The organism is Micromonospora sp. WMMC264, assembly GCF_027497275.1.
Lineage (GTDB): Bacteria > Actinomycetota > Actinomycetes > Mycobacteriales > Micromonosporaceae > Micromonospora > Micromonospora chalcea.
Genome location: NZ_CP114907.1, coordinates 5,801,092 through 5,855,413, shown reverse-complemented (window position 1 = coordinate 5,855,413; position 54,322 = coordinate 5,801,092). Strand labels below are relative to the sequence as shown.

Sequence of the window (54,322 nt, the reverse complement as noted above, 5' to 3'; positions counted from 1 at the left end):
ACGGTGGCCGGTGGCGCGGCGGTGCCCCGTTGGCGTGTAGGGGGAGTCGCGGGAGGCGCGGTTCGTCCGGCTACGGCATTCTCAGCCGCCTCGGAGAGGGTGCCGAGTGGCGGTTTGGTCGGCTCCGCACAGTAAGATTGGGAGCGAGACGAAAGACCCGAGACGGAGCGACGGGCAGGGGCCCTCCGGGCCCTCGATCATAGTCCCGCCTCGGGTCCGAGCCGATCGCGATCCGCGGGCAACCGTGGCGCCCGGCGTACACGATCCGTGCCTGGTGATCCCAGGGGCGGTCCGTGCGCGCCGACGTCGCGTCCTGTCCGCCGAACCCGCGCCCCCGCGCCCACGCGCGGCCGGTGCGAGAAAGTGGCCGAGCGTGGCAGCGGAGGACAACAAGAAGTACGGTGCCGAGTCCATCACCGTTCTCGAAGGCCTGGAAGCGGTCCGGAAGCGCCCCGGTATGTACATCGGGTCCACCGGCGAGCGCGGTCTGCACCACCTGGTGTGGGAGGTCGTCGACAACGCGGTGGACGAGGCGCTGGCCGGGCACTGCGACACCATCGACGTGGTGCTGCTGGCCGACGGCGGCGTCCGGGTGACCGACAACGGCCGTGGCTTCCCGGTCGATCTGCACCCGAAGCTGAAGAAGCCGGGTGTCGAGGTCGCGCTGACCGTGCTGCACGCCGGCGGCAAGTTCGACGGCAAGGCGTACGCGGTCTCCGGTGGCCTGCACGGCGTGGGCGTCTCCGTGGTCAACGCGCTGTCCACCCGGATGGCGGTCGAGATCCACAAGGACGGTTTCGTCTGGCGCCAGCGCTACGACCACTCCAAGCCGACGCCGCTGGAGAAGGGCGAGGAGACCGACCGCACCGGTTCGGCCGTCTCCTTCTGGCCCGACCCCGACGTCTTCGAGACCGTCGACTTCGACTTCCACACCATCTACCGGCGCCTCCAGGAGATGGCCTTCCTCACCCGGGGCCTCACCATCCACCTGCTCGACGAGCGGGTGCCGGAGGACGAGGACGGCAAGACCCGCGAGGTCACCTTCCACTACGAGGGCGGCATCGCCGACTTCGTCCGCCACCTCAACGCCTCCAAGAGCCCGATCCACAAGACGGTGGTCGAGTTCGGCGCCGAGGAGACCGGCATGTCGGTCGAGATCGCCATGCAGTGGAACGAGTCGTACGGCGAGTCGGTCTACACGTTCGCCAACAACATCAACACCCACGAGGGCGGCACCCACGAGGAGGGCTTCCGGGCCGCGTTGACGAGCGTCGTCAACCGCTACGGCGCCGACAAGAAGCTGCTCAAGGGCGACGAGCGCCTCTCCGGTGAGGACATCCGCGAGGGCCTGGCCGCGATCATCTCGGTCAAGCTCACCGACCCGCAGTTCGAGGGTCAGACCAAGACCAAGCTGGGCAACACCCCGGTCAAGGGCTTCGTGCAGCGGGTCTGCAACGAGTCGCTCGTCGACTGGTTCGACCGCAACCCGGCCGAGGCGAAGATCATCATCCAGAAGGCGTCCCAGGCGGCCCGGGCCCGCATCGCCGCCCAGCAGGCGCGCAAGCTCGCCCGGCGCAAGTCGCTGCTTGAGTCCGGCTCGATGCCCGGCAAGCTGGCCGACTGCCAGTCCACCGACCCGCGCGAGTCCGAGGTCTTCATCGTCGAGGGCGACTCGGCCGGCGGCTCGGCCAAGCAGGGCCGCGACCCGCGTACGCAGGCGATCCTGCCGATCCGCGGCAAGATCCTCAACGTGGAGAAGGCCCGCATCGACCGGGTGCTGAAGAACAACGAGGTGCAGGCGCTGATCACCGCGCTGGGCACCGGCATCCACGACGACTTCGACATCGAGAAGCTGCGCTACCACAAGATCGTGCTGATGGCCGACGCCGACGTCGACGGCCAGCACATCCAGACGCTGCTGCTCACGCTGCTGTTCCGGTTCATGCGGCCGCTGGTGGAGTTGGGGCACGTCTACCTGGCCGCCCCGCCGCTCTACAAGATCAAGTGGAACAAGAAGGGCGACGACGCCCAGTACGCGTACTCGGACCGGGAACGCGACGGGCTGATCGCGCTGCGCCAGCAGAAGAAGCCCAACGCCCGCCCGGACGACATCCAGCGGTTCAAGGGTCTCGGTGAGATGAACTACCCCGAGCTGTGGGAGACCACGATGAACCCGGCGACGCGCACGCTGCGCCAGGTCACGCTCGACGACGCCGCAACCGCGGACGAGCTGTTCAGCGTCCTGATGGGTGAGGACGTCGAGGCACGTCGGTCGTTCATCCAGCGCAACGCCAAGGACGTGCGGTTCCTGGACATCTGACGGACGCGCCGGGCCGGCCGGTGATCCACCGGCCGGCCCGGTAGTCCACAGAGTTATCCACAGTCTGAACGCTTTCCACAGCCGTTATCCACAGCGAGACCATGACTGAAGAGTCTGATAAGGGTTAACAGTGACCGATACTCCCGAGTCCACCCCGAACGAGCCGGAGACCCCGGAGACACTGGCCGCGGTCGTCCAGCACGACCGGATCGAGCCGGTCGGCCTCGAGGTCGAGATGCAGCGCTCGTACCTCGACTACGCGATGAGCGTCATCGTCGGGCGGGCCCTGCCGGACGTCCGGGACGGGCTCAAGCCGGTCCACCGCAAGATCCTCTACGCCATGTTCGACTCCGGCTACCGGCCGGACCGCGGGTACGTGAAGTGCTCCCGCGTCGTCGGCGACGTGATGGGCCAGTTCCACCCGCACGGCGACTCCGCCATCTACGACGCGCTGGTCCGGATGGCGCAGCCGTGGTCGCTGCGCTACCCGCTGGTCGACGGCAACGGCAACTTCGGCTCCCCCGGAAACGACCCGGCCGCCGCCATGCGCTACTGCCTCGTCGGCGATGCCCGCATCCGTACCGCCGAGGGTTCCGTCCGGATCGGCGACGTCGTGCCGGACGCTGCGGCGAGCAGCGAGACCGACGTCGACCTTAAGGTCCGCGACCGCAACGGCGACCTGGTCCGCGCCAGCAAGTTTTTCCACTCCGGCGAGCACCCGACGCTGCGGCTGCGCACCCGTGAGGGGTACGAGCTGACCGGCACCCACAACCACCCGGTGCTCTGCCTGGTGGACGTGGCCGGCGTGCCGACCCTGCTGTGGAAGCTGCTCGCCGAGATCGCCCCGGGCGACCGGGTGGTCCTGCAGCGCACCGTGCCGGACGAGATCGGCTACCCGATGCTGGAACACGTCGAGGCGGCCGTGCTCGCGGGCGCGTTCGTGTCCGAGGGGTGGGTGTCGGAGAATCGGGCGGGCTTCAACAACGTGGACCGGGAGTTCTTCGTCCGGGTCCTCACCGCCTACGACCTCGCGGTCGGCGGCCCTCGGTACGTCGCCGAGCGGGTCATCGCCTCCGGCAGCAGGCTGCACGAGCTCGACGTGCAGGACCTCACCGCGCTTCGGGCGAGCGTGCTCGGCGAGATGGTGGGCGCGCGGAGCGCCGGCAAGTTCGTGCCGGAGTTCGTCTGGCGCGGACCGGCCGCGGTCAAGCGGGCCTTCCTCCAGGCGCTGTTCGAGGGCGACGGTTCGTCGTCGCTGCTGCCCCGCCACACGATCCAGGTCTCGTACTCGACCCGCAGCGAGCGGCTGGCCCGCGAGGTGCAGCAGCTGCTGCTGGAGTTCGGCGTGGTCAGCCGGCAGTGCCGGTACGACAGCGGTGAGATCAAGGTCGTCGTCACCAACCGTAGGGACGCCCGGATCTTCGCCGCTCACGTCGGCTTCCTCGGCCGCAAGCAGGCCAAGCTGGAATCCGAGCTGGCCCAGGTGCCGGCGACTAGCACCGCGCTTTCCGGCGATCACGTGCCGTTCGTCGGGGACTTCGTCCGCGAGCACGGCGCGAGCCGCTGGACCGAACGCGACTGGCTGCGCCGGCACAACGTGGACCGGATCGAGCGCTGGGAGCGGGACCGCGACGAGATCGCGGCCCGGATCACCGAGCCCGGCATCCTCGACGTGGTCGAGCCGCTTGTCGACGGGCGCTTCTACTACGCCGAGGTGACCGAGATCACCGACGCCGGTGTGCGGCCGGTCTACAGCATCCGGGTGGACACCGAGGACCACTCGTTCGTCTCCGACGGTTTCGTCAGCCACAACACCGAGTGCAAGCTCGACCCGCTGGCGATGGAGATGCTGCGGGACATCGACGAGGACACCGTCGACCTGCAGGACAACTACGACGGCCGGGCCAAGGAGCCCACGATCCTGCCGTCGCGGATCCCGAACCTGCTGATCAACGGCTCCGAGGGCATCGCGGTCGGCATGGCCACCAAGATCCCGCCGCACAACCTGCGCGAGATCGGCGCGGCGGTGCAGTGGTGCCTGGAGCACCCGGAGGCCGACGAGGCCACCACGCTGGAAGCCCTGCTGGAGATCGTCAAGGGCCCGGACTTCCCGACCCACGGCCTGATCGTCGGCCAGGCGGGCATCCAGGACGCGTACCGGACCGGGCGCGGCTCGATCCGCATGCGCGCCGTGGTCGAGGTCGAGGAGGACAAGCGTGGCCGGCCGGCGCTCGTGGTCAGCGAGCTGCCGTACCAGGTCAACCCGGACAACCTCGCCGAGCGCATCGCCGAGCTGATCAAGGAGGGCAAGCTCGCCGGCATCGCCGACATCCGCGACGAGTCCTCCGGGCGTACCGGCATGCGGATCGTGCTCGTGCTCAAGCGCGACGCGGTCGCCAAGGTGGTGCTGAACAACCTCTACAAGCACACCCAGCTCCAGGAGACGTTCGGCGCCAACATGCTGGCGCTCGTCGACGGCGTGCCACGCACGCTCAACCTGGCCCAGTTCATCCGGTACTACGTCGAGCACCAGATCGAGGTGATCCGGCGGCGGACCGCGTTCCGGCTGCGCAAGGCCGAGGAGCGGGCGCACATCCTGCGCGGTCTGTCCAAGGCGCTGGACGCGCTGGACGAGGTGATCGCCCTGATCCGGCGTTCGCCCACCGTGGAGGACGCCCGGCAGGGCCTGATCCGGCTGCTGGACATCGACGAGGTCCAGGCGACCGCGATCCTGGACATGCAGCTGCGCCGGCTGGCCGCCCTGGAGCGGCAGCGCATCCTGGACGACCTGGCGAAGCTCGAACTGGAGATCGCCGACCTCAAGGACATCCTGGCCAAGCCGGAGCGGCAGCGGCGGATCGTCTCGGAGGAACTGGGCGAGATCGTCGCGAAGTGGGGCGACGACCGGCGTACGAAGATCGTCCCGTTCGACGGCGAGGTCTCGATGGAGGACCTCATCGCCCGCGAGGACGTGGTCGTGACGATCACCCGCACCGGGTACGCGAAGCGGACGAAGGTCGACCTCTACCGGTCGCAGCGGCGTGGCGGCAAGGGCGTCAGCGGGGCGACGCTCCGCCAGGACGACATCGTCAGCCACTTCTTCGTATGCTCTACCCACGACTGGATCCTGTTCTTCACGAACAAGGGTCGGGTCTACCGGGCGAAGGCGTACGAGCTTCCCGAGGCCAGTAGGGTGGCCAAGGGCCAGCACGTGGCCAACCTGCTCGCGTTCCAGCCCGACGAGCAGATCGCGCAGATCATTGAAATCCCGAACTACCAGGTGGCGCCCTACCTGGTACTGGCCACGAAGAACGGCCTGGTGAAGAAGACGCGGCTCGAGGAGTTCGACTCCAACCGTTCCGGCGGCATCATCGCGATCAACCTGCGCGATGAGGACGAACTGGTCGGTGCGGTCCTGGCCGCTCCGGAGGATGATCTGCTGCTGGTGTCGAAGAACGCCCAGGCGATCCGCTTCAACGCCACCGACGAGGCGCTGCGTCCGATGGGCCGGGCCACGTCCGGTGTGATCGGCATGCGCTTCAGCGGCGAGGACGAGTTGCTCGCGGTCGAGGTGGTGCGAGAGGGTCTGGACGTTCTGGTCGCGACGAACGGGGGTTACGCGAAACGTACCCCGATCGAGGAATACCCGGTGCAGGGCCGGGGAGGTAAGGGCGTGCTGACCGCGAAGATCACCGAGCGACGCGGTGGCCTGGTCGGCGCGGTAGTGATCGATCCGGAGGACGAGCTGTTCGCCATCACCAGCAACGGCGGCGTCATCCGGACTCCGGTGAAGCCTGTACGCCGTACGCGTGACCGGAACACAATGGGGGTCAAGCTGATGGACCTCCCGGACGGCGTGACTATCGTGGCGATTGCTCGCAATGCCGACGAGCCTGACGAACAGGACTAGTTGATGACGGAGACACAGGCGAAGTCGGGGAACAAGGGGACCTCGGCCACCCCGGCCGAGGAGGAGGCTGCGCAGGGCGGTACACCAGCTACCGGCCGTGCGGCCGTGGGCCGGGCCACGGTTCCCGCCGATGCGCCTGCCCCGAAGTTCACCCGCGCCCCCGGCATGGCGCCGCCTCCGGACAAGCCGGGCGAGGACTCGGGTTCCCGGGACTCGTCGGCCGAGACAAAGGTCGACGCGCCGACGTCGGCCAACGGTCTGGCCGCTCCGGCGGCCAAGCCCGCGAACGCCACGAGCACACAGCCGATCAAGCCACCGGCCGCGGCCGGCCGGGCCTCCACCGGTACGACCGGCACCCAGCCGCGTATCGGCGCCGGCCTGGGCACCGCGCCGAAGACGTCGCCCGACGGCGCCCGTCCGACCACCACCGGCGCCACCGGCCAGTCCCGGCCCGCGAACGGCGGGGGCCTGCCGCCGGGCGTCAGCGGCGCGGCCGCTGTCGGCGCCGCGCGCGTGGGCGAGGCGGTACGCGCCGCGCGTACCTCGGTCAGTTCGGCCGCGTCCCGCGGGCCGCGACGGGCCCGGCTGAACCTGAAGCGGATCGACCCCTGGTCCGTGATGAAGTTCGCGTTCGCGGTGTCCGTGGTGCTCTTCATCGTGGTCGTCGTGGCGACCTCGGTGCTCTACCTCGCGCTGGACGCGATGGGCGTGTTCAAGAGCGTCAACGACAGCCTGACCGACCTGGTGAACGCCGGCGGCGGCCAGGGCGGCGGCGGCTTCCGGATCACCGCCAAGGGCGTGATCCTGACGTCGGCGCTGATCGGCCTGGTCAACGTCGTGCTGTTCACCGCGCTGGCCACGCTCAGCGCATTCGTCTACAACGTCTGCGCCGACCTGGTCGGCGGGATCGAGCTGACGCTCGCCGAGCGGGACTGATTCGGTCGACGCCGGGGCGCCGCGCAAAGCGGTCGCCCCGGCGTCGTGCGTCCGGGTAGGTTCGGGGTGGCGCGGGTGCTTCCGCCACGGACCCCCCGATTTGGGCGCGGCGGAGGCGATGGGTTAACCTTGCTCGTCGCCACGCGGGGCTATAGCTCAGTCGGTTAGAGCGCAGAGCTGATAACTCTGAGGTCGCTGGTTCGATTCCAGCTAGCCCCACCGCACATCGTCCGACGGCAGTCGAGCACGAGGGGTCAAGCACATGTTCAAGAAGCTCCTGATCCTGGCCGGCATCGTCGGTGTGGCCGCCGTCGTGGCCAAGAAGGTCAAGGCCTCGAACGACGAGCGCGCCCTGTGGCACGAGGCGACCACCGCGCCCGACCTGCGCTGAGCGCCGACACGGGGCCCTAGCTCAACTGGCAGAGCACTGCCTTTGCAAGGCAGGGGTTAGGGGTTCGAGTCCCCTGGGCTCCACCACATCATCTGGCCAGGTCAGGGCCCGTGACACGTCCGGCTAGACGCTCTTGCACCGTTGACCGTTGACGGTGGGACTACCGTCGGGGGCGTGATCGTGCGTACGCGCTGGACGATCCCCCACCCGCCTGAGGTGCTGTGGCCGGCACTCTGCGACTCACGCCTCGAACTGCAGCCCCGGTGCCCGGTGTTCTACCTGGGTACGCCTCGACCGACGATGTGCCGGTTGCCCGAGGGCCCAGGCGAGGTAGACGCGGCCCGGCAGTGTGTCTCGGAGCAAGGGGTGGTGCGGCAGCGCATCACCGTATGGGAGCCACCAGCCCGGCTGGCGTTCCACATGGAGTCGACGGATCTCGGTTTCCACCGCTACGTTGACTATCTCGGGGATCTATTCGAGATGGCCCCTGCTGGCCGTGGCACGCACGTCACCCGGACCACGACGGTGACAGTCCGCGGGTTCGGCCGCGCCGTGCTCTATCCGGCGTTATGGGTCGGGTTGAAGTCGGTGCACCGCTTCGTGTTCCGCAACTGGCAGACGATGGTGTTATCGCCCCCGCGGCCGGGTGACGCTCCCTCGCCTACTAGGTGACGGCCGTCTGCCGCATATGGAGTCTCCTGACCTCCCACCACATGCTTGACGAATCCGTCCCAGCACATGCTTTACGTTTGGCCTAGATTCCGTGGTCGGCCTTGCGGGCCCGCCTGTGCTTCCAGGCGTAGATGAATGCTGCCAGGCCGATTACGGCGAGTGCGCCGGCGATGGCTGCGTGGACGGCGAGTCTGTGTTCGGCTGCGGTGATGTCGGCGGCTTGCTTCTCCAGCATCTCGGGAGTGGGGTCCTGGTAGGGCATCGAGATCCCGGACAGATCCAGGAACGGCAGGCACGGCAGCAGGCACGAGGCGATGAGCAGGAGAACCCCGGCGGTCAGCGCTAGGCGGGCACGCGACATCGCGACAGGCTCTCACAGGGGTCGTCTTCTGCGTTGACCGCCTCACGCCGTGGTCACCTTGCGGGGCCGGCTGGTTGAAAGAAATATGACGCAAGATGTCAGGTTTCGGGTGAAGCATGGGTTCATCGGTCGGCGCCGGTGAGAGGCGCGGACCACGGCGCAGATAGATGCGGAAAGACAAGGACCTCCATGCGGGAAACCCCACAAGATCTCGAAGAGCTTCAAGCCCTTCTCGACGCCTCCCTCGCGGGCTCCACCTCCCACCTCCGCTCGATAATCAACACCGAGCGCACACTGAACGCGGAGCAACTCACCCAGGTCCTCACCGGCATGTGCACCCTCGCTCTGTCCAGCGTGACGGCGAAGGGCGAGCCGCGGATCAGCGGTGTCGACGGGCACTTCCTGCGAGGCAAGTGGTACTTCGGCACGGCGCCCGACGCCGCCAAGGCGCGCCACCTCGCGGCGCGGCCCGCCGTCAGCGCCGCACACATGCGCGGTGAGGACCTCGGCGTCTTCACGCACGGCAAGGTGGAGATCCTCAACCCCCGGAACGGCGACCAGGCCACGGACTGGCCGGACGTCCTCGCGTACTTGAGGGACTTCTACGGCGACGACCTCTTCGACTGGGACAACGACGTGGTCTACTACCGGCTGCATCCGCACTGGATGGCCGTCTATGCCCCAGACTTCGCAAAGCTCACCGTGGCGTCCCAGCCCTGATCCACAGCACGGGCCAACCGATGCGCGTCCTGGACTCGCTTCGTCAGAGGTCTCGTTACCGCCTGGTCAAGGGCGACCCGTTCATCCGGTAGGCCGCGGCCGTTGTCAACACATGGGAGCAGGTGATCGCAACGTCGCCCGACGAAGAGGAGCCCAGCATGGATTGGGTCGATGACTCGAATGACGGGTAGATCACCGCCCAGGGACGCGCCATCCCTAAAGCATCGCGATCTGGCCGGGCAGTTCGGGCGGACCGGAGAGCACTGCGCGGAGCTTGTTGATCTGCGGGAACTCACTCGCTCCCGCCTCACCCCATAGGCTCCGCCACTCGGAGTCGTCGCCGAGGACCCGGTCAAGTGCTTCGATCGCCCGTTGTGGCAGGTCGTCGTCCAAGCCAAGGGATTCGCCAGCAAGCAGGAAGTCCGGCGCGTACGGCGAGGCTATCGGGTCTCCGCCGGGCATCTGGGACGCCACGATGGCCGCTGCGGCGATGGCCGAGGCGGCCTCTTCATAGTCGAGGTACCCGGTGTTCAGTGCCGCCGTTGTCAGAGCAGCACGAACCATTGCCGGCCGGGCAGGCGGCTCGGCATCGTGGAGGCCACCGCACCAGTCGGCGGCGCTGTCGTTGTCGAACGGGCCGTCATCCCAGGTGCCCATGTGCTCCTCCTTCACGTTCCCGGTGAGCGGATCATGAAGCCGAGCAGGGGCGGACGCAAGGCGCGATAGCGCTTGGCTGTAGCGCCATCCGTACAGCCAAGCCCAGCGACGATCACGACTTAGGCACTACGGTAGGCGACACGGCGAGCAGGCCAGCAGCAGTGGCCGACGACGACCGACAGCAGCCTTGATCTTTGCAAGGAAGAAGTTCGGGGTTCGAGGACCTCAGGCCGGGAACGGACGGTTGACGCGTGCGTCGGTGAGGACGGCGGTCCACCAGGCCAGTTCGGCCAGCGCGCTGGCCAGCGCCTTGTTCGTGCCGTCGGCGGGTGTGAAGCGGTTGCTGTCGTCCAGGGCTTCCCACGGGGCAGCCAATCCGAGGCAGCGTCGCGTGGTGACCATGTTCAGTTCGGCCAGGACACCGCGCAGGTGTTCGATCGCCGCGTACCCGCCCTGGACTCCGTAGGCGACGACGGTGGCCGGCTTCAGCATCCAGGCGGCGTAGTGCCAGTCGATGAGCCGCTTCAGCGATGCGGGGTAGGAGTGGTTGTACTCCGGGGTGACAAACACGAACGCGTCGGCGGCTTCGATCCGGTCGGCGACCTCGGTCCTCGGGCCGCCGCCGGGAGAAAGCCGGGTGTCGTCGGGCAGGGTGATCCCGGCGAGGTCGATCAGGTCGACGTTGACGCCACTGCTCTGCTGGAGCGCGGCGACGACCCACTCGGCGATGGTCGGGCTCATCCGCCCGTTGCGAAGGCTGGAGGCGATCACCGCGACTCGCGTCGTGGTCTGCGCGGCGGTGGTGGAGTGGTGATTGGCATGTGCTGTCGGAGCGGTCATGTCCACCACGCTGCGGGTTGAACATATGTTGAAGTCAAGCCGGATCGACGCGCATCGTCGGGGGGAAGCAACCCCTCGCGGCGTACGGTGAGGGCATGACGCTCACGAACCCGGTCGTGGCATACGCGACCGTCAGCGAGGTCGCCGCCGACAGTGGAGTGGCGCCCTCGGCGGTGCGGTTCTACGAGAAGCACGGCGTGATCAACGCGGTGCGTACCGCAGGCAACCAGCGCCGGTTCGACGAGTCCGCGGCCTGCCGCATCCATGTCGCCAAGCTCGCTCAGCGGGTCGGGTTGACGGTGCGCGAGATCGCCGAGTTGTTCTCCGCGCTTCCCGCCGACCCGGGACCCGAGGATTGGGGTCGGGTCGCCGAGCACATCGTCACCGAGGCCGAGCAGCGCGTGGCCGACCTGAAGGCCCGGCTCGAACTGCTCGGTTCGGGCGCCAGGCTCTGCGATCTGGGAGCGGCACTGGACTCCTGACGCCGCCGGCTCGGCACCCGGCTGGAGGCGCTGGACCCTGACCGCAGACGCCGCCGGAAGGCGCTACCGCCTCGTCGCGTACCTGCTCAGGGTCACGCCGCCGGGAAACGTCCGCGTCTCCACCAGGTCGAGCTTCGACCAGCCGTCCAGCGCGCCGAAGAACGGCGCGCCGGCGCCCACGAGGACCGGGTGGGTGACGATCTCGTACTCGTCGATCAGCCCGGCCCGCATGGCCGCCCCCGCGAGGGCTGCGCCACCGACCCTCATCGGGCCGCCGTCCCCGGCCTTGAGCCGGGTTATCTCGGCGATCGCGTCCCCGGTGAACAGGCGGGCGTTCCAGTCGACCTTGTCGATGGTGGAGGAGAACACCACCTTCGGCGTGTCCCGCCAGTTCCGGGCGAACTCGATCTGCGCCGGGGTGGCGCCCGGCTGCTGGTCACCGGTCGGCCAGTAGCCGCTCATGTTCTCCCACAGGCGGCGCCCGTACAGGAACAGGCTGACCGCCCGCTCCTGATCGAGCCACCACTGGAACAGTTCGTCGCTCGATTCGCCCCACCCGATGTCGTCGCCGGGCGCGGACACGTAGCCGTCCACTGTCAGGTTCATGCCGTAGATCAATTTCCGCACAGCGCATGCCTCCGTCGGTCGGTCCCGCAACACCGGACCCCGCAGGTCAGTCGTGGCGGTGACGCAGAATGTAGTCGATGTGGCGGATGGTGTCCCGGCGGTCGTACTCGCTGATCGAGTCCCACAGGTCCGCCAGCCAGTAGAGCGATCCGGACAGCATCCAGGCCCAACCGCGTACCCAGGTCGCCTCGTCGAACCCGAGCGCCTCCCGGTAGGCGGCCCGGGCGCGGGCGTCGAACAGGCTCCAGCCGGGTCGCACCTCGACGGCCGGATCGCCGCGGCCGAGACCGCCGAAGTCGATCACGCCGGTGAGCCGGCCCCGGTCGACCAGCAGGTTGCCCGCCAGCAGATCACCGTGCAGCCACACCGGCGGTCCCGGCCACTCGTCCGTCGCCATCGCCTCGTCCCACGCCGCGGTCACCGCCCGGCCGTCGATCCGGTCGCCCAGCTCCGCGATCGACCGGCGGGTCAGTTCGTCGCGCTGCACCAGGGGTACGCCGCGCTGGATCCCCTCCTTGACCGGCCCGTCCATCGGGTCGATCGCGATCATCGCCCGCACGAAGCCGGCCAGGTCGACGGCGAGGTCGACGTGATCCTGCCCGGATTGCGGGTTGTCCCCGTCGAGCCACGGGACGACGGTCCACGGCCACTGATAGTCCCCGCCGGGTCGGCCGACCGCGACCGGCACCGGCACGGGCACCGGGAGATGAGGGGCGAGCCGCGGCAGCCAGGTCGCGTCGGTGGTCACCTGGTCGACCGCCCACGGCGCCCGTGGCAGCCGTGCCGTCAGGGAGTCGCCCAGCCGGAACAGCGCGTTGTCGGTGCCGTTCAGCGGCTGCGGCACGATCGGCAGGCTCGACCATTCGGGGAACTGGTCGCTGACCAGGGCGCGTACCTGCTCCACAGTGACGACGATCTCTCCCGGACGCATCGACGCGACCGTAGGACCCGCCGGATCACACGGTCAATCGAATTCGGAGCGCGGCGTGATCCTGGTCATGAACCGATCGGTACAGAACCCTGCTACGGTTGGCTCCGAACCGAGCGGTACAAAATATGCGGAGGGGAACGAGCGATCATGGGCGCCACCACTGAGGAACTACGTGACTTCTACCTGCGGTACGTCGATCTGGCGAACAAGCGGGAGTTCGACCGCATGGCCGACTTCGCCCACGAAGAGGTGATCATGAACGGCACGCCGGTCCGGATGGCGGACATGGTGGCCGAGTTCTACAAGCACGTCGAGGCGGTGCCGGATCTGCACTGGGAGATCCAGGATCTCGTCGTCGAGGGCGACCGGATCGCCGCCCGCCTCGTCGACACCGGAACGCCCGTCAAGGAGTGGAACGGCCTGGCACCTACCGGCGTCTCGGTCTCGTTCGTCGAGACCGCCTTCTACCGGCTCCAGGACGGCAAGTTCAAGCACATGTCGTACCTGATGGACACCGACTCGGTGCGGCGGCAGCTCGCCGGCTGACCGGGGGAATCCGGAAACGCGGCGCGCCCAGCCCGATGCGACATCGAGCTGGGCGCGCCCAGGAAGCTATGCGACGAAGCGGGAACGACGTCGGCGTCCGATGACGTAGCTGGCGCCGCCGAGGAGCAGCAGCGCCCCGCCGACGCCGGCCACTGTCGCGGTGTCGGAGCCGGTCACCGGCAGGCCGCCACCCTCGCCACCACCGTCGCTGCCGGGTACGCCCACGCTGGCGGAGGGACTGAGGGGCGGCACGACTGTCGACGTGGCGCTGGGCGTCGCGGTCGGCGTGGTCGTGGGCTGAGACGGCGTCGGCGTCGGCTGGGATGCGCAGTCGAGCGCGCGAGCCTCGTACAGGCCGTTGTTCAGGTAGGCGAGGTAGGCGTCGACGGACGGGTTGTCGAGCACCTTCAGCGCGGCGGCCCGCACGTTGGGGCCGGCACCCGTCATCGTCTGGCCGATCGAGACGCGCAGAGCCGTCGCCCAGCGATTCTCCACGTTCTTGAGGTATGCGCGAAGGTCGTCCGAGGTGCCCTTCAGCCGCTCCTCGATCTCGCCCGGCAGAACGGGCAACGATTCGGCCTGCGCCTCGGCCAGGAGCCGGTAGGCCAGCAGCCGCAGCTCGGAAACGTTGGCCGTGTCCAAGTCGATGGTGACGAGCTCGCGGAAATCCTTGTACACCTTGCGTTCGACCGTCTGGCAGGCGTCGTTCAGCCCGGGCACTGCGGTCTGCGCCGCCGCGGGCGCCGCCGGAATCACAAAGGCCAGCGCCACCAGGGCGCCGGCCGGGATTTTCCATCGCATGTGGACTTTCCTCCCCGTGTAGATCAAAACATGGAGATGTTACCGGCGTCCCTTCGAAATGCAAGGAGCATTGATTGCGCTAACGGTGCAGTCGATCAACCGCCTCTCTTATCGCCGCGACCCGGCTCGCCAGTGGGCCGGCCGGCACGTCGGCGAGGTCGAATCCGGCCTCGCGATAGGTCAACTCGTGGATCCGCTCGAAGACGAGTGATTCCTCGAAGGTGATCCGGCGAGCGGCGGTCGCCTCCACGAAGCCCTGATGGCGTACGAAGAAAGCGGTTTGTTCGTAGTGGCGATTCGCCGTCATGTCCTTGATCTCGGCGAGCAGCGCGGACGGTGCGGCCCGGCCCAGATAGCGGCACAACGCCAGCGTGCAGACGGGCGAACGGTCGTGGAAGACGACCTCGCCGGCGTTCGCCGCGGCTCGGCGACGGCGCTCCCGTTGGAGATTCAGCACCCGGTCGGCGAAGCCCGGCTCACGCCACGGCTCCGGTCGTCCGAGCGCCTGGTGAAGCGCGATCACGTCGGTCGCCGCCTCCTCCACGACGGGGTACCCGTCGATCTCCAGGTGCCGGAGAATCGCTGTCTTACCGGAGCCGGGAGCGCCGGTGAGGATGTATCCGGGCATGTCGTCCTCCGAATGGCGGGCAATCCGCTTGATAGGCAAGCCGTCACTTGCCTATGGTGGGTGACGTGGGCGATCTGTACCAGGCGCTGGCCGACCACACCCGCCGCCTGATCCTCGACGAGCTGACCGAGCGCGACGGTCAGACCCTGTTCGAGATCTGCGGGCGGCTGGCCACGAAGCACCAGGTCACGTCGTCCCGGCAGGCGATCTCCCAGCACCTCGACGTCCTGGAGGCCGCCGGCCTGATCGTCACGCGGCGGCAGGGTCGCTACAAGTTCCACCACCTCGACACCCGGCCGCTGCGGGCCGTCACCGAGCGATGGCTCAGGTCCGCCGAACCCGACCAGGAGAACCCATGAGAATCAACCTCACCAGCGTGTACGTCGACGACCAGGACAAGGCCCTGCGCTTCTACACCGAGGTGCTCGGCTTCGTGCCGAAGACCGACGTCCCCACCGGCGAGTACCGCTGGCTGACGGTGGTGTCGCCGGACGCCCCGGACGGCGTGGAACTGCTGCTGGAGCCCGACGCGCACCCGGCCGCCAAGGCGTTCAAGGAGGCGCTCGCCGCCGACGGCATCCCGCTGACGCAGTTCGCGGTGGACGACGTGGCCGCCGAGCACGAGCGGCTGCGAGGCCTCGGCGTGCTGTTCACCCAGGAGCCGGTCGACATGGGCCCGGTGACCACCGCGGTGTTCGACGACACCTGCGGCAACCTGATCCAGATCGCACAGTACCGGTAGCCGGGCGCTGACGCCGCGCTGAACCGCTGGACACGATCGGTCACCCTGGCGGCATGACGGTGTGGCGGCGCCCGTACTCGCTGGACCTGGCCACCTCCGGCTCCATGGTCGTGGCGGGGCTGGCGGTCGGTTACTTCGTGCTCATCGTGTTCGGGGTCCGTAGCGGCAATCTCCTGGAACGGGAGGCAGTGGTCCTCGGAGTGTGGAACGCCGGCGTCCTCGCCGTCGCGGTCCGCCGCGCGATGCTCGGCGTCTGGGTGAGCCCCGTCGGCATACGTTCCCGTTCGCTGCTCCACACGACCACCGTGCCGTGGGCGTCGGTTGTGGATATCCACAGCGGTGCGAGTTCGATAATGGGTCTGGACATGGGACGCGACGCGATCGTCATCGAGCGGACCGACGGCGCGCCGGTGCAGACGCCGATCCAGTCCGGCGCCATCGTCCGGCCGTTCCGCCTGGAGCTGACCCGGCTGGTCACCTGGCCGGAGCACTACGACGAGATCCTCGCGAACCTGCGGGAGTGCCACCGCGAGGCCCGGCCCCCGGAGCAGCGCGCGGCGGCGAGCCCGGCGCCGGGTCCGGTCCGCGTCGACCGTCCGGACCGGACCCGGCCGCCCGCGCCGAGCGCCGGGCGGCGGCGTGACATCCACGCGCTGACCCGGCAGTACGAGCGCGGGGTGCTGACCGACGCCGAGTACGCGGCCGAGTTGGCGCGGCTGCGGGGTGACGAGTAGGCGTCAGGCGAGCCGGTCGAGCAGTTCGCGGCTGCGGCTCACCACGAGCGCGGTCGCCTCGGCGTCGTACGAGGGCAGCGAGCTGTCGGTGAACAGGTGCCGGTCGCCGGGGTAGACGTACAGCTCGCCGCGTTCGGGGCCGACGATCGACACCAGCTCGCGGGCGGCGTCCACGTCGCCTTCCAGCCCGAAGAACGGGTCCTGCTCCATGCCGTGCACCTGTACCGCCACGTCGTCGGGCCAGGGGCCGATCGCCCACTCACCGGTCACCGGGAGGCAGGCTTCGTAGAGCAGGGCGGCCCGGGCGCCGGGCCGGGTCTGGGCGAGCCGCTGGGCGATGGCGGCGCCCCAGGAGACACCCGCGTGGACGAGGTCGGCGGGCAGGTCGGCGACGACCGCGTCGGCGCGCTGGTCGAGGACGTCGCCGCCGATGCGCTTGACCAGCGCGGCGCCGTCGGAGATGGTGGCCGGCCGTTCGCCGTCGAATAAGTCCGGGGTGTGCACGGTGTGTCCGCCGGCGCGCAGGGAGTCGGCGAGGGCGCGTACGCCGTCGGTGAGCCCTTGAATGTGGTGGAAGAGCACGATCTCGGCCATCACTACACTCCTGAGTTGTCAGACCAGAGTTATCGAACGAACCAGAATCTTAGAACGGTCGAGAAATGTCGGTCAATCAGCGGATCCCGGACTACGACCTCGAGGACCTGCTCGTGGTCACCGCCCCGGAGCAGTTGCGCGCGCTCGCCGACCCGCTGCGCAGCACGCTCCTGGAACTGCTCCTGGAACGCGCCGCCACGGTGAACGAGCTGGCCCGCGCGGTCGACCGGCCGAAGAGCAGCGTCGCGTACCACGTGAACCAACTGGTGGACGCCGGGCTGCTGCGCGTGGTGCGGACCCGGCGGGTACGCGCCATCGAAGAGCGGTTCTACGGGCGTGTCGCCCGCACCTTCTACGTCGGCACGCTCACCCGGACAGAGGACAAGCAGGTCGTGTCCCGGATCAACGGCCTCGCCGAGGCGGCAGCTGAAGCGGCCGCCGCGCACGCCGCCGACGAACTGCGGTGCACGCTCGTGCACGCGCGCATCCCGATCGAGGACGTCCGCGAATTCTGGGCGGAGGTGCAGGCGCTGGCCCGGCGGTTCGCGCAGATCCCCCGCGCCGGGGACCAGGTGTACGGCTTCGCCGCCGGCCTCTACCCCACGGACGCGCCCACGCTCCCCGACACGGACCCCGGGTAACGCCACCCGACGGGGTCTTGCCGGGGCGGCGAAGAGAGCAGGCTAGCGTCGGAAGCGTGAGCACCGGATCCCCGCGCGTCCTGCCGGCCGAGCGCGGCATCGACGAGGCCGCCGCCGTTCTGCGCGCCGGCGGGCTGGTCGCCTTTCCCACCGAAACCGTCTACGGCCTGGGCGCCAACGCGCTCGACGCGCGGGCGGCGGCCCGGATCTTCGAGGCCAAGGCGCGGCCCAGCTTCGACCCGCTGATCAGCCACCTGGCCGACGCCGCCGACCTGGCCGCGCTGGTGGGCGAGGTGCCGGCGGCGGTGGCCGAGCTGGCGAAGCGCTTCTGGCCCGGCCCGCTCACCCTGATCGTGGACCGACCGGAGATCATCCCGCCGATCGTCACCTCCGGCCTGGACACCATGGCGGTACGCGTACCGGACGAGCCGTCGGCGCGGGCGCTGATCGCGGCGGCCGGCGTGCCGGTGGCCGCGCCGAGCGCGAACCGGTTCGGCCAGCTCAGCCCGACACGCGCCGAGCATGTGGTGGCCGGGCTGGGCGGCGCCGTGGACGTGGTGCTCGACGGCGGGCCCACCCGGTGCGGCATCGAGTCGACGATCGTGGACGCGCGCGGCGACCGGCCGGTGGTGCTGCGGCTGGGCGCGCTGCCGGTCGAGGCGATCATCGAGGCGGTCGGCCCGGTCGAGGTGCGCCAGGGCAGCTCCGGTCAGCCCGTCGCGCCCGGGACGCTGGCCGCGCACTACGCCCCGCGTACCCCGTTGCGGTTGGGCGCGGCGGCCGAGCCCGGCGGCGGCCGGCGGGGGTTCCTGGCCTTCCGGGAGCCACCGGCGGACGGCGACTGGGCGGCGGTGGAGGTGCTGTCGCCCGACGGCGACGTGACCGCGGCGGCGGCGCGACTGTTCGACGCGCTGCACCGGCTGGACGCGGCCGGGGTGACCGAGATCGTCGCCGAGCCGGTGCCGGACACCGGAGTGGGCCGCGCGATAAACGACCGGCTGCGCCGGGCCGCCGCCACCTGGCACTAGAACTGTTCCGCGTCGGGACGCCCGTGCGAGCCGGGCTGCGGCATGCGGTCCATCAGCTTGGTGAGCGTGCCGTTGGCGAACGTCGCGCCGAGCGCCGAGCCGGTGGCGATTGCCCAGCCCACGGGGCCCATCGGGGTGCAGCCGAAGAACTGGCTGACACCAGGCGTCTGCACCACCGCGACCAGCGCGCCCACCGACGCGGCGGTGGCGGCGAGCACGCTGGGGCTGGTGCCGCCGGCCAGTACGGTCTGGCCGAGCTGAGTGCCGATCAGGGACGCCAGCGCGACGGTGCTGGCCCGCCGCTGGGTGCCGGTCCACCTGGCGATCGTCCAGCCGGCGGTCGCGCCCAGCGTGGTCGACGCCGCCCGCAGCCCGATCTCCCGGGTCATGGTCACACCGAGCGAGGAGTCCGGACCCTCGCGTAGCAGGTGGTCGGCGCGGTCGTCGGCCGGCGGCCGTACCGCGATGGCGAGCGCCGGCGCGAGATCGGTGAGCAGGTTGACCAGCAGCAGTTGCCGGCCGTTCAGGGCGGAGCGGCCGGTCGCGGCGGCGCTGAGCACGCTGAACGCGATCTCGCCGAGGTTGCCGCCGACCAGGATGCTGAGCGCGTGCCGCACCGACGACCACATGGCCCGGCCCTCGACCAGCGTGGCGATGATCGTCTCCAGCCGGTCGTCGGTGACCACCAGGTCGGCGGCGGCGCGGGCGGCTGGTGTGCCCCGTTGACCGAGCGCGATACCGACGTCGGCGAGCCGGATCGCCGGGGCGTCGTTGGCGCCGTCACCTGTCATCGCGACGGTCCGGTCCTGGCGCTGCAAAGCCTGGATGATCCGTACCTTGTGCGCCGGCGTGCAGCGCGCCACCACGTCGGTGGCCATCAGGCGCTCGGCGAGCGCGGCGTCGTCCAGCCGGTCCAGGTCGGTGGCGGTGACGACGCGCTGGCCGCCGTCCTCCGGGCTGATCGTGGCGGCGATCGCCTCGGCGGTGGCCGGGTGATCGCCGGTGATCATGACGGTGTGTACGCCGGCGGCACGGATCCGGGCCACCGCCGGCCGGGCGCTGTCCCGGACCCCGTCGGCGAGCGTCAGGAAACCCACGAAGACCAGCCCGTTCACCTGCTCGTCGCTGACCTGCTCGGTGGAGACCCGGCACTCGGCCACGGCGAGAATGCGGTGCCCGGCCCCGGCCCGCCCGGCCAGCATGGCCTGCACCTCCTCGCGCCCCGCCGCATCGAGCGGCCGGTCCCCCTCGGCGGTGCGCCGCGACGCGCAGCGCGGCAGCACCGACTCGGGGGCGCCCTTCACGCTCAGCAGCAGCCCGCCGGAGGAGCGGCCGACAGCGGCGCTGTAGCCCCGGGACGGCTCGAACGGCAGCCCGGCGGTGGCGGTCCACTCCGCGGCGCCGGTCCGCTCGGTCACCCCGGCGGCGTCCGCGCCGTGGCGTACCGCCCGGTCGGTCTGCTGCGGCAACTCGTCCGGGTCGGCGGCGGACGGGGTGGCCCGCACCGCGGCGGCCAGCGTCGACCGCAGCGGCTCGTCCAGTTCGCCCAGCACGGCGTACCGGCCGTCACCGGTGCCCACCCCGGCCAGCAGCAGCTTTCCCTCGGTGAGCGTGCCGGTCTTGTCGAAGCAGAGCACGTCGACGCGGCCCAGCGCCTCGATGGTCCGGGGGTTGCGGACCAGGGCGCCGTGCTCGGCCAGCCGCCGCGCCGCCGCCAGCTGCGCGGCGCTGACCAGGAACGGCAACCCCTCCGGCACCGACGCCACGGCCAGGTTCGCGGCGGTCGCCGCCGTTTCGGCGAGGGGTACGCCCCGAAGCAGCCCCGCACCGGCCACCGAGATCGCCGAGGCGGCCGCCAGCGGTACGGCGCTGCTGGTCAGCTTGCCCAGCCGCGCCTCCACACCACTTGCGGGCGGGGCCTGCCGGGCCATCGCGAGGCTCCGCCCGGACTCGGTCTCCGCGCCGGTGGCCACCACCACAGCGGTGCCGTGCCCGGCGGCCACTGTGGTGCCCTCGAACAGCATCGAGTGCCGCTCGGCGATGGCCGCCGCGACCACCGGATCGGGGCTCTTCGCCACCGGCAGCGACTCACCGGTCAGTGACGACTCGTCCGCCTCCAGCCCGTCACTCGTCAGCACCCGGCAGTCGGCCGGTACGGCGTCCCCGGAGCTGATCGTGATCACGTCGCCGCGTACCAGCTCCTCGGCGGGCACCACCCGTTCCGCGCCGTCGCGCAGCACCCGGGCGGTGACCGCCGAGCGGGACAGCAGCTCGGCCAGCGACCGTTCGGTGTTGCGCTGGTGCACCGCGCCGACCAGCGCCGACCCGCCCACCACGCCGCCGACCAGCGCCGCGTCGACGAGTGAGCCGAACGCGGCGGAGAGCACCGCACCGGCGGCCAGCACCGGGGTGAGCGGGTTGGACAGCTCCTCGACGAACGAGCGGAGCAGCCCGGCCGGACCGTGCTCGTCGCCGACCTCGACGCGCCGCCGCCGGGTCGCCTCGCTCTCGGTCAGCCCGGACGCGTCGGTGCCGAGCTGTTCGAGGACGGTCTCCACCGGCATGAGATGCCAGGCGCTGAGCGCGGGCACCGGTACGCCGGTGCGGTCCGGCAGCCGGTGCGCCCGGAACACGCCGTGCGCGAACGCGAGCGCCGCCGCGCCGTTCACCGCCGCGAGCGTCGGGCGGGGCAGCCGCCGACGGTCGGCGGTGAATGCTCCGAGCGCGCCGAGCCCGGTGCCGGCCATGGCGATCCGGATGTTCTGCTCGGTCATCCGGCGGGCCACCCCGGCCGCGTCGATGAGCAGTGCCGGTACCCGCAGGTCGTCGCCGACCAGCAGGTGCGCGCCCCAGGGCGGCAGGTCCTCCGGGCCGTACACGCCGAGGCCGCAGTCCGAGGCGGCGAGCGCCGACCGCTCGCCGGAGACCACCATCACCACCGCGCCCTCGCGTTGCAGGTCGTGCACCGCGCCGGCGAGCCGGGCGCCACCGGGTACGAGCAGGTCGGCGAAGTCGTACCGGCCGTCGTCCGCGCCGCCGACCACGAGCCGCAGGCCCGCCTGCCGGGCGGCCGACGCCAGCGCGTCCACGCCCGGTGCGGGCTCGGGCTCTACCCGCAGTACGGCGGCGAGCCGGCCGTTCTCGGCCAGCCCGAGCAGCCGTCCACCGTCGGCGCGCAGCCGCGCGCTGTCCGCGGTGTCCCCGGGATCGTCGGCGCCGAGCCGGTCCAGCGGGCCGATCCGCCAGCCGTCGGCGGCGCGTACCGCGTCCGGCTCGGCCGGGTCGAACAGCGCGAACGCCCGGGCGGCGACCTGCCCGGTGTCGGCGTCGGCCAGCGGCGCCAGGTCGGCCAGCACCCCCCGGTCCGAACCGAGCACCGCCGCGTCCAGCACCACCGTGTCGATCCGGTCCAGCTCACGCAGCACGCTGCGGTCCATCGCGATCACGCCGCGCCGAGCGAGCATCCGGCCCAGTTGGGCGCCGTAACCCTCGCGGCCGGAACCGGGCGCCTTCGGCAGCGAGGACAGTGCCAGCGCGGCGGCCCGCTTGGGTCCCAGCACCGGCAGCGCCGCCGCTCCGGCGACCGCGCCGGCCGGGAGTACCCGCTTGGCGTAGCGCTCCGGCTGCCCGTCCGGCACCGGGCACGGCCGCTCGCCGTCCGGCACCCGGGCCACAGCCCGTTCCGGGTCACCGGTCAGGTGTGGCTCGGCCCGCCGCCACGCGGCCAGTTGAGCGGCCCCCTCGCCCCACTGCACGACGCGCTGCGCGCCGTCCAGCACGATCCCGGCCCAGCCGCCGGTGAGACCCTGCACCACCGCCTCGGCCAGCGGGAACAGCACCTCGGCGCGCGGGTCGGCGCGGATGCCCAGCCCGGCCAGCGCGTGCAGCTTCGGGTGCAGGTCGACAGCGCCGAGCAGCCCGGCGACCTCGGCCGGAACGGGGGTGAGCGGCAGCACCCGGGTGGCGGCGGAGATGCCCAGTCCGAGCACGTCGGACAGCAGCGCGCCGAACGTGCGCGCGGTACGCGGGCCGTCCTCGGGCGGCTGCGGCGGCTCGATCTCCGGGTCCGGCTCGTACGGGCAGGTCTGCTCGACGCGGGCCACTGTGGCGATCAGATCGCGCAGTTTCGGCGCCGGCTCCCCGGTCGCCACCACCACCCGGCCGGACGGCGCGTTCACCCGCGCCCAGGTCACGCCCGGCATCGACTCCAGCGCCGCCTCGACCTGACGGGCGAGCCGGTCGCCGCCGTCCTGGCAGACGCCGTGCACCTCGATGTGGTGGCGGCCGTCCTGCGACCACACCCGGCGGCTGGTCAGCCCGGTGAGCCGGGCCAGCCGGGCGGCGGCCGTACCCACGCTTCCCGCGACCTCGGAGACCTTGGTGGGTACGACCGTCGGGGACAGCAGGAGGCCGGCGAAGCGTCCCAGCGCCATCTCGCCTCCCGGTCTCGTCCCGGCGGCCCGACTTCCCGGCGCGGCGTCCGTTATGCCACCCGGACGGCAGAAGTTCGGGGTCCGGTCGTTCCCGCCGGACGAGACGGGGACCACAGTTGACCTCAACCCGGGGTGAGGTCCGAGGCTGTAGCCCATGACCAGCACCGCCGCCCTCCCGGCCGATCCACCCGTCGACCTGTGGTCGCCGCGCCTTCGGGCGATGACTGTGGGCAGCGTCGCCCTGGTGTCCCTGCTCGCGTTCGAGGCGCTGGCGGTGGGCACCGCCATGCCGACGGTGGCCCGCGCGCTGGACGGGCTCGGCCTGTACGCGCTGGCGTTCGGCGGCTCGTTCGCCTCCGGCGTGGTGGCGATGGTCGCCTCCGGCATCTGGTGCGACGCGCGCGGACCACGGCCGGCGATGTGGCACGGCGTCGCCTGGTTCGTCGCCGGGCTGGTCGTGGCCGGTTCCGCGACGACCATGGAGATGCTGGTCGTCGGGCGGGTGGTGCAGGGCTTCGGTTCCGGACTCGTCTCGGTGGCGCTCTACGTGGTGGTCGGTCAGGCGTACCCGGAGCAGTTGCGGCGGCGGATCTTCGCCGCGTTCGCCGCGGCCTGGGTGGTGCCGTCGCTGGTCGGCCCGGCGCTGGCCGGCCTGATCGTGGAACATCTGGGCTGGCGATGGGTGTTCCTCGCGGTACCGGCGGTGGCGATTCCGGCGGCGCTGCTGATCCAGCCGGGTCTGAAGGCGCTGGCCGGCACCGTGCCGACCCGGCCTCCCGCGGGCGCGCTGGCCCGCGTCGGCTGGGCCTGCGGGGCGGGGGCGAGCGCCGCACTGCTGCACTACGGGGGGCAGCAGCGCGGCGTGCTCGCCGCCGCCCTGACCGCCGGGGCGCTGGCCGGGCTGTTCGTCTGCGTACCGCACCTGTTGCCGTCCGGGTTCCTGCGCGCGGCACGCGGTCTGCCGACGGTGATCGGCCTGCGCGCGCTGGCGTCGGCGGCGTTCGTGGCCGCCGAGGTGGTGATCCCGCTGATGCTGTCGCGGGAGCGCGGCTTCTCGCCCACCGGCGCCGGCCTGGTGCTGACCGTGGGGGCGCTGTCCTGGTCGGTGGGCTCGTGGATCCAGGGCCGGATCGCTTCGCCCCGGTCGGCGGCGAGCCTGCCCCGGGCCGGGCTGGCCTGCATCACCATCGGTACGGCGGGCGTCGCGTCGGCGCTGCTGCCCGGGCTGCCGGTGTTGCCGGCGGTGTTCTCCTGGGCCGTGGCCGGGCTCGGCATGGGACTGCTCTACCCGTCGCTGTCGGTGCTCACCCTGGAGCAGTCGGCCCCTGCCGAGCAGGGCCGCAACAGCTCGGCGCTGCAACTGGGCGACTCGCTCGCCGCGGCCACCGTGCTGGCGCTGACCGGCGCGGTCCTGGCCGCCGGCGCGTCACCCGGCCCGGCCAGCTACGCGACCACGCTGGCGGTGGCAGCGGGCTGCGGCCTGCTCGGCCTGACCCTTGCCGGTCGAGTGGTGCCTCGCCCGGCGGGCTGAGGCGTCGCCGGCCCGGTCGCCGCTCACGCGCAGTAACGCTCCTGCCGAAGGCATCGCCTGACTGCGGTATGACTCCTGGTCATGATTATGACTCTCAGGTATATCGCTCAACAGTCGTAGTCGCCTGCGCGGGGCTCACACACTGTGATGGAGCAGCCCGGCAAGCGCGACGTCGGGCCGACGGCCTGGCGAGCGGTCACGATCCCGGCCGGGCTGCCGTCCTGAATGCGGACCGAGTGGGCAGGGCGTGGCTGGGAGGAGTGGCGATGCGGGTGCTGGTGACCGGGGCGACCGGACGGCTCGGGCGGGTGGTGGTGCCCCGGCTGCGGGACGAGGGCTTCACGCTCCGGGCGACCAGCCGTCGGCCCCGTACCGGAGACGGGGTGGAGTGGGTGAGCACCGACCTGGCCACCGGGGCCGGGCTGGCGGAGGCGGTCGCCGGGGTGGACGCGGTGCTGCACCTGGCCTCGTCGCCGCAACGGCGTACCCACGAGATCGACGTGCTCGGCACCCGCCGGCTGACCATGGCCGCCGGCCACGCCGGGGTCCGTCACCTGGTGTACGTCTCGATCGTCGGCGTCGACCGGGTTCCGATCGCCTACTACCGGCACAAGCTCGCGGCCGAAGAGGTGGTGGCCGCCGGGTCGGTGCCGTGGAGCGTGCTGCGCGCGACCCAGTTCCCCGAGTTCCTGGCGGACCTGCTGAAAGGCGCGAGCCGCCTCGGCCCGGTGATCGGGGACCGGGCCGTACTCGCCCAGCCGGTCGACCCGGCCGACGTGGCGGACCGGCTCGCGGTGCTGCTGCTCGCCGGACCGTCGCACCGGGTCGAGGACTTCGCCGGGCCGCAGGTGCTGCGCTTCGACGAGGCGGCCCGCACCTGGCTCGCGGCCCGCCGGGTACGCCGTCCGCTGCTGCCGGTCCGGATTCCCGGCCGCCTCGGGCGGGAGTTGCGTGGGGGCGGACTCACCACGACGGCCACGCCGACCGGCACCCGGACCTGGGCCGACTACCTCGCGGACACGTACGGGGGAACCGGCGGAAGATGAGAACCGGTCGGGTCCGCACCGGCCTACCGTGACCGCATGCTGGTCTTCGTCGCCACAGTGCTCCTCTACGTCTTCGGTTTCGTCTTCCTCTACGGCGTGATCCGGGTCGGCGTCCGGCACGGCATCGAGGACGCCGAGGCGAACCGTCCCGAGGTGCTGCGCCGCCGGCAGCTCACCACCGCCGAGAACCGGGACTTCGCGCAGGAGAACGCGTTCCTCAGCAATCCCAACTGAGGGGCGGAGCCGGGGCCCGGAGGGGCGATCCGCGAAGCGGGTGCGAGGATCGCGACATGATGGGGACGCTGAAGACGGAGCCGGCCCGGGCACGGCTCGACCTGCTGGCCCCGCCGGTCGCCGCGGCGCTGCAGGAGTGGCCGGCCGAGGCCCCGGTGGACGTGGACGACGTACTCGTCGCCCCGATCGACGCCGACCTGGCCGACACCGCCGCGTTCTGCGAGGCGTACCAGGTGGGGCTGGAGGAATCGGCCAACTGCGTGGTGGTCGCCGGTAAGCGCGGCGGCGAGACCCGGTACGCGGCCTGCGTCGTGCTCGCCACCACCCGCGCCGACGTCAACGGCGTGGTCCGCAAGCTGCTCGACGTGCGCAAGGCGAGCTTCGCGCCGATGGCCGAGGCGGTCGAGTTGAGTGGAATGGAGTACGGCGGCATCACGCCCATCGGGCTGCCGGCGGACTGGCCGGTCCTCGTCGACTCCCGGGTGATCGCCACCCCGCACGTGATCATCGGATCAGGCGTACGGCACAGCAAGATCGCCCTGCCCGGGCCGGCGCTCGGCGCGCTGCCCGGGGCGAGGGTGGTGGAGGACCTGGCCAGGCCGGCCTAGGTCCTCATTCGCATCGATCTTGTTCCACGTGAAACATCAGGCTGCCGCTTCGCGCTGCGCCACCTCGCGCAACGCGGCGAGCAGCGTCTCCGGCTCCTGCGCGCCGGTGACCGCGTACTTTCCGGCCAGCACGAACGTCGGGACGCTGGAGACGCCGAGCTGGTGCGCGGCGCTCAGGTCGGCGGCGACCTCCCGGCGGCCCAGGTTCGACTCCAGGTACTCCCGCGCCGCGGTCTCGTCCAGACCGGCCTCGCCGGCCAGCTTGACCAGCGCGTCGATCGATCCGACGTCGATGCCGTCGTGGAAGTGCGCCCGGTAGAGCCGCTCGACCATCTCGGCGGAACGGCCGCGCTCGGCGGCGAAACGCACCAGCCGGTGCGCGTCGAACGTGTTCGCCGCCACCGCCCGGTCGAACCGCAGGTCCAGGCCCGCGCCCGCGGCGACGCCGGTGACGTGCGCGGCCATGCCCTCGGCCTTGTCCCGTCCGCCGAACTTGTCGCCGAGCGCCTCCAGCAGCGGCTTCGGCTCGGTGACCGGCGTCGGGTCGAGCTGGAACGGCCGGAACCGGACGTTCACCTCGCCGTCGTACGACTCCAGCGCCTGTTCCAGTCGGCGCTTGCCGATCCAGCACCAGGGGCAGACCACGTCGGCGTAGATCTCGATGTCCATGACCAGCGACAACCCGCCGGTCAGGAGATCTGTTCCCGGACCTGGCGCTTGAGCCGGGCCAGGATGGCGGTGCCGCCGCGTACGCGCAGCGGGCTGATCGCCTGCGCCAGGCCCATCCGCTGGTAGAGATCGTCCGGCACGGCCAGCACCTCCTCGGCGCTCGCCCCGGCCAGCCCTTCGGCGAGGATGCCGGCGAACGCCCGGGTGGTGGGCGCCTCCGGCGGGCAGTCGAAGACGGTGCTGACCGTCTTGTTCGCGTTCACCTCGGCGCGCAGGAAGAACGCGGTCTGGCACTCGGGGACCTGCTCCAGCTCCTCCCGGTTCACACCCTCGGGCAGGGGCGGGATCACGTCGGCGAACTCCAGCAGCATCTCCAGCACGACGTCGCGCGGTGCGGCGGCGAACTCGTCCACGATCTCGGCCAGCTTCGTCGGCATCTCGGGCATGAGTCGAGGCTATCCGCCGCCGCGCGCCGTCATGCGACGGTGGTGGCGGTGCCCCGCGTCACGCGAGCGGGCCCGCTCTCACGGGTTCGGCGCGGCCTCGCTGATGTCGCTGAGCGCCGACTGGGGGTCGAGCTGCATGGCGAGGTCACCGAGGGAGACGATGCCGACGAGCTTGCGGTCGCTGTCGCAGACCAGCACGCGCCGGATGTTGCGCTCGCGCATCAGCGCCGCCGCCTCGTTCGCCGTGCAGTGCTGCTCGATCATGACCACCTCACGGGTGATGATCGAGCCGATCGTGGTGGTGCCCGGGTCGGCGCGTTCGGCCACCGCCCGCACCACGATGTCGCGGTCGGTCAGCATGCCGGCGAGCGTGGCGCCGTCGGTCACCACCACGTCGCCGATGTCCGACTCCTTCATCACCCGGGCCGCCTCGTCCAGCGGGGTCTCCGCCGGGAGGTAGATCACCTGCCTGGTCATCACGTCACTGACGCGGTACATGAGAGCCTCCGAACACCTCGGTCGATCCGTATGCGGTACCCGGTACCGCGTTCGCTACACCCCGTCGTGGCGCGTCGCGCCCACCTCGTCGCGCAGACGCTCCACGATGTCCTCCACCGGCACCTCGGCCCGTTCACCGGTGGCCCGGTCACGTAGTTCCACGTACCCGTCGGCCAGACGGCGGCCGACCACGACGGCGCGCGGAATGCCGATCAGCTCGGCGTCGGTGAACTTCACCCCGGCGGACACGTGCGTGCGGTCGTCGACCAGCACCCGCAGGCCGGCGGCGGCGAGGCGCCCGCCGAGGTCGAGCGCCGCGTCGAGTTGCGGCCCCTTCCCGGCGGCGACCAGGTGTACGTCGCACGGCGCGACAGCCGCGGGCCACACCAGCCCCCGGTCGTCGTGGTGCTGCTCGGCCACCGCGGCGACCGCCCGGGACACGCCGATGCCGTAGCAGCCCATCGTGGGCCGGACCGGCTTGCCCTCCGGGCCGAGCACGTCGACCGCGAACGCGTCGGTGTACCGGCGTCCGAGCTGGAAGATGTGCCCGACCTCGATGCCCCGCCGGATGGTCAGCTCACCGGCGTCGCAGGCCGGGCAGGGGTCACCGGGCCGCACCTCAGCCGCCTCGATCGTGCCGTCCGGTACGAAGTCGCGCCCGCAGACCACGTCGGTGGCGTGCCGGCCCGGCTCGTTCGCGCCGGTCAGCCAGGCGGTGCCGGGCACCACGCGGGGATCGACCAGGTAGCGGATGCCGTGCTTGGCCAGGATCTGCGGCCCGATGTAGCCGCGGACCAGCTCCGGGTGGGCGTCCCAGTCCTCGAAGACCGCCACCGTGGCGGGGGCCAGCACCGCCTCGACCCGCTTCAGGTCCACCTCGCGGTCGCCGGGCAGGCCGATGACCAGCGGTTCAGCCTGCTCGGCACGGGGCCTGCGGACGGTGAGGACCACGTTCTTCAACGTGTCGGCGGCGGTCCAGCCGGTGCGCCCGCCCAGCTTGCGGGCCTCGGCCAGCTCGACCAGCGCCGCGATGGTGGGCGTCTCCGGGGTGTCGTGCGTCTCGGCGGGCGGGTGCGCGTCCGGGTCACCGGCGGCCGGGGCGCGGGTCACCACCGCCTCGGTGTTCGCCGCGTAGTCGCAGGCGGTGCAGCCGACGAACGTGTCCTCACCGACCGGCGTGGCGGCCAGGAACTCCTCCGACGCCGACCCACCCATCGCGCCGGACATCGCGTGGACAGTGGTGAAGTCCAGCCCGAGCCGGGTGAAGACGCGCTCGTAGGCGGCCCGGTGCCTGCCGTAGGCGGCTTGGAGCCCGGCGTCGTCCAGGTCGAACGAGTAGGCGTCCTTCATCAGGAACTCGCGCCCGCGCAGCAGACCGGCGCGGGGACGGGCCTCGTCGCGGAACTTCGTCTGGATCTGGAACAGCGTCACCGGGAAGTCCCGGTACGAGGTGAACAGGTCCTTCACCAGCAGCGCGGCCAGCTCCTCGTGGGTCGGCGCGAGCAGATGGTCGGCACCCTTGCGGTCGGCGAGCGTGAAGATGTCGTCCCCGTATTCGGTCCACCGCCCGCTGGTCCGGTAGGGCTCGGCCGGGAGCAGCGCCGGGAAGTGCACCTCCTGGTCGCCGATCGCGGTCATCTCGTCCCGGACGATCGCGGTGATCCGGTCCAGCACGAGCTTGCCCAGCGGCAGCCAGGTGTAGCCGCCCGGCGCGGCCCGGCGGACGTATCCGGCGCGCAGCAGCAGCCGGTGGCTCGGCACTTCCGCGTCGGCCGGGTCCTCGCGCAGGGTCCGGAGCAGCAGGGTCGACATGCGCAGCAGCATTGCCGCAGCTTATGGCGCGAGCGGAGGGCCGGGCGACCCCTTTCGGTGTCCGTGCGTGCCGATCGTCGCCGGCTCGGCGAGGTGGCGGTATCGACACCAGTCGGATGCCGCCACCCCGGCGAGATGGTGCGGACGGGCCGGTAAATGTCGCGGGTGCCGGGTAGGAATGCGGCATGCCTGAGCGACCGCTGATGAAGCTGACGACAACGGTGCTGGACGCGCCGTCCGCAGAGGACCTGGCCGCGTTCTACGAGCGGCTGCTCGGCTGGATCCGGCGCGAGAAGGAAGCCGACTGGGTCCTCCTCGCGCCGCCGGAGGGCGGCCACTGGCTGGCGTTCCAGGACGAGCCGGCCTACGTGCGGCCGGTGTGGCCGGCCGGTCCCGGCGACCAGCAGATGTCTGTCCACCTGGACATCAAGGTCGACGACCTGGAGGCAGCCGTGGCGTACGCGGTGTCCGTGGGCGCGACGCTGCCCGACTTCCAGCCGCAGGACGACGTCCGGGTGCTCCTCGACCCGGATGGTCACCCGTTCTGCTTCTACCTCTCATGACGGGCGACGCCACCGCGTCGGCGCGGGCGACCAGCCAGTACGCGACGACGACCGGCAACCTGACCGCTCGCATCGCGCTGCACGCGTACGGCACCAACCCGCAGAGTTGGTACGCCTGGCTGGGCGAGAGGCTGCCAATGGCCGGGGACGTGCTGGAGGTGGGCGCCGGCACCGGCGAGCTGTGGCGCCGGATCGGCCACCCACGCCGGCTCACGCTCACCGACTTCTCGCCCGCCATGTGCGCGCGGCTGCGCGAGGTGCCCGACGCCCGGGTGCAGCGCTGTGACGCCACGCGCCTGCCGTTTCGTGACGGCGCCGTCGACGCGGTGATCGCCAACCACATGCTCTACCACCTGGACGACCCGGACGCCGCGCTGCGCGAGTTCGCCCGGGTGCTGCGTCCCGGCGGGCGGCTCGCCGTCGCGGTGAACGGCCGCGACCACCTCGCCGAGCTGGACGCGCTCGGACCAGCCATGGGGCGCCCCGACCTCGCCGTCGGACTGCACCAGAACGACGTCACGGCCGAGACGACACCCGCCCGGGTCGCCGCCCACTTCACCGACGTGACAGTCGAGCGCTACCCGGACGAGCTTGTGGTGCCCGCCGCGGAACCGATCCTGGCGTACATCGTCAGCATGATCGGGCCGCTCACCGTGGCGGAGGAGTCGGCCGCGCGCGCCGCGATCGAGGCCCGCATCGACGCCGAGGGCGCCTTCCGGGTACGCAAGCACACGGTGCTGATCAGCGCGACGCGCGGCTCCCGCTGAGCCGGACGAAGGCCCGCCAGGCGTCGGGTGTGAAGGTGAGCACCGGCCCGGCCGGGTCCTTGCTGTCCCGCACCCCGACCACACCGGCCAGGTTGTCCGCCACCTCGACACACTCGCTCTGCCCGCTGCGGGTTGACTTGCGCCAGAGCGCGCCGATCAGCTCCATGACTCGACCACTTCCTTCATCAGCTCGATCGACTGCCGGCGGGACAGCGCCTCACTGCGGACGCTTTCCCATCTGGACAGCAGGATAGCCACGTCTTCATCTTTGTCGATCACTGTTCCGCCGAGCTGGTTCTCCAGGTAACCGATCCAACCGCCGTCGCCGCCGCGAGCCAGGGTGAATGGTCCGGTCAGTCCGATGTGCAGGCTCGCGTCGGCCGGGATGACATGTACCGCTACATGGGGTTGGCTGCTGGCCTCGATCAGGTGCGCCACCTGCTGACTCATCAGTCCGCGAAAGCTCTCGTCGGCGCGGCGCAGCACGGTTTCCTCGATCACCGCGACGAACTTGGGTGGATCGGCGCCGGCCAGAACGGTCTGCCGGTCGAGCCGGACCGCGAGTCGCCGTTCGGCTTCCTGCTCGGCGAGCATGTCGTCAGTGCGGATCATCGCCCGGGCATAGTTCTCGGTCTGCAACAGGCCAGGGATGAGGCTCGGCTGGTAACAGCGCAACTGTTGCGCCTGGCGTTCGGCTTCCAGCCAGGGGCGGAACCAGCTCGGCTGGCCGTCGCGCTCGGCGAGCTTGAGCAGCGACATCAACAGTCCGCCGGTGCCGAGCACCTCGTCGGCCCGGGCGAGGAAGAACCTGTCGAGCGGCCGGTGGCCCAGCTCGACCGCCGACACCTGTGAGCCGGAGAAGTGCACCAGCCTCCCGAACTCCTCCTGGCTCAGCTCGGCCCGCACCCGAAGCCGCCGCAGTTGCGCGCGGATCAGCTCGGCGGTCGGCTCGTTCTCCACACGCCCTCCTCAGATTACGGCCGGTCTCCCGGCCTCTCCCCGGACCGGCAGCGAGGACTTCCGAGCGTAGTGGCGCGATCAGCAGACTGTCACGCATGAACCTTCCCGTACCGCGGCTCGGGCCGTACCCCGATCGGCCCCGCCCCTACCCGCCGGACCACCCGGCCCACCTGCCGATCCGGCCGCTCTGGCTGTGCCGCGCCTGCGGCGCGCCGTGGCCCTGTGCGCAGGCGCGCCTACTGCTCAAGGTCGAGTACGCGGACCACCCCGTCGACCTGGCCGTCTACCTGTCCGGGCTCTACCACGAGGCCACCCACGACCTGTTCCGCCTCAACCCGCAGGACGGGCCGACCCCGCGCGAGCTGTTCGAGCGGTTCGTCGGCTGGGGCCCGTACCGGCGTGGCATCACCGATACGATGCCCGCGACATGACTGCGCCCGGGGACTTCGACCTGACGATGGACGAGTTGCGCGAGGTGGCGCGGTACGCGGTCCGGCACGCGGAGGACGTCCTCCCGGTCTACGAGCGGGCGGTTCCCGGCGATCCGCGTCCCCGTGCGGCTGTCGACGCGGCGTGGACGTTCGCGCGCGGCGCCGCCCGGACGAAACTCCAGCGGGTCACGTCCCTCGACGCGCACCGGGCCGCCCGGTCCGCGCCCACCGAGTCCGCGCGCCTGGCCGCCCGGGCCGCCGGTGACGCCGCCGCGGCCGCGTACCTGCACCCGATCGCGAAGGCCACCCAGGTCGGCCACATTCTGCGGGCCGCCGCCAACGCCGCGCGCGTCGCCGAACTGGAGGCCGGCGGTGACGAGACCGTCGGCGTGGCAGCGCTGGACCGGTACCGGCAGCTCGCCGCCCCCGTGCTGGTCGACGTGCTCCGCCGCTATCCGCCGGTGACCGGCGGCGGCAGCCGGGTCGCCCGGCTGATGAGCGCACTCGACCACGACCTGCGCCAGGGCGCCGCCGGGCCGGAGGCCGCATCGTGATCCTGCCGAAGGTCCGCGATCCCCGGTTCACCACGATCCGCCGGGGCGGCACGCTCACCGACGAGCACCACCACCTGCTGGCGCTCTGGGCCGCCACCTGCGCCGAGCACGTCCTCGGCCTGTTCGAGGCGGTCCGGCCGGACGACAGCCGCCCGCGCGAGGCGATCGCGTACGCCCGCGCCTGGGTGCGGGGCGAGGTCAGGATGATGGAGGCGCGCGCGGCGGGCGGGCACGCCATGGGCGCGGCCCGGGACCTGCGCGGGGCGGCACGCAACGCCGCGTACGCCGCCGGACAGGCCGCCGTCGTGGCCCACGTGGCCGCCCACGAACTCGGCGCCGCCGCGTACGCGATCAAGGCGGTACGCGCGGCGGCGCCCGCCGGTCTCGGCGAGGCGGCCGGGCGCGACGAGTGCCGGTGGCAGCGCGATCAGCTTCCGGCCGAGATCCGCGAGCTGGTCCTGGACGACCAGCGGCTGCGCAACGACATCTGCTGGTCGGTCTTCGACTGCTGACACCGGCCGGAGCCTGTCGGGAAAGTGCCACCGGAGGTGGCAACCATGGCGTGGCCGGGTGGCGTCTCGGAAGGCGTCACGCCGATGCACCACCTGACCCCAAGGACCGGCTCGTGTGGATCTTCTCCTGACTGAGTTCGACCTGTTCGTCCGAACTCGTACGCCCGCGCTGCTGCGCTCCGCCTACCTGCTGACCGGCGACCAGCATCTGGCCGAGGACCTCGTCCAGTCCGCGTTGGCCCGTACGCACCGTGCCTGGAATCGGTTGCACGAGACCGGCAACGCGGAGGCGTACACCCGGAAGGTCATGTACCACCTGCAGGTCTCCTGGTGGCGACGCCGCCGGGTGGCTGAGTCGATGCCGGGCGACGTGCCCGAGCCGCGCGGAGGCGACTCGGCCCCCGACCACGCCCAGCAGACCACGCTCCGGCTGACCCTCCGGGCCGCGCTGGCCCGGCTCTCTCCCAAACAACGGGCCGTGCTGGTTCTGCGGTTCTTCGAGGACCGCACCGAGACCGAGGCCGCCGACCTGCTCGGTGTGACAGTCGGCACTGTCAAGAATCGTTAGAAGCTAGGGTCGATGTTGCCGACACGAAAGTCGATCTAGGGGGAAGTCGTTCTCCCACGTCCACGACTGGACCATGCGACACGTCCCGGGTTCTGATGGTACGGCGGAAGGCCCGGTCGGGGAATCGGGGCCTGTTCGACAGCAAGGACGCGCTGCTGGCCGGCGGCGTAGAGGTGCGGGCGCTGCGGTATCAGCGTGCGAGTCAGGACAAGAAGGAACAGGGCAAGAGCGTCCACGACCAGGGAGTGCTCAACCTGGCGGAGATCACGAAGCGGTCCTGGGCGGATGCGGGGTCGTTCACGGACAACCATCGCTCGGCGAGCCGGCGTGCGACAAAGGAGCGCGAGCAGTTCGAGTTGTTGATTGAGCAGATCCGCGCGGGCAAGGGCGATGTGCTCGTGGTCTGGGAGATATCCCGCAAGGAACGTGACCTCGCGGTGTTCGTGAGAATTCGGGACATGTGCCATGAGGTCGGTCTCTACTTCTGGCTCGTCGGCGGGGTGCTTTATGACCTGCGGGACAAGAACGACCGGATGATGCTCGGCTTCCAGGCGGTACAGGCCGAGTGGATGGCCGACTCGATTCGCGACAACGTGTTGCGCGGCATCGTCGGTGCCGCCGAAGCCGGACGCCCACACGGGAAGATCACCTACGGGTACCGGCGGATCTACGACCAACGCACCAGAGCACTCCTGCGCCAGGAACCTGACACCGAGATCCGCACCGCTGTGGCGGCGGATGGGACGGTGACGGAGTATTCGCACGCGCAGGTGGTGCGGGACAACTTCCGCAAGATCGCCGAGGGCATGCCATTGACCGTGCGAGAGGCAGAACTCAACCGGCTCGGGATCCCCGCCTCACAGGGTGGGATCTGGCGGCGCGGGATTCTGCGCAAGCAGGTGATGAACCCGGCCTACATCGGTAAGCGGGTGCTCCGCGGGGAGATTGTCGGCAACGGGATCTGGCCCGCCTTGGTGGACGAGGAGACTTACTGGTCGGTGGTAAGGATGTTGGAAGACCCTTCCCGTACCACGACCCGTCCGGCCCGCGCGGTGCACTTGCTGTCGTACATCGTGCGCTGCGGCGTGTGTGACGGACCGTTGTCGTCGCAGCGGGTGAACCGGCACGGCTGGACCGGGCAGGTGTACTCGTGCCTGCACAAGAGGTGTGCCGCAGTGAAGGCCGAGTTCCTCGACGAGTACGTGCAGCGCACCGTGGTGGCCTGGCTGTCCCGCCCCGACGTCTACGAGATCCTCACCGCTGCCAGCGCCAGCGACGAGGAGGTGGCGCACGCCCGCGCCGAAGCACAACGACTACGCGGAGAGTTGGAGGACTGGCGCAAGCTGGGCGAGGAGGGAGAGGTCACAGCGATCGCCTACGCCCGTGCCGAGCGGGGCCTGTTGGCGCAGATCGCCGAGTACGAGCAACGCGCCGCCGACGCCGGCATCCCCGCCGTCCTACGGGGGCGCATCGGCGACCAAGCGGTGCAGGCGTGGCAGGAACTCGGCGACGACATCCCGGTCAAGCGGGAGATCATCCGTCTCGTCGCCGACATCAAACTCCTGCGCGCCGGGTTCAAGGGTGAACGCCGCGCGTTCGGCCGCCACCGCCTCGACTGGCGGTGGAAGTTTGGCCCGCAGGACCAAGCGGCCTGATCCTGCGCGTCAGCCGCACGACGACTTGAACCGCCGGGCAGAGGTAAGCGTCGATGGTGCCCACCGCTCGAGCCCACCGGGTGGGGTCGAGCGGTGTTACCCGCCGATGAAAGGTTTCCGCTGTAACCCGTGAACGAGTCAGCGCCGTGGCCGTGCTGCCCGATGATTCGACTGATCCGCTGCTGTGGCGGCCCGCCTTCGATGTCGTCGCCGCTCACTAGCCCGATGAGCGCGGCGACACCCAGGGGCGCGGATCCCAGGTGTATCCGACGTCGTGGAGCCAGCCGGCGGCAGCCAGCACTTCACGGTCGACACTAGGTAGACCGCCCAGCTTCTCCGCCTTGCGCCCAACGGACTGCACATGTAGCCAGCGTCGCGGCAGTGCCACTGCGAGCTGCTGCTCCGCAACCCTAACGGCCCGTTCCACCACGTCACTCACCAGCCGAGAGTAGGGCCAACCGGCGCTTGGCACCAGGCACTCCTCTGGTTATCATCGGTGCCACCGTCCGGTTGCCCAGTGATGCGAACAGCACCGTTTCTAGGCTAGTTCGGGATCAAGAAAGCAGGCTCGTAGCCGTTCTCGCAGAGGTCCTCGTAGGTTCTTGTGGTGGGTACTCGATCCCACATGCCACCGAGGAGGACTGCGAGAGCTGCGGGCATGGCCATGAACAGGTGCAGCACCGGTGGGTTGAGCGTGCGACGGATACTGCGGGCGAGGTCGCGGATGGCGAGGGCGACGGCGTAGGCGTGGCGGCTTCCCGTGATGCTGGTGTTGGTGACCCCATCCGGTAGCCGCACGGTGACGACCGGCATGTGTTGCCCGTTCGCGGCGAGGTAGCGGGTCACGTCGTCGGTGAGGTCGGCGGAGATCGCGAGGGCCAGCGCGACGTCAATGCCGGGGGGAAGATCCGCGACTGGCTGAGAGAGCTGCAAGGGGGCGGGTCTCACGGCTGTGGCTGGCTTAGTCCAGACTTCGCCGTCCTTGATTTTCGCCGGAGTGAATCCGGCAGTTTCCGAGAGCATCGCCGCAGCCGTGAACCAGGTGGGCAGTCGCATCGTGCCGGTGAGCAGGATCCGTCGTGCACCGATGCTTCGTAGCGTGCGCTGGGTCGTGACAAGCTCGGGTCGCAGGGCATTTTCCCACTGCCCCGGGTCGATGAGCCCGCGCCGGTCCCGGGCTTCGGTGCCGCGGAAGCGGGCGACCCAGTTAAGGGTAATGCGGGCATCGGGTGCGATGACGTGCTCGTCGAGGGCGTTGATGGCGACGATCGTGAAGGGTTCATGGGCGCGCAGACCCAGCCGGTCGATGACGGCGTCGATGTCGTCGGCGCGCTTTGCCGTGCGATCGGTTTTCACCCATTCGCGGACCTCGGCGATTCCAAGCCGGAAGGCAGTGCCGTCGGCGCGCACGCCGGCGGCGTGGCTGATGTCGCAGATTTGGTCGCGCCACGCGGCCTCGGACGCGTCGGTGCGCAGCCGCAGATGAGAGAGCAGCTCGTGCAGGTCGTCGTCGGTGCAGCCGAGGTGATGCAGGAGTTCGGTGCGCGCGTCGACCGTTGCGCGGGCGGTGGCGTGACGAAGCCGGTCGGCGAGGCGGTCGTTACGGTCGCGCAGCGTCAGAACCGGGTCCTGCGGGTCGATCGAGCGGTTGGTCACCAGCGTCAACTGCGGATGTGGTCCGGCACCACGCAGCAATCGACCGGTCTGGTGGAAACGTTGCAGAATGCTCGGTCCGCCGGCGCGTGTGAGTTTGGTCAGCCATTCGATCGTGGCTGGCCGCTCGGCGCTGACGGCGGCCTTGACCTGGATGTAGTCGGCCGGCGCGGCCGTTCGGTCGACGACGACGTCGTCGACGTTGCCAACCTTGAATGCTTCGACGGTGACAGCCTTGACGTCGGCGTGCGGGACGAGGGTACGCAGCGCGGCGTGCCAGGCGACGGCGTGCTGCACGTCGTCGCCGGTGAGCCGAGCTCCGCTGGGAGCAGGAGTTTCCGCCGCGCCCGCCATCGGCTCACCGGCGCTCGGTGAACGGGCGGGTGGGCGGGTGCGCCTCGATCTGCTGCGCGATCAGCTCAGCGGTGAGGGGACGGTCCGGGTAGGCGGCCAGACAGGCGGAGGCGAGGACGCGGTCGACCAAGTCGGAGTAGGTGTAACCATATCCGCGTCCGTTCGGCCCGGTCAGCGCGACCAGATCGGTGATCTCCCGCTCGGTGAGCCCGACGCCGTCGAAGACGGCGGTCAGCACGGCAGCGCGCTGTTCGTCGTTGGGCCGCGCGAAGTCGAACTCGGCGGCGGCGCGGCGCCGGATGGCCGGGTCGAGCGCGTCGGCGCGATTGGTGCACATGATGACCAGCACGGGCAGACGTTCGGTGGCGACCTGGCTGATGCCGCGAATCAGGGCGTTGACGCCGGCACGGTCCTCGTGGTGCATCTGCGCGGCCTCGCGTGACTGGGCGAGCGCATCGGCCTCGTCGATGATTAGCACCACGGGCCGGCGGCCGGCGGCGGCGCGGGCCTGGTCGATGAGAACGTCGAAGGCGGTGCCGATCAGGCGGGTCATCTCGCCGACGGCGCCGCTGCCGCGGGTTCGCAAACTCAGCCGCTTAACCCGCACGCCGATCCGGTGGCGCCGGGCGATCGCGTCGGCGAAGGTCTCGGCCAGGGTGGTCTTTCCGGTGCCGACGTCACCAGCGAAGATGATCAGCGGCGGGCGGGCCGTCACCCGGTCGATCGCGGGAAGCACCGCGCCGTGATGGCGCACGCTCCACTGCTGTAGCAGCCGCGGCTGCAAGATCAGCTCGGCCTCCTTCGCCAGCCGGGTCTTGATCTCGTCCAGACCCACGAGATTGACGTACCGCTGCTGCGCGTCGGGGTCGGGCAGGTCGAGGTCTTCCTCGAACAGGTCTTCGCTGATAGTCGTCATAGCGGTCGGTAACTGCTCCTAGTGAACCCCGTCCCAGAGGCGGAGTAGGTTCGGTCGAAGGTGAAGTGTCCGCCGATGTAGCCGGGTGAGGTTCCGGCGGTGCGGGTGAACGGCAGCGAGGCGTTGACCGCGTCGCGGCCCGTCTCGCCCAGGTTCCACCACGCTTGCGTGCGGGTGAGGTAGCTGTGGAAAGCGGCACCGGAGACGTCCGCATGCCGGTACACGCCGCCGGCGCGCTCGTCGGCGGTCAGGGTTCCGTTCACCGCGGTGTACTCCATCGTGAGGATCCAGCTTCCGGAGCGCTTGAAACCGTAGATGACCTTTTCGACGTACCCGCCGTACGCGAGGACGGCGATTTCCTCCGCGTAGGCGGTGATCTCCGAGTCGCTGGGACGGCCGTAGTAGCGCTGCATCTGGCGCAGGTCGGTGGCGACCTTGGAGGCGACGTAGCGGGCCGAGGACAAGCTGAAGGTGTTGCTGGCGGAGTAGCTGTAGGAGACGGTCACGCCTGCCCCCGGAACCGGCTGCCGAGGACGACCTGCCAGCACGCGACGGCCTGCGCCTTCGTGGTGGCGTACCGGGCCTCGGTGATGGCGTCCAGGGACTCCTCGGCGGCGTCCACGATGCGCTTGCGGTCGATCTCGTCGTAGAGCCGGGCCGCGTTGTTGGCCGGGTTGACCGGGTCGAAGATCTCGATCGCGTCGGTCCGGACGCTCGGCAGCTCCGTAGCGCGATAGTAGTCGGCGAACGCGATCCGCTCGGCCAGGTCGGTGCGCACGATGTAGTCGAAAAACCCTTCGAGCGCTGCCGGGTAGTCGGTGAACGTGACGGCGCCAGTGTCGAGCAGGTGCGCGCACAGCAGCTCGGCCATGAACGACTTGAACCGGAACTGTCCGTCGCGCTGCTTCTGCTCGCCGACCCACCACTTGACGAACCGCACCACCTGCACCCAGTCCTGCGGGCAGGTCCGCTTGCGGTCGGCAACGAAGTCAAGGTGTAGCCGCACGCTGGTCAGCAACCGGTCGCCGCTGCTCTTCGCGATCAGGTAGCCGCGGTCGCCGGGGTCGCCCTCGTACAGCACCGGCACCACGTCGATGTCGATGCCGCTCGACTTGAAGTGGATGTTGACGCAGTGCGTGCTCACCTCGATCTGCGACGGGTCGATCAGCGCGCCGTAAGCCGCCCGCAGTCGCTCGGCGATCCACTCAAGCAGCTGCCCCTCCTGCTCGGGGGCCTCGTCGTTGCGTACGTACACCGCAACGTCGAAGTCGTTGACCGTGCGCAGCGCGGTGCCCTTGGCCACCGATCCGGCGTGCAGCATTTTGACCAGCGAGAAGCCGGGATTCTCGGCGATGTGGCTGGTCAGCTTGTCGCGCAGGGTGTTGACCTGCTGGCGCCGGCTGTCGGCCACTGCCTTTGGCAGGTTCACCGCCCGCTGCGCGAACGCGGCAAGGTCGTCGTGCGTCACTTTCTGCTCCGCCATGTTACCTCCGTGTGACGGTCCCCTCGATCGACCAAGACGCTAACACGAGAGTTGGCGTGGATCGCAAGAGCAATTAGGATGTTCGTGTGGATCACAGCGATGGCGCCAGTCAGGCGAAAGCCGATAACCCAGTCGAGCCGGCGTACCGCGAGCTTGGCGACACGTTGTCGCGCATTCGGCGCGCCGCCGGGCTTACTCAGCGTGAGGTTGCTGACCGGGCCGGAGTGGGCAGGCCGACGCTGGCCAACATCGAGAAGGGGCGCCAGCGGGTGCTGTACCACCAATTGCTCGACATCGCCGACGCGCTCGGCACCGATCCGCGGGAGCTGTTGCCGCCCCCGGCAGCCACGTCGCCGGCACTGGATCGCCTCGATGATCTACAGTCACCCGCCGATGTGATTGACTGGGTTCGTCGAGGACTAGCGCGAGGTGGCGGACACGACCGTGGCGACGAAGGCTGAGCAGGCAGCTCAACGACTCCTGACCCGGCACGGGGTGACGCAGGGGCCTTCACCGATCATGGAGCTCGCCGACGCCGAGGGGATCACCGTCGTCCGGGAACCGTTTCGCGACGATGGAGTATCCGGGGTCCTGCTGCGCGAGCCCGACAAGACAGTGATCTTGGTCAACGCGGCCAACGCTCCCACGCGGCAGCGATTCACGATCGCTCATGAGATCGGCCATTTCCTGCTGCATGACGGTGCTGTGTACCTCGACGGCCGAGCCCGAGTGAACTTCCGCGACGGCCTCTCGTCCATGGCCACCGACCACGAGGAGATTGAGGCCAACACGTTCGCGGCGGCGCTGCTCATGCCCGCGCGTTGGGTGAGGGCGTCGTTCGAGACGGTGGTCCGTGACAGCGCGATAGGCAGCGAGGATGAACTGGCCGATGTGCTGGCCAGCCAGTTCGGTGTGAGCCGTCAGGCGATGTCGTTTCGGCTAATCAATCTGGGCCTCATCGCTTCTCCATGAGGTGCCATCGCGCCGCGATCATGCCCAAGAGGTCGAGGCGCTTCGCGCGACCGTCGGAATGATGGCCTGCAGCGCCGGTCGCCAGGTGGTTTGAACGGCACCTCACATCGGTGCGCCCGGACGGGCTATTTCGAAAAGGATCTTGGCTCCTATCAGCCCTTGACTACCGTCAAGAGCCAGACCTCGAAGGTGCTGGCGAAGCTGCGCAGCGTGGCACCGGAGCTCGCCGAGCTGTACGTCACGGAAGGAACCGCCCGATGAACCAGGACCGACTGCGTTTCGACCTGGCCGATCTGGCCGAGGAGGTCACCCCGGTCGACCTGCGGGACCGGGCACTGCGTACCTCGCGGCGGCTCGGCCTCCAGCGGGCGGCCGCCACTTCTGCCGCCGTGCTGGTGGTGCTGGCCGCCGCGACCGGAACGGCACTGGCGATCCGGCCGAACAGCCAGACGCCCGTGCCGGCCGGGCCGTCGGTCACAGCCACCGCCCCGCCGGTCGAGCCCACCCCGACCCCGTCCGCCGAGCCGTCGAGCACGCCGTCGACCAGTCCCAGCGAAACCACAGGCGGGGGGCCGAACGGTGACGCGACCTTCGGGCGGCTCGTCTACGGCCCGTCCGACCTGGCGAACGCCCCGTCCCCGACGAGCACCGTCCGGCTTCAGTCCTGGCGTCCGGGCGACGACCCGGTCCGCCTGCTCGGTCTCCCGTACGGGCCGGCGCAGGTCAACGTCTCGGTGTCCCCCGACGGACAGAGGGTCGCCTGGGTCGAGACGACCGGTGCGGTGTGGGTGTCGGCCATCGACGGCTCGGGGCGGCGCAAGCTCCGGGACGGCGTCGACGACGTCTGCTGGTCACCCGTCTGGCTGCCGAACTCGCAACAGCTCGTCGTGCGTCTGAACGCTGGCGGAGACGACCCGGCCACCGGCGTGCTCGACGTCTCCTCCGGGAAGTTCACCAGGGTGACGGGCCTCGACGGCTGTCACGCCGTGTTCGCGGCGGACGGGACGCTGGCGTTCGCCGACGGCTCCGACGGCACGATCGTCCTCACCGACCGGAACGGCAGGGCGCGCCGGACGGTGCCGGGCCTGGGCACCAAGGGCAGCCGGTACGTCTCCTTCGACCTGTCCAGTCTCTCCCCGGACGGCCGACGGGTTGCGCTCCTGCGGATCGACCGGAACGGCACGTACGGGGACGCGGCACGGGAGCTACTGGTCAACGCCGTGCTCGACACCCGGACCGGCGCGGAGGTGTCGCTGCCGCTGGAGGGACGTCAACTGCGGCAGGTCTTCTTCCAGCCGGACGGGTCGATGGTGGTCCGGGTGCGCAGCGGTGACCGCTACACGGTGGTCCTGGTGGATGCGAACGGCAAGAGGATCACGGAGCGGGCGGAGCCCTCGGCGCTGCGGGACATGCAGATCATCACCGCAGGACCGTGATCGCCGCGTCCGCCGTGACCTGCTTCCACGGCACCAGCACCACTGTGCCGTCGCGCTCCAGCACCTTCGCGTCGCTGCCCTCGGTGCCGGCCGACAGCGGCGCCTCGGCCACCACGCCCACCTTCCCGGTGGCGGGGTCGATCCGGACCAGCCGTGGGGCGAGATCCCGCCGGTCACCCACCTCCCACGCCAGCACGCCCTGCCCGTCGAGGCGGACGAGTTCCACCTCGCTGTCGGTGTGCCCGGCCGACACCCAGCGCCGCTTCCCGGTGGCCAGGTCGATCGCCACCACCTGGTTGGCCTGGCGCATCTTGTCCCCCACCGGAGAGGGCTCGGTCGGCAGGTAGAGCGTGTCCGCGTCGGCCAGGTACGGCCGGACCGCCGGCCCGCTCACCGTGTTGGAACGGTTGACCGGCAGGTCGCTGAACCGCGTACCGTCGACGGGATTGCCGAACGCGGCCCGCTCCTTGCCGGTGGCGTCGCGCGCGACGAACGTCTCGGTGTTCAGGCCGGGCTGGCTGACCAGCGGGTCGACGCTGAGCACCCCGTCGCTCTGCTGCGCGGCGGGCAGGTCCTGCTTCCAGCGCGGCTTGCCGGTGGCCGGGTCCAGGCCGAGCAGCGCGCCCCGGTCGCCGTCGCAGAGCGTGGTGACGACGGCCTGGTCCCCGGCGGCCTGCGCGTCGGTCAGGCGGCAGTCGCGGCCGGGCAGCAGCCGATCGGCGTCGGTCTGCCACAGCCGCCTGCCGTCGGCCAGCGAGTAGCCGAGGACGTTCCCGCCGCTGCGGACGACCACCTGCCCGGCGGCCACCGACAGGTCGGGCGCGACGGTCTCGGACCGGCCCGTCCGGCGTTCCACAGGGAACGTCACCCGCCACGTCTGCGTACCACCGGCCGCGTCGAACCCGACGAGCGTGTCGCACGAGTCGGCCGTGCCGAGCGCCACCACACCCCGCCCGTCGGCGAGGGTCTGCGCGGCCGCGCACAGCGAGGCCCCCTGCGGCGCGGGCACGCCCCACGCCTGGCCGCCGTCGCCGAGCCGGTAGGCGATGATCCCGTCCGGCTGGGCCCGGACCACCGCGTCACCGGCCAGCCAGGCGCCGAACATGTCCTGCCCGTCGTACGTCTTCAGGCCGTTGCGCTGCAGCTCCGGGAAGTCGAGCACCCACGCGGCACGCAGCTTCCTCCCGCCGTCGTCACCGCCGCCGACCAGCCGGGACACGCCGTAGGCGGTGCCGGCCGCGACCGCGAGCACGGCCACCAGCCCACCGGCCACCAGCAACGCGACGCGCCCGCGCCGCTTCGGCGCCGCCGGCGGCGCACCGACCGGACCCGGCCGGCCCACCGGTGGGTACGCGGGCGGCGGGTACTGCTGGTGCTGATACGTCATCGGTCGTCTCCCGTTTCCGTCAGCCCGCCAGTTCGCGGACGTAGTCGGACCAGCCGGCCTGGAACTCGTCGAGCGACACGCCGAGCACGTCCCGGGCGGCGCGGTCGGTCGGGGTGCCGGCGTAGACGGCCTCGACGAAGCGGAACAGCTTCGGCTCACCGTGCTTCTCGGCGAGGTGCGTCATCGCGGTGTGCCCGAGCCAGTAGTGGAAGGTCAGCAGGCCGCTCTTCTGCCAGTCGGCGTTGCTGGGCAGCGTGCCGTTCCAGCCGTTCCCGCCGTCGCGGACCAGTTGCAGGGCGGGCGCGGTGCGCTCGCTGGCGGCCAGCGGGCGGCCGTGGAAGGCGATGTACTCGGCGAACCCCTCGACCACCCACTCGTCGAGCTTGCTGAACTCGTCCACGGCGGCCGGGTCGGTGCGGGGCGTCATCAGCGAGTGCGCGATCTCGTGCCGCAACACCATGTGGGCGTCGTTGTCGCCGCCGGAGCGGGTGAAGTAACGATCTCCGGTGTCCACCACGATGCGGGTGCCGCCGATCGTGTTCCTGCCGTCCTTGCGCTCGGCCGCGACCATGCCCACCGAGTAGCCCGCCTCGGTGGCCTTCTCGGTGCCGATCCGGTAGAGCGAGGTCATCTCGTCCTTGCCGGCGGCGAGCGTGACGACGAACTTGTCCGACACCGGCTCGGGCGGCGCGTTGGCCCGCCACACGGCCAGGTTGCTCGTCACCGCCTTGTCGACGGCCGGGGCGTACCGCCTCGCCACGGCCGCCCGGGCCGCATCGGTGATGATCAGGGCGTACGGGGTCCGCTCGACATGGATGTCCCGCCACTTGTCCCACGGCCCGGGGTAGTAGACGGTTTTCGAGTCGCCGTTGCCGCCGGCCGGTGCGCCGGTGACGGCGGTGACCTGGATCGGCGCGTCCTTGCCGGCGCGGACGACCGTCCAGCGGTACCACTCGGCGACCGGCGCCAGGTCGTAGCCGTCCAGCTGGTGCACGAAGGAGACGTCGAGCTGGAACGTGACGCCCTGCCCGAAGGCGTCGCTGACGCGGCCCTGCTTCTCGATCGTCTCGTAGCGGGCCACCGACAGCGGCAGTTTGCCCAGGTTACGGAACAGCTGGGTCTGCCCGGCGATCAGTTCCTTGCGGGCCGGGTCGAACGCGGCCAGGTAGCCGTCCAGGTCCTTCGCCGCCAGCGCCTTGCTGTGCCGGTCGAGCAGGGCGGTCAGCTCGGCGTCGGTGACGGTGACACCGTTCGCGCCGGCTGCCGCCTTCGGCGCGGAGCCGTCCTCGTCGTCGCCGCGCAGGCCCAGCCCGACGCCGACCGCCGTGCCGGCGCAGACCGCCAGCGCGAGCGCGCCCGCCGCGAGCCCGATCCAGAGCCCACGGCGGGACTTCGGCGCGCCCGGGGGCGCCCACTGCTGCCCGGGGGGCGGCGGTCCGCCGTACCGGGGGTCGGCGTTGCCGGGCGGTGGCCAACCTGCCGCCGGTGGGTGCCCCTGCGTCATGTGGTTCCTCGCTCGTGCCGGATGCGGGACCGGCCGGACGGTTTCGCGCGGCCGGATGACGGCAGCCATCATCCCCGGTCCGGACGACGGATTCTGCCCCGCCTGGACGGGTCGGGGCTTTTGTCCCCGGGGGTGGTTGTCGTGAACAGGACGTCGAGACATCCGCCACGTCCGGCGTCCAGGGCCAGCGGGAGCGGCCCGCGCGGTGACAGACTGTGCGACGCACTTCTGCCGGGACGTCTGAGGGAGGCGCCGTGCGCTGGCGCAGCTACGTGGCGGTGGGCGACAGCTTCACCGAAGGCATGGACGACGCGTATCCGGACGGCAGCTACCGGGGCTGGGCCGATCTGGTCGCCACCCGTCTCGCCGTCGAGGCCGGGCCCGACTTCGGCTACGCCAACCTGGCCATCCGGGGCCGGCTGTTCCCGAACGTGGTGGCCGAGCAGGTGCCGTCCGCGCTGGCCATGAAGCCCGACCTGATCAGCTTCGCGGCCGGCGGCAACGACGTGCTGCGCCGCACCTTCGACCCGGACGCGTTCGTCCCCCGCTTCGACTCGGTCGTGCAGCGGCTGCGCTCGGGCGGCAGCGACGTGGTGCTGTTCCGGTTCGCCGACGTGATGTCCCGGCTGCCCGGCCAGCGGCTGATGGCCCCGCGCGTGACGCTGCTCAACCGGGTGGTCGGCGAGGTGGCCGAGCGGCACGGCGCGATCCTGGTCGACCTGTACTCCGACGACACCTACCTCAACCCGCTGCTCTGGAGCACCGACCGGATTCACCTGTCGGCGGCGGGCCACCGCCGGGTCGCCGCCCAGGTGCTCACCGCGCTCGGCGTCGGCTGCGACGAGGAGTGGCTGCTGGTCCCGCCGCACCCGGCGCCCAGCCCGTGGCTCGCCGCGCGGGCCGCCGACCTGCGCTGGGCCGGCAAGCACCTGGCGCCGTGGATCAGGCGCCGGCTGACCGGGCGGTCCTCCGGCGACTTCGTCACCGCCAAGCGGCCGGTGCTCGGGCCGGTCGAGCGCGACTGAGCGTGCGCACCGTCCACGCCGCCGACCTGCTGCGGCTGACAGCCGACGACCCGCCCCGAGCGGGGCTGGCCGTCGTGGTCGCCGGTGACCGGGTCGAGGCGATCGTGCCGACGGACGAGCTTCCCGGCGCGTACCCCGGGATGCGGGTGCGGCGGTGGGCCGGCACGCTCGGGCCGGCGCTCGTGCACGACGGTCCGCTGCCCCCGGCGCCCACGCCGCGCGAGCGGGTGCACGCGCTGTTCCGGCTCGGCGTCGCCGCGGTGGTCGAGGAGCACGTGGCCGACCCGGCGCTGCGGGCTGCCGCGGCCCGCAACGACGTGGCGGTGCTGCCCGGCGTGCGGCCGCCAGCACTGGTGACCGGCGGGCGGGCCGACCTCGCCGTGTTCGGCCCGGACGGCGCCTGCCTGGCCACAGTGGTCGCCGGCCGCCTGGTGCACCGCCGCGCCTGACCCCGCCGCACGGCTCGACCTTCACCGCCGTTCGTCCGATGTGTCCGGTTGCCCGCTTATCGGGATCGCCCGATGTCCGCCCCACTGGATAGCATCCGCTACCCCCGTCGATCGAGTACGGGGCGAAATCGGGGAAAGGTGGATGAGGGATGACCCTCATGCCTGACAGAAATCCACGTCGAACCGCCCGGCGAGGCGTGCTCGCCGCCGCGCTGTCGATGGTGGTCGCGGCCGGAACGGTGGCTGCCACCGCGGCGCCGGCAGCCGCGTACGACATCCGCTACGAGACGAACACCTCGTGGGCCTGGACCGACTCGCACTCGCCCACCACGGTCGACATCGACCGGTCCGGGGACGTGCCGGTCGGCACGTGGAAGGACGGGAAAGGCCGCCCGCACACGTCGCGCGCCTACTTCACGTTCGACATCTCCCGCTACCGGGGAGCGGACATCGAGTCCGCAGTCCTCGACGTGAAGGAGACGGCAGGCGGCGACTGCACCAGACGTCCCGTGGTCGAGCTGCGGCGTACCGCCGCCTACACCGCCCGGTCGAGCTGGCGGAACCCCCCGGCCGACCTGGGGCTGGTCGACAGCCGCCAGCTCAGCGACCAGACCGTCTGCCCGGCGCCCCGGGTGGAGTTCGACGCGCTCGACGGGCTGCGCCAGGCGCTCGCCGAGGGCCGGTCGACGCTGACCCTCTCGCTGCGGCTGCCCGCCGACGCCGAGCGGGACCCGGCACTGGCACGGAAGTACGCCAGCAAGGTCGGCATCTCGATCGACTACAACTTCCGCCCCGGCGTGCCGACCGACCTGCGGAGCGAGACCGGCACGGCGTGCACCACCACCGAGCCGTACCAGGTGATCCGCTACCCCGCCCCCTCCGGAGTGGTGCACGACCGGGACCGCAACGACAGCGGGGGCACGGACCAGCTCACCGTCTCCTTCGCGGCCTGGCCGGTCGATCAGCCGGAGGCGCGGATCGAGCAGACCGACTACGCGCGCGACGGCGAGCGGGCCGTCGGCCGCTACGACACCATCTATCCGTCGCCGTTCGAGCACGACCGGACGTACGCCTGGCAGATGCGGGCGGCGGACAGCCGGGCCACCGGCGAGTGGAGCCCGGTCTGCTACTTCCGCCTCGACGTCCGGGGGCCGGCCACGCCGCCCGTCGTGACGTCGACCGACTTCCCCGACGACGACGGGTGGTACCCGGCTCTGCCCGGCGAGTTCACCTTCACCGCCAACGGCGCCGCCGACGTGGTGCGGTACGGCTACTCGCTGGACTCCGGCGTCGAGAAGACGATCGACGCGGACCGGACGGGCGGCACGGCCACCGTCACGCTCACCCCGGACAGCGGCCCGAACACCCTGCGGGTGTGGAGCCTCGACGCGGTCGGCAACCGCTCGGCGACCACCGAGTACACGTTCCGCGCCTCGGACGTGTCGCCGGTCGTGGAGGGACGGCTGAGTGAGATCGGGGTGCCTGCCACGTTCCAGCTGCGTCCGCAGATGGACGGCGTGGTGCGCTACCGCTACGCCCTCGACGGCGACCCCGAGCAGACGGTGGACGCGGCGGCGGACGGCTCCGCCGCGATCACCGTCACCGCGACCCGGGGCGGCTCCCGCACCCTCACCGTCACCAGCGTCACGGCCGACGGTGTGGAGGCCACCAGCAACCGGCAGTTCAGCCTGCCGACCGCGCCGAAGGTCTCGGCCACCGTCTACCTGCCCATCCCCAGCGGTGGGCAGGGCATTCCGGGCGTCTTCACCTTCACCCCCCGCCTGCCCGACACGGTCAGCTACCGCTACCAGTTCACCGGCGAGGACCAGCAGGTGGTGGCCGCGCAGGCCGACGGCACCGCGTCTGTCACCTGGGCGCCGACCGAGGCGGGCGTGGTCAACCTGGTCGTGCGCAGCGTGAGCGGGGACGGCACCGTATCGGAGCCGGCGACCTTCTCCTTCCGGGTGCGGGACCTGCGCCCCGCCGTCACCGCCGACCCGTACCGGACGGACGTGCCCATGGGCGGTCCGGGCCAGCCGGGCGAGTTCCGGTTCACGTCGCAACTCACCACGACGGTGGCCTTCCTCTACCGGTTCGACGACGGCGTCGAGCAGCGTGTCGAGACCGGCAGCCGGGCGACGGTGAGCTGGACGCCCACCGAGGGTGGGACGCACACGCTCACTGTCGTCGGGGTCACCGCGGACGGCACCCGCTCGCCCGAGCAGGTCTGGACGTTCCTGGTGGCCGAGGGCTGAGCACCTGACCGCACCGGCCCCACCACCTTTCCGAGGCGGTGGGGCCGGTGTCACATCCGTGGCCCGCGATCCGGCGTACCTTGGGGATCATGCCTGTGCCGAGCGATCCGCATCCTGATCTCCAGTCGTACGCCGACCCGCAGCGCCTGGTCACCACCGAATGGCTGGCCGAGCACCTGGGCGACGAAGGGCTCGTGGTGGTCGAGTCCGACGAGGACGTGCTCCTCTACGACACCGGCCACATCCCCGGCGCCGTCAAGGTCGACTGGCACACCGAACTCAACGACCAGGTCACCCGCGACTACCTGGACGCCGCGAGCTTCGCCGAGCTGTGCGCGGCCAAGGGCATCGGGCGGGACGACACGGTCGTCTTCTACGGCGACAACTTCAACTGGTGGGCCGCGTACGCCCTCTGGGTCTTCACCCTCTTCGGTCACCCGGACGTACGGCTGCTCGACGGCGGCCGGCAGAAGTGGATCGCCGAGGGGCGGGAGCTGACCCGGGACAAGGTGAGCCGGCCCCGCGCCTCGTACCCGGTGCCGGAGCGCAACGACGCGCCGATCCGCGCGTACCGGGAGCAGGTCATGGCGCACGTGGCGGCCGGTCGGCCGCTGGTGGACGTGCGGTCGCCGGGCGAGTACACCGGCGAGATGCTGCACATGCCGGACTACCCGCAGGAGGGCGCGCTGCGTGGCGGGCACATCCCGGGCGCGGTGAGCAAGCCGTGGAAGTCCGCCGCGAACGACGACGGCACGTTCAAGTCCGCCGACGAGCTGCGCGCCATCTACGCCGACCAGCTCGGTCTGAGCCCGTCCGACGACGTGGTGGCGTACTGCCGGATCGGCGAGCGGTCCAGCCACACCTGGTTCGTGCTACACCACCTGCTCGGCTTCCCGCAGGTGCGCAACTACGACGGTTCGTGGACCGAGTGGGGCAACCTGGTCCGGGCTCCCGTCGTGAAGGGCGACCAGCCCGGCGGCCTGACCCGCTGAGCGTCCCGGCCGGTCCCGCCGTCACCGCGGCGGGACCGGCCGCGTTCCGGACCCGTCAGCGGGCGGCGATCGACAGGCTCCCGGGGACGTCGGCCGCCACCAGGTCGACAGCGCCGGTCTCCGGTCGCCAGCGGGCCAGCCCGGCGTCGTAGCGGAACAGCAGGCCGCCGTCGGCGGTCCAGCCGTACACCTCGCAGCACGCCTTGGCCCGGCCCTCCCGGCCCAGGTCGAGCAGGCGCGTCACCGCGCCGGTGCGGGCGTCCAGCACCGCCACGCCCTCGCCCCCGCTCATCGTGCCGGCGCCACTGGCGGTGGTGGTCCACCCGGCCTGGCCGATCCGGTCGCCGCGCTGCCAGCCTCGCCCGTACACCTCGTCCAGCCGGTAGCCGGGGGGAAGCGCGCCGGTGGTCACCGGCAGCCGGTCCGGCGCGCCGCCGGAGGCGGGGAACCGGCGTACGGCCAGGCCGCCGTCCCCGGACCAGCCGCCCACTGTGAGCAGGCCGCCGGACCGGGCCGGCTCGGGTACGACGAGCGTCCACGGGTCGACTGTCAGCTTCCGCGCCGCTCCGGTGCGCCGGTCCAGCTCGTACGCGGTGTCGTTGTCCCCGACGATCAGCCGGTCACCGGCCCAGACCACGTGTTCCAGGTAGCCCGCGAGCGGATAGCGACGCACCTCGGCGTCGGTCAGGTCGACCACCACCACCTCGCCGGTCTGCGCGAACGCGGCGGTCCGGCCGTCCGGCGACAGGCTGCCCGGCTTGAGTGCCGTCGCCTCGTTGCCCCCGGCGTCGCGGGTGGGCGCGAGCGTGACCACGTCGAGTTCCCGGACGATGCCGTCGTCACCCAGCACCCGGACCGTGCCCGCCTCGCCGGTGGCCGGGTCGACCGGCTGGTACAGCGCCAGCGCCCGGCTCACCGGGCGGTCGGAGAGGTCGGCGCCGACCCGGTCGCCGAGCCGGCCGAGCGGGTCGCCCGCCTCGCCGAGCCGGTCCGGGGGCCGCTGCACGACCGGCGCGTTGGGGGCCGAGGTCACCGCCGGGCGGGGTGGCGCCGCGGGGGGCGGGCCGGAGCGGTGCAGGAGCGCTGTCGTACCGCCGCCGACAAGGACCACGGCGACGGCGGCGGCCCCGGCGGCGCGGCGGGCACGACGGACCCGCCCGGCCCGTTCCCATCCGGCGGCGGCCGGCCGGGTCGGGTGGATCTCCTCGGTGGCCCGGGTCAGCAGCCGGTTCAGCTCCGTCTCGTTCACGGGTTCGCCTCCCTTCCGGCGGCCAGGCCGTCGCCGGACCGGCCGGGGGCGGGCACCACGTCGCGCAGCCGGCGCAGCGCGTCGTGGCACTGGCTCTTGACGGTGCCGACCGTGACGCCGAGCGCCTCGGCGGTGGCGACCTCGGTCAGGTCCTCGAAGTAGCGCAGCACCACGACGGCCCGCTGGCGTGGCGGCAGCCGGTCCAGCGCGGCGCGCACGGTGAGCCGCAACGCGGGGTCGCCGTCCGTGTCCGGCCGCTCCGGCGGGTACGCGCTGAGCCACTCCCGCCGCCGGCGTCGCCACCAGGACACGGCGTCGCGGTAGAGGATGGCGCGCACGTACGCGGCCGGGTCGCCGTCGCGCACCGACGGCCAGCGCAGCGCCAGCTTGAGCAGCGCGTCCTGGAGCAGGTCCTCGGCCTGGTGCCGGTTGCCGCAGATCAGGTACGCGGCGCGCAGCAGCCGGTGCTGGTGCGACTCGACGAAGGCGAGGTAGTCCGCCCGCCCGTCGTCCGAGTCACGCCCCATCCGGCTCCTCCTCCGTCACCGGCCAGACGCGCGGGACGGGGGCAAAGGTTGGGTCAGGTAGCGCTGAATCGTCGGGCCGACCCAGGCGGTCAGTTCCTCCGGGTCGAGGTCCACGACGGGTGGCAGCCGGACGACGTACCGGGTGAGGGCCAGTCCGAGGATCTGGCTGGCCACCAGACCGGCCCGCCGCTCGGCGGTGGCCGGGTCGGCGCTCGACCGGGCCACCGCGGTGGCGAGCTGGCCGGCGAAGATGCCGCGCATCCGTTCGGCCGCGCCGGGGTTGGTGGCGGCGGCCCGGAGCAGGGCGACGAGTGTCCCGTCCGCCTCCCAGCGGCGTACGAAGTGCCGGGTCAGTGTCTCGCCGAGCCGGTCCGGCGGCACCTCGGCCAGGTCGGGCAGGCGCAGGTCGAACTCGGCCGCCGCGGCGAAGAGTCCCTCCTTGCTGCCGTAGTAGCGCATCACCATCGACGGGTCGATGTGGGCGTCGGCGGCGATGGCCCGGATGGTGGCCCGGTCGTAGCCGTCGGCGGCGAAGCGTTCCCGGGCGGCGCGCAGGATGGCCGCCCGGGTGGCGTCCGAGCGGCGGGTTCGGGTGGCGGGTTCGGTCACGTCCACGACTGTAGGCCAACACGTGTTGACATCGCCTCTACTGTGAAGTCAACATGTGTTGGCAAACAGTTGTTGACCGAGCCGGAGGTGGGAGCGATGCTGCCCGAACGCACCGACGTCCTCGTGGTGGGCGCCGGGCCGACCGGCCTGGCGGTGGCCGTGACGCTGGCCGGGCACGGGGTTGCCGCGACCGTCGTCGACCGGCTCGCCGAGCCGCCCGTCACGTCGCGCGCCGCCGTCGTGCACGCCGGCACCCTCGAAGTGCTGGACCGGATCGCTGTCGCCGCGCCGCTGGCCGCCCGAGGGCTGCGCTCGGCCCGGTTCAGCGTCCGCGACCGGGACCGGGTGCTGCTCACCGTCCCCTTCGACCGGTTGCCGTCGCGCTACCCGTACGCGCTGCTGATCTCGCAGGCGGAGACCGAGGCGGTGCTCACCGACCGGCTCGCCGCGCTCGGCGGGCGCGTGCTGCGGCCGTACGAGATGACCGGCCTGGACCTCGACGGCGACGGCGCTCTCGCGCGCTTCGACGACGGCCGCGCGGTCCGGGCGCGCTGGGTCGTCGGCGCGGACGGGATGCACAGCCGGGTCCGCGAACTCGCCGGCATCGGCTTCGGCGGCCCGGCCGACCCCGGGGAGTCGTTCCTGCTCGCCGACGTCCGGGTGGACAGCGCGTTGCCGCGCGACCAGGTGAGCCTCTTCCTGTCCCGGCGGGGCCCGCTGGTCTGGGCGCCGCTGCCCGACGGTACGGTGCGGCTGGTCGCCGCGGTGGCGGACGCGCCGCGCGACCCGCAGGCGCACCACTTCCAGGCGCTGCTCGACGAGCGCGGTCCGGCGCGCCGGCCGGACCGGATCACCGGGATGGACTGGTCGTCCCGGTTCCGGATCCACCACCGGATCGCGAGCACCTACCGCTGCGGGCCGGTGCTGCTCGCCGGGGACGCGGCGCACGTGCACAGCCCGGCCGGCGGGCAGGGGATGAATCTCGGCCTGCGCGACGCGGTCGCGCTCGGCGACGCGCTCGCCGCCGGTCCGCGGGCCCTCGACGGGTACGCGGCCGACCGCCGCCCCCGCGCCGAGGAGGTGCTCGGCTTCGCCGCCACCCTGACCCGCCTCGCCGCCGCCCCACCCCCACTCCGCCCGTTGCGAAACCTCCTGCTCCAGGCGGTCTCCACCCTCCCCCCGATGCGCGCCCGAATCGCAACCCGCCTCGCCGGCTTCGAACCCCCACCCCGCTGATCTTGCAGTTCGGGCCCTCGACAGGTCCTTTTTGTGCGCCTTCGACAGGGCGGAAAGTGCAAGATCAGCGGGGAGGTGGGCGGGCGGGGGAGGGATGAAACGGGACGGACACTGTCGGCGCTGACCGGTACGGTGAGCGCCGAAATCCGAACTGGGAGCGCGATTGGACCGCACCTTCCAGGTGGACCTCCGTGGCGTGGTCGACCTGCTCAGTCACCACCTGTACGGCAGCCCGCGCGTCTACGTGCGCGAGCTGCTCCAGAACGCCGTCGACGCGATCACCGCGCGCCGGTCCACCGAGCCGAACGCCCCGGCCCGGGTACGCATCGAGCCGCCCGAGCTGACCGGCGACGGCACCCTGCGCGTGCACGACACCGGCATCGGCCTGACCGAGGCGCAGGTGCACGAGCTGCTCGCCACCATCGGC

At 71.3% G+C, this 54,322-nt stretch carries 57 protein-coding genes, 2 tRNA genes and 1 pseudogene (1 of these 60 cut by a window edge); 36 read left to right on the top strand and 24 right to left on the bottom strand.

Annotation, left to right across the window (positions count from 1 at the left end; genetic code table 11):
* Positions 1–373 precede the first annotated feature (373 nt).
* The 7 genes from gyrB (at position 374) to O7542_RS26005 (ending at position 8,229) form a co-directional block, all read left to right on the top strand.
* Positions 374–2,320, top strand: coding sequence for a DNA topoisomerase (ATP-hydrolyzing) subunit B (gene gyrB / locus O7542_RS26035; RefSeq protein ID WP_043327672.1), 1,947 nt, complete (start codon positions 374–376; stop codon positions 2,318–2,320).
* Between the two features lie 130 nt (positions 2,321–2,450).
* Positions 2,451–6,230 (top strand): intein-containing DNA gyrase subunit A, encoded by a 3,780-nt coding sequence (gyrA, locus tag O7542_RS26030; protein ID WP_124778873.1) that lies wholly within the window; start codon positions 2,451–2,453, stop codon positions 6,228–6,230.
* A gap of 3 nt (positions 6,231–6,233) precedes the next feature.
* Entirely contained in the window at positions 6,234–7,166 is a 933-nt protein-coding gene (locus O7542_RS26025; protein WP_043327671.1) for a DUF3566 domain-containing protein, read from the top strand.
* Positions 7,167–7,311: 145 nt separating this feature from the next.
* Positions 7,312–7,385 (top strand) — tRNA-Ile (locus O7542_RS26020).
* Between the two features lie 43 nt (positions 7,386–7,428).
* Complete coding sequence (locus O7542_RS26015) at positions 7,429–7,557, top strand: DLW-39 family protein (protein ID WP_013283222.1); 129 nt, start codon at positions 7,429–7,431, stop codon at positions 7,555–7,557.
* A gap of 10 nt (positions 7,558–7,567) precedes the next feature.
* Positions 7,568–7,643 (top strand) — tRNA-Ala (locus tag O7542_RS26010).
* Between the two features lie 88 nt (positions 7,644–7,731).
* Complete coding sequence (locus O7542_RS26005) at positions 7,732–8,229, top strand: SRPBCC family protein (RefSeq protein WP_274477057.1); 498 nt, start codon at positions 7,732–7,734, stop codon at positions 8,227–8,229.
* Positions 8,230–8,311: 82 nt separating this feature from the next.
* Here O7542_RS26005 and O7542_RS26000 read toward each other — a convergent pair whose 3' ends face one another.
* Entirely contained in the window at positions 8,312–8,590 is a 279-nt protein-coding gene (locus O7542_RS26000) for a hypothetical protein (RefSeq protein WP_064448033.1), read from the bottom strand.
* 189 nt (positions 8,591–8,779) lie between these two features.
* On the opposite strand from O7542_RS26000, the gene O7542_RS25995 reads away from it, so the two are divergent.
* Positions 8,780–9,310 carry a pyridoxamine 5'-phosphate oxidase family protein gene (locus O7542_RS25995; RefSeq protein ID WP_281605345.1) on the top strand — a complete coding sequence of 177 codons (531 nt, stop codon included), beginning with the start codon at positions 8,780–8,782 and terminating at the stop codon, positions 9,308–9,310.
* A gap of 216 nt (positions 9,311–9,526) precedes the next feature.
* Here the strand turns inward: O7542_RS25995 and O7542_RS25990 are convergent, their stop codons facing one another.
* On the bottom strand, positions 9,527–9,967 hold the full coding sequence (locus O7542_RS25990) for a DUF4259 domain-containing protein (RefSeq protein WP_281605344.1): 441 nt from the start codon (positions 9,965–9,967) through the stop codon (positions 9,527–9,529).
* Between the two features lie 225 nt (positions 9,968–10,192).
* Positions 10,193–10,807, bottom strand: a complete 615-nt coding sequence (locus O7542_RS25985) for an NAD(P)H-dependent oxidoreductase (protein ID WP_166456804.1) — start codon at positions 10,805–10,807, stop codon at positions 10,193–10,195.
* A 95-nt stretch (positions 10,808–10,902) separates the two neighbouring features.
* On the opposite strand from O7542_RS25985, the gene O7542_RS25980 reads away from it, so the two are divergent.
* Positions 10,903–11,289, top strand: a complete 387-nt coding sequence (locus O7542_RS25980; protein ID WP_064448031.1) for a MerR family transcriptional regulator — start codon at positions 10,903–10,905, stop codon at positions 11,287–11,289.
* 63 nt (positions 11,290–11,352) lie between these two features.
* On the opposite strand, the gene O7542_RS25975 is transcribed toward O7542_RS25980, so the two are convergent.
* Both O7542_RS25975 and O7542_RS25970 read right to left on the bottom strand, forming a co-directional pair.
* On the bottom strand, positions 11,353–11,916 hold the full coding sequence (locus tag O7542_RS25975; protein WP_210883965.1) for a dihydrofolate reductase family protein: 564 nt from the start codon (positions 11,914–11,916) through the stop codon (positions 11,353–11,355).
* Between the two features lie 46 nt (positions 11,917–11,962).
* The gene (locus O7542_RS25970) at positions 11,963–12,847 is read right to left on the bottom strand and encodes an aminoglycoside phosphotransferase family protein (protein ID WP_281605343.1); all 885 of its coding nucleotides are present in this window, start codon (positions 12,845–12,847) and stop codon (positions 11,963–11,965) included.
* Positions 12,848–12,994: 147 nt separating this feature from the next.
* Here O7542_RS25970 and O7542_RS25965 point away from each other — a divergent pair, with 147 nt between their 5' ends.
* Positions 12,995–13,393, top strand: a complete 399-nt coding sequence (locus O7542_RS25965; RefSeq protein ID WP_281605342.1) for an ester cyclase — start codon at positions 12,995–12,997, stop codon at positions 13,391–13,393.
* Between the two features lie 66 nt (positions 13,394–13,459).
* Here the strand turns inward: O7542_RS25965 and O7542_RS25960 are convergent, their stop codons facing one another.
* Positions 13,460–14,194, bottom strand: coding sequence for an LPXTG cell wall anchor domain-containing protein (locus O7542_RS25960; protein WP_281605341.1), 735 nt, complete (start codon positions 14,192–14,194; stop codon positions 13,460–13,462).
* A 79-nt stretch (positions 14,195–14,273) separates the two neighbouring features.
* Entirely contained in the window at positions 14,274–14,822 is a 549-nt protein-coding gene (locus O7542_RS25955) for an AAA family ATPase (RefSeq protein ID WP_281605340.1), read from the bottom strand.
* A 53-nt stretch (positions 14,823–14,875) separates the two neighbouring features.
* On the opposite strand from O7542_RS25955, the gene O7542_RS25950 reads away from it, so the two are divergent.
* Genes O7542_RS25950 through O7542_RS25940 form a run of 3 tightly spaced genes read left to right on the top strand, consistent with a single transcriptional unit; the run spans position 14,876 to position 16,298 of the window.
* Positions 14,876–15,181 (top strand): helix-turn-helix domain-containing protein, encoded by a 306-nt coding sequence (locus tag O7542_RS25950; RefSeq protein ID WP_113972322.1) that lies wholly within the window; start codon positions 14,876–14,878, stop codon positions 15,179–15,181.
* Positions 15,178–15,564, top strand: coding sequence for a VOC family protein (locus O7542_RS25945; protein ID WP_030499526.1), 387 nt, complete (start codon positions 15,178–15,180; stop codon positions 15,562–15,564). Before O7542_RS25950 ends, O7542_RS25945 begins: the two co-directional genes overlap by 4 nt.
* Before the next feature lie 53 nt (positions 15,565–15,617).
* Positions 15,618–16,298 carry a hypothetical protein gene (locus O7542_RS25940; protein WP_281605339.1) on the top strand — a complete coding sequence of 227 codons (681 nt, stop codon included), beginning with the start codon at positions 15,618–15,620 and terminating at the stop codon, positions 16,296–16,298.
* Between the two features lie 3 nt (positions 16,299–16,301).
* On the opposite strand, the gene O7542_RS25935 is transcribed toward O7542_RS25940, so the two are convergent.
* Positions 16,302–16,892, bottom strand: coding sequence for a dienelactone hydrolase family protein (locus tag O7542_RS25935; protein WP_281605338.1), 591 nt, complete (start codon positions 16,890–16,892; stop codon positions 16,302–16,304).
* A gap of 65 nt (positions 16,893–16,957) precedes the next feature.
* On the opposite strand from O7542_RS25935, the gene O7542_RS25930 reads away from it, so the two are divergent.
* Entirely contained in the window at positions 16,958–17,533 is a 576-nt protein-coding gene (locus O7542_RS25930; RefSeq protein WP_210869886.1) for a helix-turn-helix domain-containing protein, read from the top strand.
* Positions 17,534–17,613: 80 nt separating this feature from the next.
* Entirely contained in the window at positions 17,614–18,561 is a 948-nt protein-coding gene (locus O7542_RS25925) for an L-threonylcarbamoyladenylate synthase (RefSeq protein ID WP_043330800.1), read from the top strand.
* On the opposite strand, the gene O7542_RS25920 is transcribed toward O7542_RS25925, so the two are convergent.
* Entirely contained in the window at positions 18,558–22,994 is a 4,437-nt protein-coding gene (locus O7542_RS25920; protein ID WP_281605337.1) for an HAD-IC family P-type ATPase, read from the bottom strand. The two genes, O7542_RS25925 and O7542_RS25920, sit on opposite strands and share 4 nt — an antisense overlap.
* A gap of 154 nt (positions 22,995–23,148) precedes the next feature.
* On the opposite strand from O7542_RS25920, the gene O7542_RS25915 reads away from it, so the two are divergent.
* The 4 genes from O7542_RS25915 to O7542_RS25900 all read left to right on the top strand — a co-directional run bounded on the left by O7542_RS25915 (position 23,149) and on the right by O7542_RS25900 (position 26,413).
* The gene (locus O7542_RS25915; protein WP_069089558.1) at positions 23,149–24,525 is read left to right on the top strand and encodes an MFS transporter; all 1,377 of its coding nucleotides are present in this window, start codon (positions 23,149–23,151) and stop codon (positions 24,523–24,525) included.
* A 266-nt stretch (positions 24,526–24,791) separates the two neighbouring features.
* A complete protein-coding gene (locus O7542_RS25910; RefSeq protein ID WP_281605336.1) occupies positions 24,792–25,571 on the top strand; it encodes an NAD(P)H-binding protein in 780 nt (259 codons plus the stop codon).
* Positions 25,572–25,607: 36 nt separating this feature from the next.
* Complete coding sequence (locus O7542_RS25905; protein ID WP_043327658.1) at positions 25,608–25,805, top strand: hypothetical protein; 198 nt, start codon at positions 25,608–25,610, stop codon at positions 25,803–25,805.
* Positions 25,806–25,864: 59 nt separating this feature from the next.
* Positions 25,865–26,413, top strand: a complete 549-nt coding sequence (locus O7542_RS25900) for a YbaK/EbsC family protein (RefSeq protein WP_043330797.1) — start codon at positions 25,865–25,867, stop codon at positions 26,411–26,413.
* A gap of 36 nt (positions 26,414–26,449) precedes the next feature.
* On the opposite strand, the gene O7542_RS25895 is transcribed toward O7542_RS25900, so the two are convergent.
* The 4 genes from O7542_RS25895 to O7542_RS25880 form a co-directional block, all read right to left on the bottom strand.
* Positions 26,450–27,082 carry a DsbA family oxidoreductase gene (locus O7542_RS25895; protein WP_281605335.1) on the bottom strand — a complete coding sequence of 211 codons (633 nt, stop codon included), beginning with the start codon at positions 27,080–27,082 and terminating at the stop codon, positions 26,450–26,452.
* A gap of 20 nt (positions 27,083–27,102) precedes the next feature.
* Entirely contained in the window at positions 27,103–27,528 is a 426-nt protein-coding gene (locus tag O7542_RS25890) for a SufE family protein (protein WP_043327656.1), read from the bottom strand.
* Between the two features lie 78 nt (positions 27,529–27,606).
* A complete protein-coding gene (locus tag O7542_RS25885; protein WP_281605334.1) occupies positions 27,607–28,026 on the bottom strand; it encodes a CBS domain-containing protein in 420 nt (139 codons plus the stop codon).
* Positions 28,027–28,080: 54 nt separating this feature from the next.
* Positions 28,081–29,850, bottom strand: a complete 1,770-nt coding sequence (locus tag O7542_RS25880) for a proline--tRNA ligase (protein WP_281605333.1) — start codon at positions 29,848–29,850, stop codon at positions 28,081–28,083.
* A gap of 173 nt (positions 29,851–30,023) precedes the next feature.
* Between O7542_RS25880 and O7542_RS25875 the strand changes: the two genes are divergently transcribed.
* Entirely contained in the window at positions 30,024–30,401 is a 378-nt protein-coding gene (locus O7542_RS25875) for a VOC family protein (RefSeq protein ID WP_281605332.1), read from the top strand.
* Positions 30,398–31,168: a class I SAM-dependent methyltransferase gene (locus O7542_RS25870; RefSeq protein ID WP_281605331.1), complete on the top strand. Its 771-nt coding sequence runs from the start codon at positions 30,398–30,400 to the stop codon at positions 31,166–31,168. Before O7542_RS25875 ends, O7542_RS25870 begins: the two co-directional genes overlap by 4 nt.
* Here O7542_RS25870 and O7542_RS25865 read toward each other — a convergent pair.
* Together O7542_RS25865 and O7542_RS25860 are read right to left on the bottom strand one after the other, a co-directional pair.
* Complete coding sequence (locus O7542_RS25865; protein WP_043327652.1) at positions 31,143–31,334, bottom strand: DUF397 domain-containing protein; 192 nt, start codon at positions 31,332–31,334, stop codon at positions 31,143–31,145. The two genes, O7542_RS25870 and O7542_RS25865, sit on opposite strands and share 26 nt — an antisense overlap.
* Positions 31,325–32,128 carry a helix-turn-helix transcriptional regulator gene (locus O7542_RS25860; protein WP_210883984.1) on the bottom strand — a complete coding sequence of 268 codons (804 nt, stop codon included), beginning with the start codon at positions 32,126–32,128 and terminating at the stop codon, positions 31,325–31,327. The genes O7542_RS25865 and O7542_RS25860 overlap by 10 nt, the downstream gene beginning before the upstream one ends.
* 95 nt (positions 32,129–32,223) lie before the next feature.
* On the opposite strand from O7542_RS25860, the gene O7542_RS25855 reads away from it, so the two are divergent.
* The 5 genes from O7542_RS25855 to O7542_RS25835 all read left to right on the top strand — a co-directional run bounded on the left by O7542_RS25855 (position 32,224) and on the right by O7542_RS25835 (position 35,848).
* Positions 32,224–32,559 (top strand): hypothetical protein, encoded by a 336-nt coding sequence (locus O7542_RS25855; RefSeq protein ID WP_082931107.1) that lies wholly within the window; start codon positions 32,224–32,226, stop codon positions 32,557–32,559.
* Positions 32,556–33,113 carry a putative immunity protein gene (locus O7542_RS25850; protein WP_281605330.1) on the top strand — a complete coding sequence of 186 codons (558 nt, stop codon included), beginning with the start codon at positions 32,556–32,558 and terminating at the stop codon, positions 33,111–33,113. Before O7542_RS25855 ends, O7542_RS25850 begins: the two co-directional genes overlap by 4 nt.
* Positions 33,110–33,625, top strand: a complete 516-nt coding sequence (locus O7542_RS25845; RefSeq protein ID WP_043327649.1) for a putative immunity protein — start codon at positions 33,110–33,112, stop codon at positions 33,623–33,625. The genes O7542_RS25850 and O7542_RS25845 overlap by 4 nt, the downstream gene beginning before the upstream one ends.
* A 115-nt stretch (positions 33,626–33,740) precedes the next feature.
* Entirely contained in the window at positions 33,741–34,193 is a 453-nt protein-coding gene (locus O7542_RS25840) for a SigE family RNA polymerase sigma factor (protein ID WP_281605329.1), read from the top strand.
* Positions 34,194–34,288: 95 nt separating this feature from the next.
* Positions 34,289–35,848 (top strand): recombinase family protein, encoded by a 1,560-nt coding sequence (locus O7542_RS25835; RefSeq protein WP_281605328.1) that lies wholly within the window; start codon positions 34,289–34,291, stop codon positions 35,846–35,848.
* 543 nt (positions 35,849–36,391) lie between these two features.
* On the opposite strand, the gene O7542_RS25830 is transcribed toward O7542_RS25835, so the two are convergent.
* The 4 genes from O7542_RS25830 to O7542_RS25815 form a co-directional block, all read right to left on the bottom strand.
* Positions 36,392–37,855, bottom strand: coding sequence for an SAVED domain-containing protein (locus O7542_RS25830; RefSeq protein WP_281605327.1), 1,464 nt, complete (start codon positions 37,853–37,855; stop codon positions 36,392–36,394).
* 4 nt (positions 37,856–37,859) lie between these two features.
* The gene (locus O7542_RS25825; protein ID WP_281605326.1) at positions 37,860–38,690 is read right to left on the bottom strand and encodes an ATP-binding protein; all 831 of its coding nucleotides are present in this window, start codon (positions 38,688–38,690) and stop codon (positions 37,860–37,862) included.
* Positions 38,691–38,767: 77 nt separating this feature from the next.
* Complete coding sequence (locus O7542_RS25820) at positions 38,768–39,277, bottom strand: hypothetical protein (protein WP_281605325.1); 510 nt, start codon at positions 39,275–39,277, stop codon at positions 38,768–38,770.
* Entirely contained in the window at positions 39,274–40,254 is a 981-nt protein-coding gene (locus tag O7542_RS25815) for a CBASS oligonucleotide cyclase (RefSeq protein WP_281605324.1), read from the bottom strand. Before O7542_RS25815 ends, O7542_RS25820 begins: the two co-directional genes overlap by 4 nt.
* Before the next feature lie 86 nt (positions 40,255–40,340).
* Between O7542_RS25815 and O7542_RS25810 the strand changes: the two genes are divergently transcribed.
* The 4 genes and pseudogenes from O7542_RS25810 (at position 40,341) to O7542_RS25800 (ending at position 42,662) form a co-directional block, all read left to right on the top strand.
* Positions 40,341–40,715, top strand: coding sequence for a helix-turn-helix domain-containing protein (locus tag O7542_RS25810; protein WP_281605323.1), 375 nt, complete (start codon positions 40,341–40,343; stop codon positions 40,713–40,715).
* Entirely contained in the window at positions 40,684–41,226 is a 543-nt protein-coding gene (locus O7542_RS25805) for an ImmA/IrrE family metallo-endopeptidase (protein ID WP_281605322.1), read from the top strand. Before O7542_RS25810 ends, O7542_RS25805 begins: the two co-directional genes overlap by 32 nt.
* A 159-nt stretch (positions 41,227–41,385) precedes the next feature.
* Positions 41,386–41,487: pseudogene (locus tag O7542_RS30550) on the top strand (SigE family RNA polymerase sigma factor); the annotation flags it as partial.
* Entirely contained in the window at positions 41,484–42,662 is a 1,179-nt protein-coding gene (locus O7542_RS25800) for a WD40 repeat domain-containing protein (protein ID WP_281605321.1), read from the top strand. The pseudogene O7542_RS30550 and the gene O7542_RS25800, both read left to right, overlap by 4 nt.
* Here O7542_RS25800 and O7542_RS25795 read toward each other — a convergent pair.
* Positions 42,646–44,049 (bottom strand): PQQ-like beta-propeller repeat protein, encoded by a 1,404-nt coding sequence (locus O7542_RS25795; RefSeq protein ID WP_281605320.1) that lies wholly within the window; start codon positions 44,047–44,049, stop codon positions 42,646–42,648. The two genes, O7542_RS25800 and O7542_RS25795, sit on opposite strands and share 17 nt — an antisense overlap.
* A 19-nt stretch (positions 44,050–44,068) precedes the next feature.
* Positions 44,069–45,553, bottom strand: a complete 1,485-nt coding sequence (locus O7542_RS25790) for a hypothetical protein (RefSeq protein WP_113972309.1) — start codon at positions 45,551–45,553, stop codon at positions 44,069–44,071.
* A gap of 254 nt (positions 45,554–45,807) precedes the next feature.
* Here O7542_RS25790 and O7542_RS25785 point away from each other — a divergent pair, with 254 nt between their 5' ends.
* The 4 genes from O7542_RS25785 to O7542_RS25770 all read left to right on the top strand — a co-directional run bounded on the left by O7542_RS25785 (position 45,808) and on the right by O7542_RS25770 (position 50,274).
* A complete protein-coding gene (locus O7542_RS25785) occupies positions 45,808–46,578 on the top strand; it encodes an SGNH/GDSL hydrolase family protein (RefSeq protein WP_043327644.1) in 771 nt (256 codons plus the stop codon).
* A 2-nt stretch (positions 46,579–46,580) separates the two neighbouring features.
* Positions 46,581–47,027 (top strand): hypothetical protein, encoded by a 447-nt coding sequence (locus O7542_RS25780; RefSeq protein ID WP_043327643.1) that lies wholly within the window; start codon positions 46,581–46,583, stop codon positions 47,025–47,027.
* Between the two features lie 158 nt (positions 47,028–47,185).
* Positions 47,186–49,282: a hypothetical protein gene (locus tag O7542_RS25775; protein WP_281605319.1), complete on the top strand. Its 2,097-nt coding sequence runs from the start codon at positions 47,186–47,188 to the stop codon at positions 49,280–49,282.
* An 89-nt stretch (positions 49,283–49,371) separates the two neighbouring features.
* The gene (locus tag O7542_RS25770) at positions 49,372–50,274 is read left to right on the top strand and encodes a sulfurtransferase (RefSeq protein ID WP_043327642.1); all 903 of its coding nucleotides are present in this window, start codon (positions 49,372–49,374) and stop codon (positions 50,272–50,274) included.
* 55 nt (positions 50,275–50,329) lie between these two features.
* Here O7542_RS25770 and O7542_RS25765 read toward each other — a convergent pair whose 3' ends face one another.
* From O7542_RS25765 to O7542_RS25755, 3 genes are read right to left on the bottom strand one after another with little or no spacing between them, the layout of a single operon-like run.
* Complete coding sequence (locus O7542_RS25765) at positions 50,330–51,523, bottom strand: hypothetical protein (protein ID WP_281605318.1); 1,194 nt, start codon at positions 51,521–51,523, stop codon at positions 50,330–50,332.
* Complete coding sequence (locus tag O7542_RS25760) at positions 51,520–52,050, bottom strand: SigE family RNA polymerase sigma factor (RefSeq protein ID WP_166456823.1); 531 nt, start codon at positions 52,048–52,050, stop codon at positions 51,520–51,522. The genes O7542_RS25765 and O7542_RS25760 overlap by 4 nt, the downstream gene beginning before the upstream one ends.
* A 15-nt stretch (positions 52,051–52,065) precedes the next feature.
* Positions 52,066–52,665: a TetR family transcriptional regulator gene (locus O7542_RS25755; RefSeq protein ID WP_043327640.1), complete on the bottom strand. Its 600-nt coding sequence runs from the start codon at positions 52,663–52,665 to the stop codon at positions 52,066–52,068.
* Between the two features lie 90 nt (positions 52,666–52,755).
* Between O7542_RS25755 and O7542_RS25750 the strand changes: the two genes are divergently transcribed.
* Both O7542_RS25750 and O7542_RS25745 read left to right on the top strand, forming a co-directional pair.
* Entirely contained in the window at positions 52,756–53,895 is a 1,140-nt protein-coding gene (locus tag O7542_RS25750) for an FAD-dependent monooxygenase (RefSeq protein WP_281605317.1), read from the top strand.
* Positions 53,896–54,058: 163 nt separating this feature from the next.
* On the top strand, positions 54,059–54,322 hold the 5' end (the start) of the coding sequence (locus O7542_RS25745) for an HSP90 family protein (protein WP_069088780.1). It continues 1,530 nt past the right edge of the window; only the first 264 of its 1,794 coding nucleotides appear in the window; it begins with the start codon at positions 54,059–54,061; its stop codon lies beyond the right edge, outside the window.

What these genes read in the sequence shown, in the direction of transcription:
- O7542_RS26025 (WP_043327671.1), top strand. Translation starts at nt 6,234, where the DNA reads ATGACGGAGACACAGGCGAAGTCGGGGAACAAGGGGACCTCGGCCACC.
- O7542_RS26015 (WP_013283222.1), top strand. Translation starts at nt 7,429, where the DNA reads ATGTTCAAGAAGCTCCTGATCCTGGCCGGCATCGTCGGTGTGGCCGCC.
- O7542_RS26000 (WP_064448033.1), bottom strand. Translation starts at nt 8,590, where the DNA reads ATGTCGCGTGCCCGCCTAGCGCTGACCGCCGGGGTTCTCCTGCTCATC.
- O7542_RS25995 (WP_281605345.1), top strand. Translation starts at nt 8,780, where the DNA reads ATGCGGGAAACCCCACAAGATCTCGAAGAGCTTCAAGCCCTTCTCGAC.
- O7542_RS25990 (WP_281605344.1), bottom strand. Translation starts at nt 9,967, where the DNA reads ATGGGCACCTGGGATGACGGCCCGTTCGACAACGACAGCGCCGCCGAC.
- O7542_RS25985 (WP_166456804.1), bottom strand. Translation starts at nt 10,807, where the DNA reads ATGACCGCTCCGACAGCACATGCCAATCACCACTCCACCACCGCCGCG.
- O7542_RS25980 (WP_064448031.1), top strand. Translation starts at nt 10,903, where the DNA reads ATGACGCTCACGAACCCGGTCGTGGCATACGCGACCGTCAGCGAGGTC.
- O7542_RS25970 (WP_281605343.1), bottom strand. Translation starts at nt 12,847, where the DNA reads ATGCGTCCGGGAGAGATCGTCGTCACTGTGGAGCAGGTACGCGCCCTG.
- O7542_RS25965 (WP_281605342.1), top strand. Translation starts at nt 12,995, where the DNA reads ATGGGCGCCACCACTGAGGAACTACGTGACTTCTACCTGCGGTACGTC.
- O7542_RS25960 (WP_281605341.1), bottom strand. Translation starts at nt 14,194, where the DNA reads ATGCGATGGAAAATCCCGGCCGGCGCCCTGGTGGCGCTGGCCTTTGTG.
- O7542_RS25955 (WP_281605340.1), bottom strand. Translation starts at nt 14,822, where the DNA reads ATGCCCGGATACATCCTCACCGGCGCTCCCGGCTCCGGTAAGACAGCG.
- O7542_RS25950 (WP_113972322.1), top strand. Translation starts at nt 14,876, where the DNA reads ATGGTGGGTGACGTGGGCGATCTGTACCAGGCGCTGGCCGACCACACC.
- O7542_RS25945 (WP_030499526.1), top strand. Translation starts at nt 15,178, where the DNA reads ATGAGAATCAACCTCACCAGCGTGTACGTCGACGACCAGGACAAGGCC.
- O7542_RS25940 (WP_281605339.1), top strand. Translation starts at nt 15,618, where the DNA reads ATGACGGTGTGGCGGCGCCCGTACTCGCTGGACCTGGCCACCTCCGGC.
- O7542_RS25935 (WP_281605338.1), bottom strand. Translation starts at nt 16,892, where the DNA reads ATGGCCGAGATCGTGCTCTTCCACCACATTCAAGGGCTCACCGACGGC.
- O7542_RS25930 (WP_210869886.1), top strand. Translation starts at nt 16,958, where the DNA reads ATGTCGGTCAATCAGCGGATCCCGGACTACGACCTCGAGGACCTGCTC.
- O7542_RS25920 (WP_281605337.1), bottom strand. Translation starts at nt 22,994, where the DNA reads ATGGCGCTGGGACGCTTCGCCGGCCTCCTGCTGTCCCCGACGGTCGTA.
- O7542_RS25915 (WP_069089558.1), top strand. Translation starts at nt 23,149, where the DNA reads ATGACCAGCACCGCCGCCCTCCCGGCCGATCCACCCGTCGACCTGTGG.
- O7542_RS25910 (WP_281605336.1), top strand. Translation starts at nt 24,792, where the DNA reads ATGCGGGTGCTGGTGACCGGGGCGACCGGACGGCTCGGGCGGGTGGTG.
- O7542_RS25905 (WP_043327658.1), top strand. Translation starts at nt 25,608, where the DNA reads ATGCTGGTCTTCGTCGCCACAGTGCTCCTCTACGTCTTCGGTTTCGTC.
- O7542_RS25900 (WP_043330797.1), top strand. Translation starts at nt 25,865, where the DNA reads ATGGGGACGCTGAAGACGGAGCCGGCCCGGGCACGGCTCGACCTGCTG.
- O7542_RS25895 (WP_281605335.1), bottom strand. Translation starts at nt 27,082, where the DNA reads ATGGACATCGAGATCTACGCCGACGTGGTCTGCCCCTGGTGCTGGATC.
- O7542_RS25890 (WP_043327656.1), bottom strand. Translation starts at nt 27,528, where the DNA reads ATGCCCGAGATGCCGACGAAGCTGGCCGAGATCGTGGACGAGTTCGCC.
- O7542_RS25885 (WP_281605334.1), bottom strand. Translation starts at nt 28,026, where the DNA reads ATGTACCGCGTCAGTGACGTGATGACCAGGCAGGTGATCTACCTCCCG.
- O7542_RS25880 (WP_281605333.1), bottom strand. Translation starts at nt 29,850, where the DNA reads ATGCTGCTGCGCATGTCGACCCTGCTGCTCCGGACCCTGCGCGAGGAC.
- O7542_RS25875 (WP_281605332.1), top strand. Translation starts at nt 30,024, where the DNA reads ATGCCTGAGCGACCGCTGATGAAGCTGACGACAACGGTGCTGGACGCG.
- O7542_RS25870 (WP_281605331.1), top strand. Translation starts at nt 30,398, where the DNA reads ATGACGGGCGACGCCACCGCGTCGGCGCGGGCGACCAGCCAGTACGCG.
- O7542_RS25865 (WP_043327652.1), bottom strand. Translation starts at nt 31,334, where the DNA reads ATGGAGCTGATCGGCGCGCTCTGGCGCAAGTCAACCCGCAGCGGGCAG.
- O7542_RS25855 (WP_082931107.1), top strand. Translation starts at nt 32,224, where the DNA reads ATGAACCTTCCCGTACCGCGGCTCGGGCCGTACCCCGATCGGCCCCGC.
- O7542_RS25850 (WP_281605330.1), top strand. Translation starts at nt 32,556, where the DNA reads ATGACTGCGCCCGGGGACTTCGACCTGACGATGGACGAGTTGCGCGAG.
- O7542_RS25835 (WP_281605328.1), top strand. Translation starts at nt 34,289, where the DNA reads ATGGTACGGCGGAAGGCCCGGTCGGGGAATCGGGGCCTGTTCGACAGC.
- O7542_RS25830 (WP_281605327.1), bottom strand. Translation starts at nt 37,855, where the DNA reads ATGGCGGGCGCGGCGGAAACTCCTGCTCCCAGCGGAGCTCGGCTCACC.
- O7542_RS25815 (WP_281605324.1), bottom strand. Translation starts at nt 40,254, where the DNA reads ATGGCGGAGCAGAAAGTGACGCACGACGACCTTGCCGCGTTCGCGCAG.
- O7542_RS25800 (WP_281605321.1), top strand. Translation starts at nt 41,484, where the DNA reads ATGAACCAGGACCGACTGCGTTTCGACCTGGCCGATCTGGCCGAGGAG.
- O7542_RS25795 (WP_281605320.1), bottom strand. Translation starts at nt 44,049, where the DNA reads ATGACGTATCAGCACCAGCAGTACCCGCCGCCCGCGTACCCACCGGTG.
- O7542_RS25790 (WP_113972309.1), bottom strand. Translation starts at nt 45,553, where the DNA reads ATGACGCAGGGGCACCCACCGGCGGCAGGTTGGCCACCGCCCGGCAAC.
- O7542_RS25775 (WP_281605319.1), top strand. Translation starts at nt 47,186, where the DNA reads ATGCCTGACAGAAATCCACGTCGAACCGCCCGGCGAGGCGTGCTCGCC.
- O7542_RS25770 (WP_043327642.1), top strand. Translation starts at nt 49,372, where the DNA reads ATGCCTGTGCCGAGCGATCCGCATCCTGATCTCCAGTCGTACGCCGAC.
- O7542_RS25760 (WP_166456823.1), bottom strand. Translation starts at nt 52,050, where the DNA reads ATGGGGCGTGACTCGGACGACGGGCGGGCGGACTACCTCGCCTTCGTC.
- O7542_RS25750 (WP_281605317.1), top strand. Translation starts at nt 52,756, where the DNA reads ATGCTGCCCGAACGCACCGACGTCCTCGTGGTGGGCGCCGGGCCGACC.